General features: G+C 70.5%; 49 protein-coding genes, 3 tRNA genes and 2 pseudogenes (1 of these 54 running past the window's edge). 35 read left to right on the forward strand and 19 right to left on the reverse strand.

Features of this window, described 5'->3' with window-relative positions; genetic code table 11:
* Positions 1–23: 23 nt before the first annotated feature.
* Positions 24–98, forward strand: a tRNA-Val gene (locus tag AC3A57_RS19970).
* 654 nt (positions 99–752) lie between these two features.
* Positions 753–914 (forward strand): hypothetical protein, encoded by a 162-nt coding sequence (locus tag AC3A57_RS19975; RefSeq protein ID WP_221673394.1) that lies wholly within the window; start codon positions 753–755, stop codon positions 912–914.
* A 118-nt stretch (positions 915–1,032) separates the two neighbouring features.
* Here AC3A57_RS19975 and AC3A57_RS19980 read toward each other — a convergent pair whose 3' ends face one another.
* Both AC3A57_RS19980 and AC3A57_RS19985 read right to left on the reverse strand, forming a co-directional pair.
* A complete protein-coding gene (locus AC3A57_RS19980) occupies positions 1,033–2,154 on the reverse strand; it encodes an MvdC/MvdD family ATP grasp protein (RefSeq protein ID WP_487580507.1) in 1,122 nt (373 codons plus the stop codon).
* 11 nt (positions 2,155–2,165) lie between these two features.
* Positions 2,166–4,040: an ABCB family ABC transporter ATP-binding protein/permease gene (locus AC3A57_RS19985; RefSeq protein WP_487580508.1), complete on the reverse strand. Its 1,875-nt coding sequence runs from the start codon at positions 4,038–4,040 to the stop codon at positions 2,166–2,168.
* Positions 4,041–4,586: 546 nt separating this feature from the next.
* Between AC3A57_RS19985 and thrS the strand changes: the two genes are divergently transcribed.
* The 13 genes and pseudogenes from thrS (at position 4,587) to AC3A57_RS20050 (ending at position 17,358) form a co-directional block, all read left to right on the forward strand.
* Positions 4,587–6,488 carry a threonine--tRNA ligase gene (gene thrS / locus AC3A57_RS19990; protein WP_487580509.1) on the forward strand — a complete coding sequence of 634 codons (1,902 nt, stop codon included), beginning with the start codon at positions 4,587–4,589 and terminating at the stop codon, positions 6,486–6,488.
* Positions 6,489–6,559: 71 nt separating this feature from the next.
* On the forward strand, positions 6,560–7,084 hold the full coding sequence (gene infC, locus AC3A57_RS19995; RefSeq protein WP_343225830.1) for a translation initiation factor IF-3: 525 nt from the start codon (positions 6,560–6,562) through the stop codon (positions 7,082–7,084).
* 288 nt (positions 7,085–7,372) lie between these two features.
* On the forward strand, positions 7,373–7,570 hold the full coding sequence (gene rpmI, locus AC3A57_RS20000) for a 50S ribosomal protein L35 (protein ID WP_027083463.1): 198 nt from the start codon (positions 7,373–7,375) through the stop codon (positions 7,568–7,570).
* Between the two features lie 12 nt (positions 7,571–7,582).
* Positions 7,583–7,942: a 50S ribosomal protein L20 gene (gene rplT, locus AC3A57_RS20005; protein WP_064748377.1), complete on the forward strand. Its 360-nt coding sequence runs from the start codon at positions 7,583–7,585 to the stop codon at positions 7,940–7,942.
* A gap of 141 nt (positions 7,943–8,083) precedes the next feature.
* Positions 8,084–8,512 (forward strand): hypothetical protein, encoded by a 429-nt coding sequence (locus AC3A57_RS20010; RefSeq protein ID WP_487580510.1) that lies wholly within the window; start codon positions 8,084–8,086, stop codon positions 8,510–8,512.
* A 16-nt stretch (positions 8,513–8,528) separates the two neighbouring features.
* Entirely contained in the window at positions 8,529–9,539 is a 1,011-nt protein-coding gene (pheS, locus tag AC3A57_RS20015; RefSeq protein WP_487580511.1) for a phenylalanine--tRNA ligase subunit alpha, read from the forward strand.
* Between the two features lie 118 nt (positions 9,540–9,657).
* Positions 9,658–12,057 carry a phenylalanine--tRNA ligase subunit beta gene (gene pheT, locus AC3A57_RS20020; protein WP_487580512.1) on the forward strand — a complete coding sequence of 800 codons (2,400 nt, stop codon included), beginning with the start codon at positions 9,658–9,660 and terminating at the stop codon, positions 12,055–12,057.
* Between the two features lie 45 nt (positions 12,058–12,102).
* The gene (locus AC3A57_RS20025; protein ID WP_031370383.1) at positions 12,103–12,405 is read left to right on the forward strand and encodes an integration host factor subunit alpha; all 303 of its coding nucleotides are present in this window, start codon (positions 12,103–12,105) and stop codon (positions 12,403–12,405) included.
* Positions 12,398–12,754: a MerR family transcriptional regulator gene (locus AC3A57_RS20030; protein WP_057948383.1), complete on the forward strand. Its 357-nt coding sequence runs from the start codon at positions 12,398–12,400 to the stop codon at positions 12,752–12,754. The genes AC3A57_RS20025 and AC3A57_RS20030 overlap by 8 nt, the downstream gene beginning before the upstream one ends.
* A gap of 124 nt (positions 12,755–12,878) precedes the next feature.
* A tRNA-Pro gene (locus AC3A57_RS20035) sits at positions 12,879–12,955 on the forward strand.
* A 299-nt stretch (positions 12,956–13,254) separates the two neighbouring features.
* Positions 13,255–13,986: pseudogene (locus tag AC3A57_RS20040) on the forward strand (YoaK family protein); the annotation flags it as partial.
* Positions 13,987–14,155: 169 nt separating this feature from the next.
* Positions 14,156–14,809 carry a TetR/AcrR family transcriptional regulator gene (locus AC3A57_RS20045; protein ID WP_487580513.1) on the forward strand — a complete coding sequence of 218 codons (654 nt, stop codon included), beginning with the start codon at positions 14,156–14,158 and terminating at the stop codon, positions 14,807–14,809.
* Positions 14,806–17,358, forward strand: coding sequence for a PEP/pyruvate-binding domain-containing protein (locus AC3A57_RS20050; protein WP_487580514.1), 2,553 nt, complete (start codon positions 14,806–14,808; stop codon positions 17,356–17,358). The genes AC3A57_RS20045 and AC3A57_RS20050 overlap by 4 nt, the downstream gene beginning before the upstream one ends.
* 22 nt (positions 17,359–17,380) lie before the next feature.
* On the opposite strand, the gene AC3A57_RS20055 is transcribed toward AC3A57_RS20050, so the two are convergent.
* On the reverse strand, positions 17,381–18,379 hold the full coding sequence (locus AC3A57_RS20055; protein ID WP_487580515.1) for a TraB/GumN family protein: 999 nt from the start codon (positions 18,377–18,379) through the stop codon (positions 17,381–17,383).
* A 251-nt stretch (positions 18,380–18,630) separates the two neighbouring features.
* Here AC3A57_RS20055 and AC3A57_RS20060 point away from each other — a divergent pair, with 251 nt between their 5' ends.
* Genes AC3A57_RS20060 through AC3A57_RS20070 form a run of 3 tightly spaced genes read left to right on the forward strand, consistent with a single transcriptional unit; the run spans position 18,631 to position 20,920 of the window.
* On the forward strand, positions 18,631–18,996 hold the full coding sequence (locus AC3A57_RS20060) for a hypothetical protein (protein ID WP_487580516.1): 366 nt from the start codon (positions 18,631–18,633) through the stop codon (positions 18,994–18,996).
* 10 nt (positions 18,997–19,006) lie between these two features.
* On the forward strand, positions 19,007–20,575 hold the full coding sequence (locus tag AC3A57_RS20065) for a PepSY-associated TM helix domain-containing protein (RefSeq protein ID WP_487580517.1): 1,569 nt from the start codon (positions 19,007–19,009) through the stop codon (positions 20,573–20,575).
* Positions 20,576–20,587: 12 nt separating this feature from the next.
* Positions 20,588–20,920, forward strand: coding sequence for a DUF3325 domain-containing protein (locus tag AC3A57_RS20070; RefSeq protein WP_487580518.1), 333 nt, complete (start codon positions 20,588–20,590; stop codon positions 20,918–20,920).
* Positions 20,921–21,121: 201 nt separating this feature from the next.
* On the opposite strand, the gene dxs is transcribed toward AC3A57_RS20070, so the two are convergent.
* The 7 genes and pseudogenes from dxs to AC3A57_RS20105 all read right to left on the reverse strand — a co-directional run bounded on the left by dxs (position 21,122) and on the right by AC3A57_RS20105 (position 29,598).
* On the reverse strand, positions 21,122–23,026 hold the full coding sequence (gene dxs / locus AC3A57_RS20075; protein WP_487580560.1) for a 1-deoxy-D-xylulose-5-phosphate synthase: 1,905 nt from the start codon (positions 23,024–23,026) through the stop codon (positions 21,122–21,124).
* Positions 23,027–23,196: 170 nt separating this feature from the next.
* Complete coding sequence (locus AC3A57_RS20080; protein WP_487580519.1) at positions 23,197–24,417, reverse strand: hypothetical protein; 1,221 nt, start codon at positions 24,415–24,417, stop codon at positions 23,197–23,199.
* Positions 24,418–24,852: 435 nt separating this feature from the next.
* A pseudogene (locus tag AC3A57_RS20085) lies at positions 24,853–25,413 on the reverse strand (HNH endonuclease); the annotation flags it as partial.
* A 313-nt stretch (positions 25,414–25,726) separates the two neighbouring features.
* Positions 25,727–27,517 (reverse strand): acyl-CoA dehydrogenase C-terminal domain-containing protein, encoded by a 1,791-nt coding sequence (locus AC3A57_RS20090; RefSeq protein WP_487580520.1) that lies wholly within the window; start codon positions 27,515–27,517, stop codon positions 25,727–25,729.
* Between the two features lie 113 nt (positions 27,518–27,630).
* Positions 27,631–28,107, reverse strand: coding sequence for an LEA/WHy family protein (locus AC3A57_RS20095; RefSeq protein WP_487580561.1), 477 nt, complete (start codon positions 28,105–28,107; stop codon positions 27,631–27,633).
* 304 nt (positions 28,108–28,411) lie between these two features.
* A complete protein-coding gene (locus AC3A57_RS20100) occupies positions 28,412–28,735 on the reverse strand; it encodes a hypothetical protein (RefSeq protein WP_487580521.1) in 324 nt (107 codons plus the stop codon).
* 416 nt (positions 28,736–29,151) lie between these two features.
* The gene (locus AC3A57_RS20105; protein ID WP_221673375.1) at positions 29,152–29,598 is read right to left on the reverse strand and encodes a DUF6491 family protein; all 447 of its coding nucleotides are present in this window, start codon (positions 29,596–29,598) and stop codon (positions 29,152–29,154) included.
* 166 nt (positions 29,599–29,764) lie between these two features.
* Here AC3A57_RS20105 and AC3A57_RS20110 point away from each other — a divergent pair.
* Positions 29,765–29,840: transfer RNA gene (locus tag AC3A57_RS20110), tRNA-Phe, on the forward strand.
* Positions 29,841–30,208: 368 nt separating this feature from the next.
* Positions 30,209–30,475: a DUF2845 domain-containing protein gene (locus AC3A57_RS20115; RefSeq protein ID WP_221673374.1), complete on the forward strand. Its 267-nt coding sequence runs from the start codon at positions 30,209–30,211 to the stop codon at positions 30,473–30,475.
* Positions 30,476–30,610: 135 nt separating this feature from the next.
* Here AC3A57_RS20115 and AC3A57_RS20120 read toward each other — a convergent pair whose 3' ends face one another.
* Positions 30,611–32,728, reverse strand: a complete 2,118-nt coding sequence (locus tag AC3A57_RS20120) for a prealbumin-like fold domain-containing protein (protein ID WP_487580522.1) — start codon at positions 32,726–32,728, stop codon at positions 30,611–30,613.
* An 828-nt stretch (positions 32,729–33,556) separates the two neighbouring features.
* Here AC3A57_RS20120 and AC3A57_RS20125 point away from each other — a divergent pair.
* Positions 33,557–34,057 (forward strand): GNAT family N-acetyltransferase, encoded by a 501-nt coding sequence (locus AC3A57_RS20125; RefSeq protein ID WP_487580523.1) that lies wholly within the window; start codon positions 33,557–33,559, stop codon positions 34,055–34,057.
* Between the two features lie 82 nt (positions 34,058–34,139).
* On the opposite strand, the gene AC3A57_RS20130 is transcribed toward AC3A57_RS20125, so the two are convergent.
* The 4 genes from AC3A57_RS20130 to ftsY are packed head-to-tail and all read right to left on the reverse strand — an operon-like array spanning position 34,140 to position 38,228.
* Entirely contained in the window at positions 34,140–34,409 is a 270-nt protein-coding gene (locus AC3A57_RS20130; RefSeq protein WP_487580524.1) for an oxidative damage protection protein, read from the reverse strand.
* A gap of 32 nt (positions 34,410–34,441) precedes the next feature.
* Positions 34,442–35,506 carry an A/G-specific adenine glycosylase gene (gene mutY / locus AC3A57_RS20135; RefSeq protein WP_487580525.1) on the reverse strand — a complete coding sequence of 355 codons (1,065 nt, stop codon included), beginning with the start codon at positions 35,504–35,506 and terminating at the stop codon, positions 34,442–34,444.
* Complete coding sequence (locus AC3A57_RS20140) at positions 35,503–36,834, reverse strand: AsmA family protein (protein ID WP_487580526.1); 1,332 nt, start codon at positions 36,832–36,834, stop codon at positions 35,503–35,505. The genes mutY and AC3A57_RS20140 overlap by 4 nt, the downstream gene beginning before the upstream one ends.
* 14 nt (positions 36,835–36,848) lie before the next feature.
* A complete protein-coding gene (ftsY, locus tag AC3A57_RS20145; protein WP_487580527.1) occupies positions 36,849–38,228 on the reverse strand; it encodes a signal recognition particle-docking protein FtsY in 1,380 nt (459 codons plus the stop codon).
* A 65-nt stretch (positions 38,229–38,293) separates the two neighbouring features.
* Between ftsY and rsmD the strand changes: the two genes are divergently transcribed.
* The 8 genes from rsmD to AC3A57_RS20185 all read left to right on the forward strand — a co-directional run bounded on the left by rsmD (position 38,294) and on the right by AC3A57_RS20185 (position 44,826).
* The gene (rsmD, locus tag AC3A57_RS20150) at positions 38,294–38,926 is read left to right on the forward strand and encodes a 16S rRNA (guanine(966)-N(2))-methyltransferase RsmD (protein WP_487580528.1); all 633 of its coding nucleotides are present in this window, start codon (positions 38,294–38,296) and stop codon (positions 38,924–38,926) included.
* 89 nt (positions 38,927–39,015) lie between these two features.
* Entirely contained in the window at positions 39,016–39,519 is a 504-nt protein-coding gene (gene coaD, locus AC3A57_RS20155; protein ID WP_221673367.1) for a pantetheine-phosphate adenylyltransferase, read from the forward strand.
* 44 nt (positions 39,520–39,563) lie between these two features.
* The gene (locus AC3A57_RS20160; RefSeq protein ID WP_487580529.1) at positions 39,564–40,058 is read left to right on the forward strand and encodes a hypothetical protein; all 495 of its coding nucleotides are present in this window, start codon (positions 39,564–39,566) and stop codon (positions 40,056–40,058) included.
* A 246-nt stretch (positions 40,059–40,304) separates the two neighbouring features.
* Positions 40,305–40,553: a YfhL family 4Fe-4S dicluster ferredoxin gene (locus AC3A57_RS20165; RefSeq protein WP_221673365.1), complete on the forward strand. Its 249-nt coding sequence runs from the start codon at positions 40,305–40,307 to the stop codon at positions 40,551–40,553.
* A 5-nt stretch (positions 40,554–40,558) separates the two neighbouring features.
* On the forward strand, positions 40,559–42,325 hold the full coding sequence (gene ggt / locus AC3A57_RS20170; RefSeq protein WP_487580530.1) for a gamma-glutamyltransferase: 1,767 nt from the start codon (positions 40,559–40,561) through the stop codon (positions 42,323–42,325).
* Between the two features lie 94 nt (positions 42,326–42,419).
* Positions 42,420–43,019, forward strand: coding sequence for a hypothetical protein (locus AC3A57_RS20175; protein WP_487580531.1), 600 nt, complete (start codon positions 42,420–42,422; stop codon positions 43,017–43,019).
* Positions 43,020–43,186: 167 nt separating this feature from the next.
* Positions 43,187–44,077 (forward strand): MBL fold metallo-hydrolase, encoded by an 891-nt coding sequence (locus AC3A57_RS20180; RefSeq protein WP_487580532.1) that lies wholly within the window; start codon positions 43,187–43,189, stop codon positions 44,075–44,077.
* The gene (locus tag AC3A57_RS20185) at positions 44,074–44,826 is read left to right on the forward strand and encodes a TMEM43 family protein (RefSeq protein ID WP_487580533.1); all 753 of its coding nucleotides are present in this window, start codon (positions 44,074–44,076) and stop codon (positions 44,824–44,826) included. The genes AC3A57_RS20180 and AC3A57_RS20185 overlap by 4 nt, the downstream gene beginning before the upstream one ends.
* A gap of 49 nt (positions 44,827–44,875) precedes the next feature.
* Here AC3A57_RS20185 and upp read toward each other — a convergent pair whose 3' ends face one another.
* From upp to AC3A57_RS20205, 4 genes are all read right to left on the reverse strand, one after another.
* Positions 44,876–45,511: a uracil phosphoribosyltransferase gene (gene upp / locus AC3A57_RS20190; protein ID WP_487580534.1), complete on the reverse strand. Its 636-nt coding sequence runs from the start codon at positions 45,509–45,511 to the stop codon at positions 44,876–44,878.
* Between the two features lie 183 nt (positions 45,512–45,694).
* A complete protein-coding gene (locus AC3A57_RS20195) occupies positions 45,695–46,006 on the reverse strand; it encodes a hypothetical protein (protein WP_487580535.1) in 312 nt (103 codons plus the stop codon).
* Between the two features lie 48 nt (positions 46,007–46,054).
* The gene (locus AC3A57_RS20200) at positions 46,055–46,297 is read right to left on the reverse strand and encodes a hypothetical protein (protein WP_487580536.1); all 243 of its coding nucleotides are present in this window, start codon (positions 46,295–46,297) and stop codon (positions 46,055–46,057) included.
* A 121-nt stretch (positions 46,298–46,418) separates the two neighbouring features.
* On the reverse strand, positions 46,419–47,918 hold the full coding sequence (locus AC3A57_RS20205; protein WP_221673358.1) for an aminotransferase class III-fold pyridoxal phosphate-dependent enzyme: 1,500 nt from the start codon (positions 47,916–47,918) through the stop codon (positions 46,419–46,421).
* A gap of 392 nt (positions 47,919–48,310) precedes the next feature.
* Here AC3A57_RS20205 and AC3A57_RS20210 point away from each other — a divergent pair, with 392 nt between their 5' ends.
* The 6 genes from AC3A57_RS20210 to yajC form a co-directional block, all read left to right on the forward strand.
* Positions 48,311–49,984, forward strand: coding sequence for an amidohydrolase family protein (locus AC3A57_RS20210; RefSeq protein ID WP_487580537.1), 1,674 nt, complete (start codon positions 48,311–48,313; stop codon positions 49,982–49,984).
* A gap of 290 nt (positions 49,985–50,274) precedes the next feature.
* Positions 50,275–51,462, forward strand: a complete 1,188-nt coding sequence (locus AC3A57_RS20215) for a sensor histidine kinase (protein ID WP_487580538.1) — start codon at positions 50,275–50,277, stop codon at positions 51,460–51,462.
* Positions 51,459–52,061 carry a response regulator transcription factor gene (locus tag AC3A57_RS20220; RefSeq protein WP_487580539.1) on the forward strand — a complete coding sequence of 201 codons (603 nt, stop codon included), beginning with the start codon at positions 51,459–51,461 and terminating at the stop codon, positions 52,059–52,061. Before AC3A57_RS20215 ends, AC3A57_RS20220 begins: the two co-directional genes overlap by 4 nt.
* 482 nt (positions 52,062–52,543) lie before the next feature.
* Positions 52,544–53,599, forward strand: a complete 1,056-nt coding sequence (gene queA / locus AC3A57_RS20225; protein ID WP_487580540.1) for a tRNA preQ1(34) S-adenosylmethionine ribosyltransferase-isomerase QueA — start codon at positions 52,544–52,546, stop codon at positions 53,597–53,599.
* Positions 53,600–53,749: 150 nt separating this feature from the next.
* Positions 53,750–54,856, forward strand: a complete 1,107-nt coding sequence (gene tgt / locus AC3A57_RS20230; protein WP_487580541.1) for a tRNA guanosine(34) transglycosylase Tgt — start codon at positions 53,750–53,752, stop codon at positions 54,854–54,856.
* Positions 54,857–55,048: 192 nt separating this feature from the next.
* Positions 55,049–55,252, forward strand: partial view of a preprotein translocase subunit YajC gene (yajC, locus tag AC3A57_RS20235; protein WP_064748423.1) — the 5' portion only. Its footprint extends 153 nt past the window's final position; the window shows 204 of its 357 coding nt (coding positions 1–204); the start codon lies at positions 55,049–55,051; its stop codon lies beyond the right edge, outside the window.

Raw genomic sequence — 55,252 nt, forward strand, 5'->3', positions numbered from 1 at the left:
TGTTGAACGGTAAATACGGCGACGGGCGGTTAGCTCAGCGGTAGAGCACTACCTTGACATGGTAGGGGTCACAGGTTCGAACCCTGTACCGCCCACCAATTTGTTACGGCAACGGCGGATCTCGCAAGAGGTGCGCCGTTTTCGTTTGTCCGGACGTATTCGTTCGTCCGCAGGTGATTTTCGAGTCATGCATAGGCGTCTGCGGTCGCGTTGCGCAGCGCGCGCGACGACGGCCGGCATCGCCGACCGCTGCAGGAGGCGCTCGTGTATGTGCATGCCGCCGCCGACGCCGGTCTCGAGCATGCGATCGTCGCAGGCTCCGTTTTTTGAACGCATCTCCGGGTCCATGCCGCCGCGAACCGGCGCGTCGTTGCGGGCGAGCGGCATTGCCCGATACCCCATCAGCGGTAGACGGGCAAGGGCGCGGCCGGCGGCGTCAGCCGCCCGTCGAAACGGGCGGAGCGGGCGGGGCGAGGGGCGGCGCGCCTCGTTCGCGCAGAACCCGCACTCGGTCGCAGAAACAAGCGCGAACTGAACTTGCTTAACGCAGCACAAGTCGGTTTGATTGGCGACTTTGCAGTGCTGATTTTGCCGATCCCGGTGCATTCAAATGCATGTCGCTGCGAAGAAAAATGCGCGCCGGGCCTGCTAAGGGCGGGTCGGGCCGCCCGGATCGCCGCTTGCTCGCGCAGCCGCGGTTGCCAATGCTGGCGACGCGGCGATCCGCCGCCTTGCTAAGGGAGTAGTAGGCAATGAGCGAACAAACCCGCCTGATCGGCCGTATGGTCGCGATCGAGTCCGAGCAGATGGAGGGCGCCGCGCAGGATGCGGCGTTCGTGGTCGCGACGACCTATCGCCGCACCAGCCCGTTCGGCGAGATCGATTCGGCCGACAACGGCGACCATATCCCGTAATCCCGGCTCCGCCCTTGCGGGCATCCGGATTGCGTCAGGGGAAACGGGCCGGGAGGCATCGCCTCCCGGCCCGCTTGTTTTGCGCTTGTTTTTCGCCTCGCGCAGCGCGCGGCGTGGCTCACTCGCGCATCTGGTAGGTCTGCGGCAAGGGCACGTGGCGCTGCGCGTCCGGCTCGGCTTCGCCGCGCTCGCCGCGCGACTCCCAGTAGTCGCGATAGCGGTAGGCCGGTTCGCGCCAGTCGTAGACGAAGGCCGGATCGCGGCTTTGGATGAAGCGGACCACGCAGTCCAGCAACTGCAGGCCGGGATTGATCGCTTCCAGCCACATGAACTGCCCCATCTCGTTGACTTCGAGAAACACGTAGCGGCCGTCCCGGGTCACCACGATGTCGATGCAACCGAACAGCAAACCCAGCCGCGCCATCGCCTGCAGGCAGCGCGTTTCCACCGCCTCGGGCAGGACATAGCGCTCGCAGCCCATGCGTTCGTCGAAGTCGTTGGCGCGCCAGTCGGTGAGGTACTGGCCTTCGCGCTGGGACTGCAGGCGCGCGGCGATCACGGTGCGGCCCATCACCGTCACCCGCAATTCGTAGGCCTTGTCCAGCAAGGGCTGGTAGATGCCGGGCGCGTTCGACAGCGCCGCGTCTTCGCGCAGCAACTCGTCGGTCAGCGGCGTGGTGAACGTGCCCCAGACCTTGTCCTCGCCGATCCACGAGGCGGCGGTGATCGGCTTGTAGATCGCGCGGCCGCCGTGCTCGCGGTAGAACGCGCGGATCGCCCCGGGATCGTTGGAGATCAGGGTCGGCGGCGTGTCCAGGCCGACCGCGGCGGCGTGGTGCAGCTGCACCGTCTTGCGGTCGGCCAGGGCCTTGGCCTGGACCGGATTGATCCAGAAGCGTTCGCGCTGCGCATCGAGCAGGTTGATCGTGGCGCGGACGAACTCGGTGGATTCGCGCTGGGCGAACTGGACGTCGGCCGGATGCAACTGCGCCGAGGCCTCGGGCTGGTACCAGCGGCGCAGCCAGACCGTGTCGACGTCGGCGGTGTCGAAGTCGCGGCCGTGGCGCAGGCAGTGCAGGGTTACTGAGCCGGTGCCGCCGCCGGTGCGCAGGCTGACGCCGTGCTTTTGCGGATAGTCGTGGGTGTACCAGACATGCACGCGTTCGCCTTCGTTCTCCAGCGCCCAGGCGGTCGAGCGGGCGTGGATGTCCCAGGGATCGGAGACAATCAATGTCGTCATGCGGGCTTCCTTCAGTCGGTGAGGGCAGGAGTCGGGTTCGGCTCGACCGCGTCGGCGTCGATGCCGTCGGTCGCGGCCTGGGCGGATCCGCCGCGCCCGGGCGCGGCGTCGGCGCGGCGCTGCTGCATCGCCCATAGCGCGGCGTAGCGGCCGCCGGCGGCGAGCAGTTCGGCGTGGCCGCCGCGCTCGACGATCCGGCCCGCCTCCAGCACCACGATCTGATCGGCGTCGATCACGCTGGACAGGCGGTGGGCGATCACCAGCGCGGTGCGGCCCTGCGCGGCCTGGCGCAGCTCGCGCAGGATCTGGCTTTCGGTGTGCGCATCCAGCGCCGAGGTGGCTTCGTCGAAGACCAGGATCGCCGGCCGCTTGAGCAGGGTGCGGGCGATCGCGATGCGCTGTTTTTCGCCGCCGGAGAGCTTCAGGCCGCGCTCGCCCACGCCGGTGTCGTAGCCCTGCGGCAGGGCCTGGATGAAGTCGTGGATGCGCGCGGCGCGCGCGGCTTCCAGGACCTCGTCGCGGCTGGCGTCCGGGCGGCCGTAGGCGATGTTGTAGTACAGCGATTCGTTGAACAGCACGGTGTCCTGCGGCACCACGCCGATGCGCCGGCGCAACGAATCGACGCCGACCTCGCGCAGGTCCTGGCCGTCGATCAGCACCCGCCCGCCATCGGGGTCGTAGTGGCGGTACAGCAGCCGCGCCAGGGTCGATTTGCCGGCGCCGGTGCTGCCCACCACCGCCAGAGTGCGGCCGCTGGGAATGGTCAGGTCGATGCCGGCCAGGATCTCGCGATCGCCATAGCGGAAACTCGCGTTCTCGAACCGGACCTCGCCGCCGGCCACGCGCAGCGCCGGCGCGTCGGGCCGGTCGCGCACCTCCACCGGTTCGTCGAGCAGGGCGAACATGCGTTCCAGGTTGGCCAGCATCTGCTTGCTTTCGCGGTAGATCACGCCCAGGTAGCTCAGCGGCGCGGCCATCTGCAGCAGATAGGCGTTGACCAGGACCAGGTCGCCCAGGCTCATCCGGCCCTCGGCCACCCCGGCCGCGGCGCGCCACAGCAGGGCGGTGATGCCGAGGGCGATGATCGCGGCCTGGCCGATGCCGGTCAGCGACGCCGCTTTCAGGCTCTTGACCGCGGTGTCTTCCAGTTCGCGCAGGCGGCGGTCGAAGCGGCGGGCCTCGTAGGCCTCGTTGTTGAAGTACTTGACCGTTTCGTAGTTGAGCAGCGAATCCACCGAGCCGGCGTTGGCTTCGGTGTTGGCCTCGTTCATCTGCCGGTACCAGCGCAGCCGCCACTCGGTCATGCGATAGGTGAAGGCCAGGTACGCCGCCAGCGTGGCCAGGGTGATCGCGGCGAAGGACAGGTCGTAGCCGGCGATCAGGATGGCAAGGATCAGCGCCAGTTCGAGCAGGGTCGGCAGCACCATGTACAGCACGGTGTCGAGCAGTTCGGAGATCGAGGCCATGCCGCGCTCCAGGTCGCGGCCGACCGCGCCGGTGCGGCGGTCCAGGTGGAAGCGCAGGCTCAGCGCGTGCAGGTGCGCGAACACGCGCAGCCCGACCTCGCGCGAGCTGCGCGCCAGCACCCGGGCGAACACGATCGTGCGCAGCTCCTGCAGCAGCGAGGAGCCCAGCCGCAATGCGCCGTAGGCCATCAACAGCGCCGCCGGCACGGTCAGCGGGGTCGGTTCCTGGCCGAGCGCGTCGATCAGCTGCTTGAGCAGCAGGGGCAACCCGACCAGGGCCAACTTGGTGGCCAGCACCAAGGCCAGGCCGAGCAGGACCCGGCCGCGGTAATGCCACAGGGTCGGCAGCAGGCGCCGCAGTACGGCCAGGGCCGAGCCGCTGGCGGTCGGGCCGGGGGAGGCGGGCGCGCCGTCGTTCATCGGCGGTCCGGGGCGCCGGCCCGGAGCCCACGCCGGCCGGCGGTCCGACCGCCGCCGCACCACGCCGCCGACGGCGCTCCGCAGCCGCGCGCGGCGCGGCCGGCTTCCCTGATTTCCATCACGTCCCCACGCAGATGGCGTCCTTGAATCGCGCACAGTACCCGAGCCCGCGCGGCTCCCGTGTGCGCCGCGTCGCGGTCCCGCCGGCGGCGGACGGTTGACTTGGCCCGGCCGCGCCCCAACTATTAGCGCCTGCGACGCGGCATCCGGCCGCTTCCCCCAGAGAACCAGGTGGCCCGCGGCATCCCGCCGGCCGAGCGTGCGACATGGACACTACCCGCGCCCATCGCTGAACCCGCGCAGGCCCCGCTCACGCAGGCGCCCTCGCGGCGCTTTTTTCTTGTCCGGGCCTTGCCCGGCCGAGCCAGCCGAACCCTCCCTGCGACCGCGGCCCGCGCCGCGCCCGCGTCCTTCGCGCCATCGGCGCGCAGGCCGCAGCGCCCACCGTCCGCACCGCCTCAGAATCCGTTGCCCAAGTCCGCACTCATGATCGCCATTACCCTTCCCGACGGCAGCCGCCGCGAGTTCGACCACCCCGTTTCGGTCATGGAGGTCGCCGCCTCGATCGGCGCCGGCCTGGCCAAGGCCACCGTCGCCGGCGAGGTCGACGGCAAGCTGGTCGACGCCAGCGACCGCATCGACCGCGACGCCAAGCTGCGCATCATCACCCCCAAGGATCCCGAAGGCGTCGAGATCATCCGCCACTCCTGCGCCCACCTGGTCGGCCACGCGGTCAAGCAGTTGTACCCGAGCGCGAAGATGGTGATCGGCCCGGTGATCGAGGAGGGCTTCTACTACGACATCTGGTACGAGCGCCCGTTCACCCCCGAGGACCTGGCCGCGATCGAAGCGCGCATGGTCGAGCTGATCGACAAGGACTACGACGTGATCAAGAAGGTCACGCCGCGCGACGAGGTCGTCGCCGTGTTCCAGTCGCGCGGCGAGGACTACAAGCTGCGCCTGGTCGAGGATATGCCCGACGAACAGGCGATGGGCCTGTACTACCACGAGGAATACGTCGACATGTGCCGCGGCCCGCACGTGCCGAACACGCGCTTCCTCAAGGCCTTCAAGCTGACCCGCATTTCCGGCGCGTACTGGCGCGGCGACTCCAAGAACGAGCAACTGCAGCGCGTCTACGGCACCGCCTGGGCCGACAAGAAGCAGCTGGCGGCCTACATCCAGCGGGTCGAGGAGGCCGAGAAGCGCGACCACCGCAAGATCGGCAAGCAGCAGGACCTGTTCCACCTGCAGGAAGAGGCGCCCGGCCTGGTGTTCTGGCACCCCAAGGGCTGGTCGATCTGGCAGGTCGTCGAGCAGTACATGCGCCGGGTCTACCGCGACAGCGGCTACGGCGAAGTGCGCTGCCCGCAGATCCTGGACGTGTCGCTGTGGCAGAAGTCCGGCCACTGGGACAACTACAAGGAGAACATGTTCTTCACCGAGTCGGAGAAGCGCACCTACGCGGTCAAGCCGATGAACTGCCCGGGCCACGTCCAGGTGTTCAACCAGGGCCTGCACAGCTACCGCGACCTGCCGATCCGCTACGGCGAGTTCGGCTCCTGCCACCGCAACGAGCCCTCCGGCGCGCTGCACGGCATCCTGCGCGTGCGCGGCTTCACCCAGGACGACGGCCACATCTTCTGCCTGGAAGACCAGATCGAGTCCGAGGTCACCGCCTTCCACCGGCAGGCGCTGGCGGTCTACGGCGACTTCGGCTTCGACGACATCCAGATCAAGATCGCCCTGCGCCCCGAGTCGCGGCTGGGCGACGACGCCACCTGGGACAAGGCCGAGGCCGCCCTGCGCAGCGCCCTGTCGGCCTGCGGGGTGGAATGGCAGGAGCTGCCGGGCGAGGGCGCCTTCTACGGCCCCAAGATCGAGTACCACCTCAAGGACGCGATCGGCCGCACCTGGCAGCTGGGCACCATGCAGGTCGACTTCATGATGCCGGGCCGGCTCGGCGCCGAGTACGTCGACGAGAACAGCCAGCGGCGGACCCCGGTCATGCTGCACCGGGCCATCGTCGGCTCGATGGAGCGGTTCATCGGGATCCTGATCGAGCACCACGCCGGCCAGTTCCCGGCCTGGCTGGCCCCGGTCCAGGCCACGGTCATGAACATCACCGACGCCCAGGCCGATTATGTGGCCGATGTCCGGAAACTCCTTGCAAATCAAGGGTTCCGGGTCGAGGCCGATTTGCGCAACGAAAAAATCGGCCGTAAGATTCGCGAGCACACGCTGGACCGCGTGCCCTACCTGCTTGTGGCCGGCGACCGCGAGAAGGAAAATGGCCTGGTTGCGGTGCGCACGCGGGCAGGGGAAGACCTGGGGACGATGACCGTCGCCGAGTTCGCCTCGCGTTTGAATGGCGAAGCGGCCGGCTAAACCGCGCAGCCCGCAACAGACCCCGTCCCGGCGCCGTCCGGGACGGCCTGAACCACCTTGGAGATCCAACAATCAGTACCCCCGAGAAGCCGAATCGAAAGAACCAGGAAATCCGCGTGCCGCGCGTGCGCGTGATCGGCAGCGATGGCGAAATGATCGGCGTGCTCACGCGCGACGAAGCGCTGCGCATGGCCGAAGAGGAAGACCTGGATCTGGTCGAAATCCAGCCCAATGCCGATCCGCCGGTCTGCAAGATCATGGATTTCGGCAAATTCCGCTTCGAGCAGCAGAAAAAGGCCAACGAGGCCAAGAAGAAGCAGAAGCAGGTCGAGATCAAGGAGCTCAAGTTCCGCCCCGTCACCGACGAGGGCGACTACCAGATCAAGCTGCGCAACATGCGCCGCTTCCTGGAAGAGGGCGACAAGGTCAAGGTCAACATCCGCTTCCGCGGCCGCGAAATGAGCCACCAGGAGCTCGGCCGCGAGATGGCGGCGCGGATCGAGGCCGACCTGGGCGAAGACATCGTGATCGAGTCGCGTCCGCGCCTGGAAGGGCGGCAGATGGTCATGATGATCGCGCCGAAGAAGAAGCAGTAGGCGTCCGTCCCGGTCCGGGACGGCGCCCGCGCGCCGCCGGGGCGACCCGGCGTGCGGCGCCAATCGACTGATTTCCTTCGATATATTTGCAAGCCCGGCGCCCAGGCCGCATACTATGCGGCCCGGTTCGCCGGGTTTGTTGTATGCAAGTTCACGGACCTGTCGTGGATTCGTTTCAGATCAACGACTTACAAGCCGGCAAGGGCAGGACGGAAAGAGTGGCAGGGCGCGCCAGCGCCGCAGGCCACCGCCCAGGCCAGTGACATAAACCTCCGAAAGGACATCGCAATGCCCAAGATCAAGACCAATCGGGCGGCGGCCAAGCGCTTCCGGAAGACCGCTTCCGGCAAGTACAAGTGCGGCCACGCCAACAAGAGCCACATCCTCACCAAGAAGGCGACCAAGCGGAAGCGCAACCTGCGGCAGACGAACCATGTTCGCGCCGAGGACGCCGGCCGTCTGGACCGCATGCTTCCGTATTTGTGAGGAGACTGAAAAATGGCACGAGTTAAGCGTGGTGTAACGGCGCGCCGCCGTCACAAGAAAATCCTGAAGCAGGCCAAGGGCTACTACAACGCCCGCCGCAAGGTCTTCCGCGTCGCCAAGCAGGCGGTGACGAAGGCCCTGCAGTACGCCTACATCGGTCGTAAGCAGAAGAAGCGCAATTTCCGTTCGCTGTGGATCACCCGCATCAACGCGGCGGCCCGCATCAACGGCCTGAGCTACAGCCGTTTCATCAACGGCCTGTTGAAGGCCGGCATCACCCTCGACCGTAAGGTGCTGGCCGACATCGCCGTGCACGACGCGAAGGGTTTTGCGGCGCTGGCGGAAAAGGCGAAGAGCGCGCTCGCGGCTTAAGGCGGATCCCTCCGCAAAGGCCCGCGCTTCCATGCGCGGACTTTTCGCGGGGAACCTAAGGCATGGGGAAGGGCGCAAGTCCTTCCCCATTGTCGTTTCTGGGCCGTGCGCAACGGCGGTCGGACTTCAACGGAGCGGTCGATGAAAGGAATCTTCGGGTACGGCAAGTCGGCGCTGGGTACCCTGGCGTTGCTGGGTCTGACGGCGGCGGCATCGGCGCAGGCGCCGGATGCGCGCGAGCAGCGCAATGCGCAAACGCTCGAGCGCTACGCCGAAGTGGTGGTCGCGCAAGGCCGCAACGAGCAGTGCAAGGTGCTGGACGAGGCGCGCGGCAAGCGTTTCGCCGAGGATGTCGGCAAGATCACCATGGTCCTGGAAAAGCGGCTTCCGGCTCAGCAACTGCTCGACGTCATCATCAACTCGGCGATCGCGACCGGGGCCCCGGAATCGGCGGCGGGCTGCGACGAGGCGACCCGGCGACTGGTCGAGGCGGGCAGCGAACAGGCGAGGACCTGGGCGGAAGAACTCCGCGGCGGGCGATCGCGAGGCAATTCAACGCAAGGCAAGTGAAAGGAAACCTGAGCACATGGCGCAGATCGAGCAACTGACGCAGCACGCGCTGGCCGATATCGCGGCGGCCGATTCTCCCGACGCCATCGAAGCGCTGCGCGTGGCCCTGCTCGGCAAGTCCGGCAGCGTCACCGCCCAGCTCAAGCAGCTCGGCGCGCTGCCGGCCGACGAGCGCAAGGCCGCCGGCGAGGCGATCAACAAGGCCCGCGACACGCTGACCGAAGCGCTGGCGCAGCGCAAGGGCGCGCTGGACGCGGCCGCGCTGGACGCGCGCCTGGCCGCCGAGACCATCGACGTGACCCTGCCCGGCATCGATGCCGAGCGCGGCGGCCTGCACCCGGTCAGCCGGACCATGGAGCGCATGGCCGACATCTTCGGCCGGCTCGGCTTCGAACTGGCCGACGGCCCGGAGATCGAGGACGACTGGCACAACTTCGAAGCGCTGAACTTCCCCCCGCACCATCCGGCGCGGGCGATGCACGACACCTTCTATTTCCCCGCCGACAGCGCCGGCGTGGCGCGACTGCTGCGTACCCATACCTCGGGCATGCAGGTGCGCTACATGCTGCAGAACAAACCGCCGCTGCGCATGATCGCGCTGGGCAAGGTCTACCGCAGCGACAGCGACCAGACCCACACGCCGATGTTCCACCAGTGCGAAGGCCTGCTGATCGACGAGCATTCCAGCTTCGCCGACCTCAAGGGCACCCTGGCCGAATTCGTGCGCGCGTTCTTCGAGCGCGACTTCGAGATGCGCTTCCGCCCGAGCTATTTCCCCTTCACCGAGCCCTCGGCCGAAGTCGACATCGCCTGGCAGCAGGCCGACGGCAGCACCCGCTGGCTGGAAGTGCTGGGCTGCGGCATGGTCCACCCGAACGTGCTGCGCAACGTCGGCATCGATCCGCAGCGCTACACCGGCTACGCCTTCGGCATGGGCGTGGAGCGCCTGACCATGCTGCGCTACGGCGTCGACGACCTGCGCAGCTTCTTCGAGAACGACGTGCGGTTCCTGCGTCAGTTCGCATGAGCGAATGCGGGACTCGGGACTCGGGATTCGGGACTCGAAACGGCCAGCCCGTTTCGGTGTGCCCGCAGCCCGGTGATCGGCGAGTCCCAAGTCCCGAGTCCCGAGTCCCGGAATCCCCATGAAATTCAGCGAAAACTGGCTGCGCCAGCATGTCCCGACCTCCGTTTCGCGCGAGCGGCTCGCCGCGACGCTGACCGCGATCGGGCTGGAAGTCGAAGAAGTCGTCGCGCTCGGCGAGTCCCTGCAGGGCGTGGTCGTGGCCCGCATCGTCTCCGCCGAACGGCACCCGGAGGCCGACCGCCTGCAGGTGTGCCAGGTCGAGACCGGGCAGGGCACGGTGCAGATCGTCTGCGGCGCGCCGAACGCGCGCGCCGGGCTGATCGCGCCGCTGGCCACGGTCGGCGCCCAACTGCCGGGCGGGATCGCGATCAAGGCGGCCAAGCTGCGCGGGGTCGAGTCCTTCGGCATGCTCTGCTCGGCCAAGGAACTGGGCGTGGATCCGGACGCCTCCGGCCTGCTCGAACTGCCGGCCGACGCGCCGGTCGGTACGCCGCTGGCGGACTACCTGGGCCTGCCCGACGCCAGCATCGAGATCAAGCTGACCCCGAACCGCGCCGACTGCTTCAGCGTGCGCGGCATCGCCTACGACGTCGCCGCCGCGACCGGCGGCAATGTCGCGCCGTCGCAGATCGCCGCGGTGCCGGCGGCCAGCGCCGAAACCCTGGCGGTCGAACTCGACGCCGGCGCCGACGCGCCGCGCTACTGCGGCCGGGTGATCGAAGGCGTCGACGCTGGCGCGCCGACCCCAGTGTGGATGGCCGAGCGGCTGCGCCGCAGCGGCGTGCGTCCAGTCTCGCTGCTGGTCGACGTCACCCAGTACGTGATGCTCGAGATCGGCCAGCCGATGCACGCCTTCGACCGCGACACGCTGCAGGGCCCGGTCGGCGTGCGCCGCGCCCGCGCCGGCGAGACGACCAAGCTGCTCAACGGCCAGGACGTGACGCTGGACGAGCAGTTCCTGGCGATCGTCGACGGCAGCGGCGACGCGCAGCGGGTGATCGCGCTCGGCGGCATCATGGGCGGCTACGACACCCGGGTCACCGACGCCACTCGCAACGTGTTCCTCGAGGCTGCGCACTTCGCCCCGGCGGCGATCATCGGCCGCGGCCGCAAGCTCGGCCTGCACACCGACGCCGGCCACCGTTTCGAACGCGGCGTCGATCCGGAACTGCCGCGCACCGCAGTCGAGTACGCGACCCGGCTGATCCTCGACATCGCCGGCGGCGTGCCCGGCCCGGTGGTCGAATCCGCCTTGCCGGACCACCTGCCGCAGCCGCGTCCGGTCGCCCTGCGCCGCGCCCGCCTGGCGCGGGTGCTGGGCCTGAGCGTCGCCGACGCCGAGGTCGAACGCATCCTCGGCGCGCTCGGCCTGAAGCTCGAGCGCAGCGAGGACGGCTGGCGGGTGACCCCGCCCAGCCGCCGCTTCGACATCGCGATCGAAGAGGACCTGATCGAAGAAATCGCCCGCATCCACGGCTACGACGCGATCCCGACCACCCTGCCGGGCGGCGCCGCGCGCCTGGCGGCGCCCAGCGAGGGCCGGGTCGACACGATCACCGTGCGCCGCCAGCTCGCCGCGCGCGACTGCCTGGAGGCGATCAACTACGCCTTCGTCGACGCCGCCTGGCTGAGCCTGTGGCAGGCCGAGGCCGGTGCGGTGCCGCTGGCCAACCCGCTCAGCGCCGAGCTCGGGGTCATGCGCACCTCGCTGCTGCCGGGCCTGGTCGCCGCGCTGGCGCGCAATGCCGCCCGCCAGCAGGACCGGGTGCGCCTGTTCGAGCTGGGCAACGTGTTCCATGCCGGCGATGCCGCCGCGGCCCCGGTCGAGACCCAGCGCGTGGCCGCCGCGGTCTGCGGCAGCGCCAACGCCGAGCAGTGGGCGCTGCCGGCGCGCGCGGTCGGCTTCCACGACCTGCGCGGCGACCTCGACAGCCTGGCCGCCTGCGCCGGCGCGGTCCTGGAGTACCGCCCGAGCCAGCCGGCCTGGGCCCATCCGGGCCGTTCGGCCGACGTATGGCGGGTCGACGGCGGCCAGGAGCGCCGGCTGGGCTGGATCGGCCAGTTGCACCCGCGCCTGCAGCGCGCGCTGGACCTGGACCGGGACGTGATCGCCTTCGAGCTCGACCTGGCCCCGCTGAGCGAGCGCGCCCTGCCGCGCGCCGGCAGCCTGTCGCGCTTCCCCTCGGTGCGCCGCGACCGCGCGTTCATCGTCGCCGAGCAGGTCCCCTGGGGCGCCGTTCAGGCGACCGTCCGGGCCGCCGCGGGCCCCAGCCTGCGGGAATTGGTCCTGTTCGATCGTTACCAGGGCAAGGGCGTGGAAACCGGATTCAAGAGTCTCGCTATGGGCTTGATTCTGCAGGATGAATCGCGCACCCTGACCGATCGGGAGGTCGACGCGGTGGTGGCCGAAGTCACCGCAGCGGTCGAGCGCGAACACGGCGCGAAACTGCGCGCCTGAGCGATTCGATCGGCGTCCCGTCCCGGGCGTCGCGCAGAGGACACAATGGCACTTACCAAAGCGGAAATGGCGGAGCGGTTGTTCGACGAAGTCGGACTGAACAAGCGCGAGGCCAAGGAATTCGTCGACGCGTTCTTCGACGCGTTGCGCGAAGCGCTGGAGCAGGGCCGCCAGGTCAAGCTGTCGGGCTTCGGCAATTTCGATCTGCGTCGCAAAAACCAGCGGCCGGGGCGCAATCCGAAGACCGGCGAAGAGATCCCGATTTCGGCGCGGACGGTGGTGACCTTCCGGCCGGGCCAGAAGCTGAAGGAACGCGTCGAGGCGTACAGCGGAGGGGAGCATGCTTGACCCGGGCAGCAATCGCGAACTGCCGCCGATTCCGGCGAAGCGCTACTTCACCATCGGCGAGGTCAGCGAGCTGTGCGACGTCAAGCCGCACGTGCTGCGTTACTGGGAAACCGAGTTCCCGACCCTCAATCCGGTCAAGCGCCGCGGCAACCGCCGTTACTACCAGCGCCACGAGGTGCTGATGGTGCGGCAGATCCGCGGCCTGCTGTACGAACAGGGCTACACCATCGGCGGCGCGCGCCTGCGCCTGGAAGGCGAGGCGGCGAAGGACGAATCGGCGCTGAGCTCGCAGATCGTCAAGCAGGTGCGGATGGAGCTGGAAGAGGTTCTGCAGCTGCTCAGGCGCTGAGGCGCCGGGACTCGGGACTCGGGACTCGTAGAGCGTTAGCCCTCCGAGTCCCGAGTCCCAAATCTCGAACTTTGCGGCTATACTTGCCGCCCCGCTCGCCACGAGCGGAGATCGCAACACACGTCGGGGCGTAGCGCAGCCTGGTAGCGCATCTGCCTGGGGGGCAGAGGGTCGTCGGTTCGAATCCGGCCGTCCCGACCATTCGATGTTGCGGATCAACGGCTTGGGCGATGCGTCGAATCTCACCGCGCCCAATCCTCGCTGACTTCACCCTTTCGCGATAAGCCGAAGCGCACGTCGAGTCCGCTCCACGGCCGTTCGTGTCTTCCAGGCAGGCCTGCGTCGTCCGCATCCCGGCGGACAAGGCCGTCCCTGCGCTTGCTCCTGGGGCCGGCATTGGGTGCCCACCCGCGCCGCGCGAGGGAACGGATTTCATCGCAAGCCCGGCGCGCGATAATCGTCGCGTCGCGATCCGTCGGCGCGTTCGATTCGGGGGCGCAATGCCTGTGGCTTATCTGCGCGGCCTGACCGGCCGCACCCGCCAGCCCGGCGCCGACCGGCAACTGGCCGGGTATCTGGCTTTCGTCGCCGGCGCGGTCAATGCCGGCGGGTTTCTCGCCGTGCAGCAGTACACCTCGCACATGACCGGAATCGTCTCGGGCATGGCCGACGATCTCGCCCTGGGCCGCTACGCGGTAGTGGCGGGCGGCTTGGCCGCGGTGCTGGCGTTCCTCGCCGGCGCCGCCTGCTCGGCGATGATGATCCACTGGGGGCGCCGGCGCAGCCTGCACAGCGAGTACGCGCTGCCGCTGATGGCCGAAGCCGGCTTGCTGCTGGCGTTCGGCATCGCCGGCAGCCGTTTGCACGCCACCCAATGGCTGTTCGTTTCGGCGACCGCAGCGTTGCTGTGCTTCGTGATGGGGCTGCAGAACGCGATGATCACCAAGCTCTCGCGCGCGGAAATCCGCACTACCCACGTCACCGGCCTGATCACCGACCTGGGCATCGAACTGGGGAAATCCGCCTATTGGAACCGCCGCGACGCTGTGCCGCCGGTGCGCGCCGACCGCGCCCGGTTGCGCCTGCTGGCCCGGCTGGTTGGGTTGTTCTTCGTCGGCGGCGTGCTCGGCGCGCTGGGCTTCGCCCGGCTCGGCTTCGTCGCCACCGTGCCGCTGGCGGCCTTGCTGTGCCTGCTCGCGCTGGTGCCGGTGCTGGACGACCTGCGCGCACGCTTCTGAGCGGCCGGCATGGCAGTCCTTGCCGGGCTTGCGCTGCGGCGCCGGCCCGCCGGGCGCAGCGGGCCAGGATGCGGATTCGGGTGGCCCGCCTGGCGGCCGGATCGGCACTTGCCAAATATTGAACATCGTACAAATATGTTCGAAGTTCAATTGGTGCCCCGTGATGAACTCTCCAGCCCCAACGCCCGACCCGGGCCGGCGCGAGCGCAAGCGCCAGCAGACCCTCGACCACCTCGCCGCCACTGCCTTCGCCTTGTTCGAGGCCGAGGGCTACGAGGCGGTGACGATGGAGCAGATCGCCGCCGCGGCCGATCTGGCCAAGGGCACGCTGTACAACCATTTCCCGGTCAAGGAAGCGCTGTTGGCGCACCGGTTCCACGGCGAGCTGGCGCAGGCGCTGGACGGGCTGATGGCCCGTCTGGCGGAGCCGGAGCCCTTCGCCTGCCGCCTGTCGCAGTGGCTGCGGACTTCCGCCGAGTGGTGCGAGCGCCGGCGTAGCTACATGTGGCCGTACGTGCGCTACCGCTTCCTCGCTACCGAGGCCGCCGCGCGGCGTCGCGACGGCGACGGACGCAGCGGCCTGGAGCGGTTGTTCCGTCTGTTGATCCTGGCCGGGCAGGCCAGCGGCGAGCTGCGTCGCGATCTGCCCGCCGGGCAGTTGGCCGACCTGCTCCAGCACCTGTACTTGGGCGCGCTGATGCGTTGGCTGGCGACGCCGGGCGAGGGCGCGCCTGCGCCGACGCTGGAGGACGAGTTCGTCGCGATCGTCGAGCTGTTCGTGCACGGCGCCGCGGCGCGCACCGGGGCGGCGCCATGAGCGAGCCCGCCGTGGTGCTGGACTGGGCCGCGTCCGCGGCGGCCGGCGCGGGCGTGGCCGGCGGCAAGGGCTGGCGGCTCGGGCGCATGGCCCGGCTCGGCATCGCGGTGCCGGCCGGGTTCGTGATCGCCGCCGCCGCCAGTCGCGGCCGCGCGCCGGGCGCGCCGGCCGATGCGGTGCTGCGCGAGCGCCTGGCCGAGGAACTGGCCCGGCGCGGCTGGAACGCGCAGGCGCTGGCGGTGCGTTCTTCGGCGCCGCAGGAGGACTCGGCCCAGGCGTCGTTCGCCGGCATCCACCGCTCCTGCCTCAACGTGGTCGGCCTGGATGCGTTGCTGCAGGCGGTGGTCGAGGTCTGGGACTCGGCGCATGCGCCGGCCGCGCGCGCTTACCGCGAGCGCTTCGGCCTGGACGCCGACGACAGCGCGATGGCGGTGGTGGTGATGCCGCTGCTGCCGGCGCTGGCCTCGGGCGTGGTGTTCACCCGCGACCCGAGCTCGGGACGCGAAGACCGGATCGCGGTCAACGCGCATTGGGGCCTGGGCGAGGCCCTGGTCGGCGGCCAGGCCGATGTCGACGAATACCTGCTGCGCTACGACCGTATCGAACAGCGTCTGGCCCCGCTGCAGCGTCGTATCGGCGCCAAGCGCCACTACACCCGGATCGGCGAACGCGGCGGCACCGAACTGGCCGACACGCCGGCCGAGCAGGGCGCGCGGGCGGTGCTGACGCCGGAGCAGTCGCAGCAGGTCGCGCGGCTGGCGATGGACGCGGCGCGCGCGCTCGACTTCGCCTGCCCGCATTACGACGTGGAATGGGTCTGGGACGGCGCGCGGGTGTGGATCGTACAGGCGCGGCCGATCACCGCCGGCGCGCGCCACACCTATCCCACGCTGCGCGGCCAGCCGGCGCTGTGGACCCGCGGCAACACTCGCGAAATCCTGCCCGAGCCCTTGTCGGCGATGGACTGGTCGATCTATGCGGTGGCCGCCGACCGCATGCTCACCACCGGTTACGAGCTCAGCGGCTATCCGGTGCTGGAAGGCGTGCCGCATGCGGGCCTGCGCCATGGCCGGGTGTACCTGGAGGCTTCGCTGATCCAGTGGGAAGGCTACGACGCCTACGGCATCGCGCCGGCGGCGATCAACGCCCTGATCGGCGGCCGTCTGCCGGAGATCGCCGTGCCCGCGCCGGGTCGGCGCGACCGGCTGCGCCGCGCGGCGCGCCTGCTGAGGTATTTGCGCCGGTCCGCGGCGCGGCGACGCGCGGCCGAGGCCGCGGTCGACGCCGCGCTGGCGCAGGCGAAGCAATGGCGCGAACAGGACCTGAGCCAGGGCGATCGCGCGCTGGCCCAGCGCCTGAGCGAGCAGGTCGTGCAGGTGCGTCGCGCCGACGATCTGTTTTTCCTGCAGGGTTCGGCCGGGGGCAGCCTCAGCGGCCTGGTCGACTTGGTCGAGAAGTACTGCCCGGGCGAAGGCCATGCCTTGGCCGCCGCCTTGTTGGCCGGCGGCGAGCCGAGCACCACCGCGCGCCAGGGCTACGAGCTGATGGCGCTGGCGGCGCGCGCGGCGGCCGAACCGGCGGTGCTGGCCTGGCTGCGCCGCGGCGGGCGCGACGATGCGGCGTGGCGCGAAAGCCTGCCGCCCGACAGCGTGTTCCGCGAAGAATTCGCCGCGTTCCTCGAACGCTACGGCCATCGCACGGTCGCCGAGAGCTATTTGCGCCACGCGCGCTGGCGCGAACGACCGCAGTACCTGTTCGACCAGATCCTGGCCCTGGTTGGCAGCGATGCGCAGGCGCTGCGCCTGCGCCAGCGCGAGGCCGCCGCGCTGGCGCGGCGACGCCTGCAGGGACGGCTGCCGTGGTGGCAGCGGCCGGCGCTGAACTATCTGCTGCGCAGCGCGGCGCGCGACAGCAACCAGCGCGAGGCCGCGCGCAGCGCGCTGATGGCGTACTTCGAGGCGCTGCGGCGGCTGGCGCTGAGGCTCGGCGAGCGCGCCTGCGAGCGCGGCGCGCTGGAACGGGCCGAGGATGCGTTCGAGCTCGACGCCGAGGAACTGTGCGCGCTGGTCGACGGCCGGCTCGCGCCGGCGCACGCGCGGGAACGTGCGCGGACCCGGCGCGAGTTGCGCCTGCGCCAGGCGCTGCAGGCCGAGCCCGAACTGGTGGTCGAACACGGCGTCCTGGCGGCGGCGCCGTTCGAGCCGACGCGTACCGCGGCCGGCGAGGACGGTTGGAGCGGCACGCCGATCGGCCCCGGCCGCGCGCGCGGGCGGGCGCGGATCGTGCGCGATCCGCACCAGGGCGCGAGCCTGGCGGCGGGCGAGATCCTGATCGCGCCCAGCACCGACCCGGCCTGGACGCCGCTGTTCCTGCGCGCGGCGGCGCTGGTCATGGAGACCGGCGGCTATCTGTCGCACGGCGCGATCGTCGCGCGCGAGTTCGGCCTTCCGGCGGTGGCCAACCTGCCCGGCGTGCTCGGCGAACTGGCCGACGGCGAGGAAATCGAGGTCGACGGCGACCGCGGCCTGGTGCGCCGGCTGCGCGCCTGAGCGCGCGGCCGCTCGGGCGCGCTCAGGGGTCCTCGACGGTGTAGCCCTGGGCGCGCAGCTTGTCGAGCAGGCCGCCGCTCTCCAGCAGGTCCGATACCGGCAGGGTGGCGAAGGTGCTGCGGTTTTCCGCCAGCGAATCCAGCGCGCGCTCCAGCCAGGTCGCGGCGACGCGCTCGCGCAGGTCGGAGAAGCCCAGACGATGGGCGACGCCGGTGGCGGCCAGCGCGTCCATGCAGGTGCGGTACTGATCGCCCTGCGGCAGGCTGCGCAGCGCGGCGATGTCGCCGACCGCCCAGGCGTTGCCGCGCGCGCGCATCGATTCCAGGTCGCTTTCGATCCGCGCCATGGTCTTGGCGAAGCATTCGCGGTCGTCCAGCGCGCTGGCGCCGAACTCCTTCAGCGCCGCCTTGGGGTCGGCGATCTTCAGCGCGACCCGCGCCTCCAGCACCGGCACGCCGTGGCGCTTGGCGGCCTGGTCGACCACCGGCTTGACCACGCCCTTCAGGCTCATGCCGGAACGCTCGATCGCCGCTTCGTACAGTTCCTGCGCGGCGAAGATCGGTCGCCACTTCTCGACCCCGCCGTCGCGGCCGATGTAGCGCGCCTTGAGCGTCGACCAGCGCGCGTACAGGTCCGCCGGCACCACTTCCTGCAAGGTCTTGCCGTCGGGATTCTTGCGCGCCTTCAGCGCGGTCGGAATCAGCATCATCGTGCGCAGCATGCCCAGGTCGGTGTCGAAGTTGACCGAGGGCGGGGCGATCACCGCCTGCGATTCGGCGATCGCCGCTTCGACGTCGCGCGACAGCCAGGTCATGTTCTTCGGCAGCGGGCTGACCGTGCCCAGGATCCACAGCACATGGCCGCCGCGCACCACCTTCCACATGCCGGGGCCGGGCTGCTCGCCGGTGACCACCAGGGTGTCGAGGTCGCGGATGGACTCGGCCGCCGGCACGGCGGTCTGCGCCGGGGCGATGCCCGGGGCCAGGGCCAACAGCAGCAGGACGAACAGGGAACGGCGCATGCGTAGCGCTCCGGGGGATGGGGGACGCGGCGAAAGCGGATCGTAGCCGGTCGCGGGCGCGACCGGGGTTGCGATCTGTAAACCCGACCGCGGCGGCAACGTCGGAATGCGCCGCTCTGCGCAGATCCGCTCGCCGCCGCCGTCATGGTTTGCAAATGAGAACTATTGCCAATTAGACTGGGTCCAGGTCCGCTCCGCATCGCCCAAACGTCATCCCGCCGCCGCCGCGGGCCGGCGTCCTGCCCAGCGCAATGAACGAAACCCTCGTCAATCCGGCTCCGCCGCGCCCGCGCAAGCCGCGCCAGCCGCTGTCCTGGCGCTACCGCGGCGCGGTCGCCGCGCGCGCGTTCGCGGCGATCGTGATCGGCTATTTCTTCGCCTATGCCTGCACCGCTTTTTTCAGCGTGGCCTTGCCGTTGCCGCGGGTCGATCGGGTGGTCGCCGCCAGCCTGCTGAGTTTCTTGGTCTGGTGCGGCGTGGCGATGTACGCCTTCGCCGCGCGCAGCGCCTGGCGCGCGTGCTGGGCGCCGGCGCTGGCCACGGCCTTGTTGTTCTGGGCGGCCAAGCTGTGCGGCGCGGCCGCCCTGTTCCCCGGCTCCGCCGTGCCGCCGACCTGAGGCCGAGGCGATGAAAAACAGTTTCTCCCAGGCCATGGCCTGGCTGCACACCTGGGCCGGACTGCTGATCGGCTGGCTGCTGTTCGTGATCTTCGTCGGCGGCACCATCGCCTGCTTCGACAAGGAGCTGACCTACTGGATGCAGCCTTCGCTGCACGGCCAGGAACGCGCGGCCGCCGCGCCGGCGCCCAGCCTGCAAAGCGCGGTCGAGCAACTGCAGAAGATCGCCAAGCCGCATCCGCACGCCTACTACGTGACCCTGCCCGGCGAGCGCAGCAAGACCCTGGACGCCGGGGTGTACTACGACGCCGGCGATCCGGACCTGATCAGCCTGGATCCGGCCACCGGCAAGAAAGTGCCGGAGACCGCCGGCGGCGAGTTCTTCTTCACCTTGCACTTCAACCTGCATTCGCCGACCTGGGGCATGTACATCGTCGGCCTGGCCGGCATGTTCATGCTGATCGCGATCCTGACCGGCATCGTGATCCACAAGCGCATCTTCAAGGACTTCTTCACCTTCCGGCCCCAGGCCGGCGGCCAGCGCGCCTGGCTCGACGGGCACAACCTCACCGGCGTGCTCGGCCTGCCGTTCCACCTGATGATCGCCTACACCGGCGTGGCGATCTTCGTCGCCAACTACATGCCGGCCGGCTTGTTCACCGCCTACGACGGCAATGCCGAGAAGTTCTATGCCGAAGCCGCCGACAGCTACGAGCGCGCCGAAACCGGCAAGCCGCTGACCGCGATCTATCCGATCGACCGCCTGCTCGAGGACGCGCGCCGGCGCCTGGGCCAGCCGCTGACCTGGGTCAGCGTGCACCACCCCGACGACACCAGCGCCACCATCTCCTTCGGCGGCGACCACAGCCGCGACGTGGCCTGGAATTTCGACCAGGTGTTCTACGACGCCAACGACGGCAAGCTGTTGCACGAAACCGGCGCGTTCGGGCCCGGCTACAAGACCTACACCTTCCTCGGCGGCATGCACATGGCGCAGTGGGGCGGCAGCGCGTTGCGCTGGCTGTACTTCGTCATGGGCCTGGCCGGCTGCGTGATGATCGCCAGCGGCATGCAGGTGTGGGTCAACAAGCGGGCGAAGAAGATCGCCGAGGCCGGCCGCCTGTCGGGCTACGGCCTGGTGCAGGCGCTGAACCTGGGCGTGGTCGGCGGCCTGCCGCTGGCGAGCGCGGCGATGGTGATCGCCAACCGGTTGATCCCGGCCGATGCGGTCGCACGTTCGAGCGCGGAGATCGCCGTGTTCTGCGCGGTGTGGATCGCGGCGACGCTGTACGCGGCGGTGCCGGCGGTGCACAAGCGCGGCTGGAGCCAGTTCTTCGCCCTCAACGCCGCCGCTTTCGCCCTGGTGCCGTTGGTCAATCTGGCCACCGCGCCGAACAGCCATCTGTTCGCCACGATCGCGCGCGGCGAGTGGGCCCTGGCCGCGGTCGACCTGACCGCGTTGGCGCTGGCCGCGAGCTTCGCCCTGCTGGCGCGGCACGGCTGGATCAAGGCGCGCCGGCCGACGCCGGCGCCGTCGCGGCGCGAACGCGCCGCCGAGCCGGCGCTGGCGGATCGCTGAGGAGGCGCGCGCATGCTGTGGTTGGGACTGAGTCTGGGCGTGGCGGCGTGGTGCTTGTTGAGCCTGGGGCTGGAAAAGCACCACCGCCAGGTGTCGACGGCCGCGTTCGTGCCCGCGCGCGGCCGCGTCCTGCGCGCCGCCGGTTGGGCGCTGCTGGCGCTGATGTTCGCCGTGCTGGTCTACGAGCGCGGCTGGGCCCAGGGCCCGATCTTCTGGTTCGCGGCGATGATCGTGTCGGCGCTGGCTTGGACCTTGCTGATGACGCTGGCGCCGAAGGCGAGCGTGAAGGTCGCGGCGACGGCGCTGTTGAGCGCGTTCGTGGCGATGCCGTTCTGGGCGGTGTGAGCCGGGCGGCTTTGCCGTAGCCGCAGCGGCGCGGTCGCGGCTTGCGCCCGCTCCTGCAAGGGGAAACGTTGTGGCCGAAGCTTGCGTAGCAGCGGCGCAAGCCGCGACCGCGGCAACCCGACGGCGAACCCCGGCCTGCGCTGCGGAAACGAAAACGCCCGGCGCGAGCCGGGCGTTTTGCGTCGAAGCGGGGGGCGGGACTCAGCCCGCCGCCGACTGCGCCGGCGCCGCCGCCAGTTGCGGCCAGCGCTTGAGTACGCTGGCGCGGATCGACGCGGCGTCCAGGCCGGCTTCGGCGAGCAGTTGCTCGCGGCTGGCGTGGTGCTGGAACTCGTCCGGCAGGCCCAGGTGCAGCACCGGCAGGACGACGCCTTCGGCGGACAGCAGCTCGGCCACGCCGCTGCCGGCGCCGCCGGCGACGACGTTGTCTTCCAGGGTGACGAAGCCGTCGTGGGTCTTGGCCAGCTCCAGGATCAGCTCGCGGTCCAGCGGTTTGACGAAGCGCATGTTGACCACGGTCAGGCCGAGTTCGGCGGCGGCCTGCTCGGCCGCCGGCACGATCGCGCCGAAGGCGAGCAGGGCGACGCGCGAGCCCTGGCGGCGCAACTGCGCCTTGCCGATCGGCAGCACGTCCAGGTCCGGCTGCACCGCGACGCCGGGGCCGGTGCCGCGCGGATAGCGCACCGCGGCCGGGCCTTCGTAGCGGTGTCCGGTGCTGAGCATCTTGCGGCACTCGTCCTCGTCGGCCGGAGCCATCACCACCATGTTCGGCACGCAACGCAGATAGGACAGGTCCAGGTTGCCGGCGTGGGTGGCGCCGTCGGGGCCGACCACGCCGCCGCGGTCGATCGCGAACAGCACGTCGAGGTTCTGGATGGCGACGTCGTGCACCAGTTGGTCGTAGCCGCGCTGCAGGAAGGTCGAGTAGATCGCGACCACCGGCTTGGCGCCTTCGCAGGCCATGCCCGCGGCCAGGGTCACGGCATGCTGCTCGGCGATGGCGACGTCGAAGTAGCGCTGCGGGTATTCCTTGCTGAAACGCACCAGGCCCGAGCCTTCGCGCATCGCCGGGGTGATGCCGAGCAGGCGTTCGTCGGCGGCGGCCATGTCGCACAGCCACTCGCCGAACACGTCGGTGTAGGTCGGCTTCTTGGCGCCGGCCTTGGCGACCAGGCCCTTCTCCGGATCGAACGGGCCGACCGCGTGATAGCCGATCTGGTCGCCTTCGGCGAGTTCGTAGCCCTTGCCCTTGGTGGTGAGGATGTGCAGCAACTGCGGGCCCTTGAGGCCCTTCAGCGTCTTCATCGCGTGCAGCAACGCGGGCAGGTCGTGGCCGTCGATCGGGCCGGTGTAGTGGAAGCCGACTTCCTCGAAGAAGGTCGAGGGCACGAACATGCCCTTCCAGTGCTCTTCCCAGCGGCGCACGAACTTCGCCGCCGGCTTGCGCTTGTCGCCGAGCAGCTTCTTGCCGCCTTCGCGGATCGCGTTGAGGGTGCGGCTGCTGGTCAGGCGGCCGAGCATCTTGGTGACGCCGCCGACGTTCTCGGAGATCGACATCTGGTTGTCGTTGAGGATCACCAGCACGTTCGGCTCCGGATCCAAGCCGCCGGCGTGCGCCAGCGCTTCGAACGCCATGCCGGCGGTCATCGCGCCGTCGCCGATCACCGCCACGACCTTGCGCTCGTCGCCGAGCCGCTCGAGCGCGATCGCCATGCCGAGCGCGGCGGAGATCGAAGTCGAGCTGTGGCCGACGCCGAAGGTGTCGTACTCGGACTCGTCGCGCTTCGGGAACGGCGCGACGCCGTCCTTCTGCTTGACCGTATGGATGCTGTCGCGGCGACCGGTGAGGATCTTGTGCGGATAGCTTTGGTGACCGACGTCCCAAACCAGGCGGTCGCGCGGCGTTTCGTACAGCCAGTGCAGGGCGACGGTGAGTTCGATCACGCCGAGGCCGGCGCCGAAATGGCCGCCGACCAAGGCGACCTGTTCGATCAGGTAGCCGCGCAGTTCCTGCGCGATGGCCGGCAATTCCTCTTCGGGAAAGCGGCGCAGATCGGCGGGAACCTGGATGCGGGAAAGACGCGGGTAGCGCTGCGAATCGATCATTACGACCATCTGACGTTCAGCTAGTCGGTCATTGTCCCGCCCCAGTGTGAGGCGAGCAAGAAGCGCGCAGCCTCGCATTCAGGCGGAACCGCCCGAATACGTTCGAATCGTCGCGATTTGGTATTGCGGGCGACGCCGACGCGGGGCCTGCGACCCCGCGCCGCAGCGGTTCAGCGGCCGCGCAGGCGGCCGAACAGGCCGCCGGACTTGGCCGGCTCGACCGGTGCCGGGTCGCCCTCGGCCTCGGCGAAACCGGTGGCGAGGTTGGCGTTGATGAAATCGGCGACTTCGGCTTCGCTGACGCCGCTGGCTTCGGCGATCTCGGCCAGGTGCCCGGGCGCTTTCATCATCACCGTGGCGATGCGGAAATGCTTGGGGTATTCGCGCTCGGTCTGCGGCCACTTGGTCATGCGATAGCGGCGCTGCGGATCGTAGCCCGGCGCGAGGCGGCCGCGGCCGGCGAGCAGGTTGCCGAACCAGACCAGCCGGGTCAGCGGCATCGCCGCGCCGGCCTGCGCCGCGGCAGCCTGCCACTGCGCCGCCGGCAGCAGTTCGAAATCGCCCGCGGCGAAGCCGCGTTCGAACAGCCCGGCGAGCGGTTTCAGCGCCGCCGGCCCGTGGTACTTGCGTTCGTCGGCGTCGAGCAGCAGCGCTTCGCCGTCGTGGTTCAGCCGCACCAGGCCGCGCAGGCGACCCGGCATCAGCCAGTCGAGCAGGCCGTCGCCGCTGACGGTGATGCTGGGCATCGCGGGCACGGCCGCGGCGGCAACGGCCCCCGGGGCAGCGACCTCCGCCGCTGCGGTCTCGGCAGCCGGCGCCGCGATCGGAGCGGCTGCTGGCGCGGCCGGCGCGACCGCGGGCGCGGCGATCGGGGCGGCTGCGGCGGGCGCAGCCGCCGCAGGCGCGCTGGGCGTCGGTGCTGCCGGCGGCGGCGCCGCCGGCGCCTGCGCGGCGCGGATCTGGGCGCGGTCGGCTTCGAGCAGTTCGACCACGGCGTCGGGCAGGGAGGCGGTCGGGTCGGTGCGCGGCTGCGGCGGAATCTCGACCGGGGCCGGAGTCGGGGTCGGGGTCGGAAGGGCCTGGCCGGACTGCAGCGCGATCTCGCCGAGCAACAGCTTCACCGAATCGGTGTTGACCGGATGCGACAGCAGGAAGTCGGCCTGGGTGCGTTGCGCGGCGGTCAGCGCGATCACCGACTTGCCCGAGGCGTGCAGGCGCAGCCAGCTCATCGGGCCGTACATGCTGTCCATGTCGACCACGACGAAATCGGCCTGTTGCTCGGGCACCAGCGACCAATGGCCGCCCAGTTGGGCGTTGGCGACCTTGAACGCGGTCTGCAGCGCAGACTCCGTCGCCGGGTCCATTCCGGTCAGGCCGAGGGTCAAAGGCATGGTCGCTTCCGCATCAGAATCAAGCGAGAAGTGTTGCGGACTGCACGAGTCACCGTCAACGCGACGTGATGCGTCGATATGCAGCATTTTGGGGCAGAAACACGGGGTTCATGCTTCGATATTGCGACTTTCGTCACGAAGTCCGCCACGCAGCGGTCGGCTCGGCTTTCGATCGCGACGGCGAAAGCGGATAGACGCGTGCGCGGGCGCGCTCGAACGCGCTCCCATTCGTCGGTCGAGGCTGGGGGGCGTGGTGTCGGGGGAAGGACGAGGCGGGGCAAGAGCTAAGACAAGAGCAAATCCCCCTGGCCCCCCTTTTTCAAAGGGGGGGAGCAACGGCAATGGCTGGGGCTGGGCGAAGGACGAACCGCAAGCGTCGGCGTGGCGCACGAGAGCGCTCGCGCCGCCTGCGCCAGCGCTTTGCGCGCGCTCGTTTCAGTTGGCCAGATGCGACCGCTTCGGCAGCTGGTTTTTCAGGAACGCCATCTGGTCGGCGAGGATGTTGCGGTTGGACAGGATCAGGTGCTCGACCCAGCTCGGCCGGTACGGCACCGCGAGCAGCGGCATCCCGGCCTGCTGCGGGGTGCGGTTGCCCTTGCGCGAATTGCAGCCGAAGCAGGCGGCGACCACGTTCTCCCACAGATCGCGGCCGCCCTTGGACACCGGCACGACATGGTCGCGGGTCAGGTGCGGGCGGTGGAAGTCGTGGCCGCAGTACATGCACAGGTAGCCGTCGCGGGCGAACAGTGCGGCGTTGGTCAGCGCCGGCGTCGGGTCCAGCGCGCCGGGGCGGGCATGGCCGCGCGCGGCGACGATCGGGTGCAAGGCCAGCACGCTGCGCTCGCCGGTCAGGCGGTTGATGCCGCCGTGCACTTCCAGGCAGGGATCGCCGAGGGTCCAGGCGACGGCGCCGCGGGCGTAGAGGCAACTGGCGGTCTGCCAGTTCATCCAGTCCAGCACCCGGCCGTGCGCATCCAGCGACAACAGTCGCACCGAGCTCAGGCGTTCGAGGGCGTTGCGCGGGACGGCGCGGGGGCCGGGCCACGGCGAGTATTGGTCGGCGACACCGGATGCATCCGGCTCACGCTGCAGCATGTCAGCGTGGGTTCCGGTTCGGACCAGGCGGATCTTCGCTCTATCGGTCTCCATCGGGAAACCAGCTTATACCCGTTTGATGACGAATTTGGTAGCGGCGCGCGAAATCGCGCGCCGCCGACCGCTCGCGACCGCCCGAGCGCCGGCGGTCGGATCGTCGCCGCCGGCACCGGCGCGCAGTGCGCGACCGGTGCCGAGGGCAGGACGGGAGGGTTCAGGCGTCGAACGCGTCGGCGTCGAGCGCGGTCAGGGTCTCGACGCCGGCGCCGATGGTCGCGGCATGGCTTTCGCAACGCGGCAGCAGGCGGGCGAAGTAGAAGCGCGCGGTTTCGCGCTTGCCGGCCTTGAAGCGCTCGGACTGCGCCGAGGCTTCGCTGGCGGCGACGCTGCGCGCCCACCAGTAGGCCAGCGACACGTAGCCGGAGTACATCAGGTAGTCGTAGGCGGCGGCGCCGACTTCGTCCGGATTGGCCATCGCGCGCTTGCCGATCGACATCGTCAGCTGCTGCCATTGCGCCGCCTTGGCGCGCAGCGGAGCGACGAACTCGGCCACCGCGGCATTGCCTTCGTGCTCGGCGCAGAAGCGCTCGATCCGCTCCAGCATCAGCTTCAGGCCCGCGCCCTGCAGCTGCATGACCTTGCGGCCGAGCAGGTCCAGCGCCTGGATGCCGGTGGTGCCTTCGTACAAGGTGGTGATGCGCGCGTCGCGGGCGAGCTGCTCCATGCCGTGCTCGGCGATGTAGCCGTGGCCGCCGAAGCACTGCAGCGCGTGGTAGGTGCATTCCACGCCCCACTCGGTCAGGCAGGCCTTGACGATCGGGGTCATGAAGCCGATCAGCGCGTCGGCCTCGGCGCGCTCCTTCTCGTCGCCGCTGGCGTGGGCGATGTCGACCAGCAGGGCGGCGTCGTAGCCCATCACCCGGCCGCCTTCGACCAGGGCCTTGCAGGTCAGCAGCATGCGCCGCACATCGGGGTGGACGATGATCGGGTCGGCGGCCAGCTCGGGGTGCTTGGCCCCGGACAGCGCGCGCATCTGCAGGCGCTCGCGCGAATAGCGCAGCGCGTTCTGCAGCGCGCGGTCGGACAGGCCCAGGCCTTGCAGGCCGACCGCGAGGCGGGCGGTGTTCATCATGGTGAACATCGCCATCAGGCCCTTGTGCGGCTGGCCGATCAGATAGCCCTGGGCACCGTCGAAGTTCATCACGCAGGTGGCCGAGGCGTGGATGCCCATCTTGTGCTCGAGGCTGCCGCAGCGCACCGCGTTGGCCTCGCCCGTGGCGCCGTCGCGCGCGACCTTGACCTTGGGCACGATGAACAAGGAAATGCCCTTGCTGCCGGCCGGCGCGTCCGGCAGGCGCGCCAGCACCAGGTGGACGATGTTGTCGGTGAAATCGTGCTCGCCGGCGGTGATGAAGATCTTGGTGCCGGTGATCGCGTAGCTGCCGTCGGCCTGCGGCTCGGCGCGGGTCTTGAGCAGGCCCAGGTCGGTGCCGCAATGCGGCTCGGTCAGGCACATGGTGCCGGTCCAGCGGCCTTCGACCAGCGGCTTGAGGAACACCTCCTGCTGCCACTCTTCGCCATGGTGCAGCAGCGCCTCGGTGGCGCCGTGCGAGAGCAGCGGGAAGTTGCCCCAGGCCAGGTTGGCTGCGTCGATCATTTCCTTCAGCGGCACGCCGGCCGCATGCGGCAGGCCCTGGCCGCCGAAGCGGGTGTCGGCGGTGAGGCCGGCCCAGCCGCCCTCGACGTACTGGGCGTAAGCCTGCTTGAAGCCCGGCGGGGTGGTCACCGCGCCGCTGGCCTTGTCGTGGCTGCAGCCGATCTGGTCGCCGACGCTGTTGAGCGGGGCGAGTACGGTTTCGGTGAAACGCGCGCCTTCATCGAGCACGGCATCGAGCACGTCGCGGCTGGCGTCGGCGTAACCCAGGCGCTGGAACGCGGCTTCGGCGCCGAGCACGTCGAACAGGGCGAAACGCATGTCGGCGAGGGGGGCTTTGTAGGTGCTCATAGGTCGGGAATGGGAAGTAGGGAATGGGCAATGGGAAAGCAGGAGCGGCCAGGCGGATGGGAAACGCAGCGGGCGTCGGCTTCAACCGATTCCCGATTCCCCATTCCCGGCTCTCAGCGCATCACGCCGGGCAAACCCGGCGCAGGGCTCAGCGCGCTGCTGCGTTCGATGGCGAAGGTGCGTTGCTTGGCTTCGTCGGGAGTGGCCACGACGTCGCCCTTGAGGCTGTAGTTGAGGCTGCGGCCGCCGGCGAGGGCGTCGGCGACGGCGATCTTGGCGGTGCCGGACGGAGTCAGCTCGACCTTGACCACATCGGCCGATTCCGGGCCGATCGACAGCGCGGGCTGGGCCTGCAACTGGCCGGCGCTGTCTTCGCCGAGCTTGAGCTGCAGATCGAAGCGGTCGAAGCGCATCGGGATGCTGCTGAAGTTCTCCAGCCGCACCTCGACCGTCCAGCCGCCGTTGGCGCGCACGGTCAGCTGCTGGATGCGCGCGGCGGGCTCGGAGACGCGGCGTACCGGTCCGGTGGAGCAACTGGCCAGCAAAGCGGCGGCCAGGGTCAGGCCGATCGCCGGGCCGATCGTTCGCATCCAGGGCCGTGCTTTCATTCCGCCGCTCCACAGGGTTGGGACCGCGAGGATACTACGGCGAATGGTGGGCCCGTCAGGGGCGCGGCGGGCGGCGCCCGCGCGGACAGGCTCGGCTCGGACCGGGCCGCCCGGAGCGGCGCGGCAGGCAGGGCAAAGAAACCGCTCGGCCGGCCGCGGGCCGGTTGCGGCAAGACGGCAAGGCCGCTTCGACGCAACCCGAGCCGGGGCGGGAAGGCGCCGATCGCATGGCGTTTGCAGGAGCGTCGGCGGAGCGGCTGGGTGGCGTCGGGCGAATGCCCGCTGGTCAGCGCGGCGTGGCGTGCGCAGGGCGAAGCCGAGCGGCGAGGGGGGCGGATCGCACCGGCGGGACGGTTGCCGGAGCGGTGCGCGCATAGCTTGGGAGCTGAAGGACGGAGTCGGGCTCGAGCGCGGCGTCGTCGAGTACGGGCACCGCGACGGACACCGGCGCGTCGGGGCCGGTGCGGGATGCGGAGAAGGATGCGGAGCCCGGCGAAACGGCGGGCATCGGCGCAGAAGAAGGCGCCACCGTCTGCGCCAGATACGCCAGCGCGGAGACGGTGGCCAGCACCAGGAGGTAGCGCGGCAGCGCGCGGAGCGAATCCTGCATCCACGTCGCCGCCCTCATGCGCGGACCCCGCACGTCCTGTGCGGCGTCGGCCGGCCGGCCGTCCTGGCCATCGGCGCGAAATCCGTTTCGCCGTGCATGTACGCTTCCTCGGCACTTGCAATGAAGTCACCCCGGCTCCGCTGGCTCACCTGCTCGAGGGTGACGGCCTTTTTCCTTTGCAGAGCGGCATCCGTGTCATCGCATCGACCGTGCTGCCGGGGCCTGGATAGATTGCCGCGGCGGCCAGGGCGAAACAGTCGGCCGAAGGCGCAGCCGGCTGTAGGATTTTTCTGACCCCCGATCACGTTTCGCGTCACGACCCGGTCGCATCGCATGCGGCGCGCCGATGCGCGGCGATCGCGCGCATCGTCCGTGCGGCGGCTATGCGGACGCGGCTGGCCGCGTCCGCGACGCGATCACTGGCCGGCGTCGTCGCGCGGCACGGTGCCGGCGCTGCGCATTTCCTGTTGCGCCTGTTTGATCGCCTTGACGTCCAGCGGCAGGATGCGGCCGATGAAGCAGGGCATCTTGATCGACTGCGTGCCGAGCGCGGTGACCTTGTCGAAGCGCGCATGCACGCGCCCCATCTGGTTGCTGACGCTGATCGCCGAAGCGAACTCCAGGTCGCTGCAGGGTCCGCGCAGTTCCAGCAAGTAGGCCTGGTTGGGGCGCGTCCACACCGCCAGCGCGCTGTCGCCCAGCGGCGTCCAACCGTTGAGGTCGCCGAAGTACTGGAAGCTGTCGACCGGCGCGCCGGCGTGGGCGCGGTACAGCGCCAGGCGCTGGGCGTCGTCGAGCCTCGGGGTGGAGGCGCAGCCGGCCAGCGCCACGGCGGCGAGCACGGCGGTGAGCAAGGCTTTCATGAGCGTTCCTCGACGGCGCGGGCCGTCCTTGCGGGCCTGCGCGCATGATGCGCCCGCCCGCAGCGCGGCAGTGCGAACCGGCGCCGATATCGTTCAGCGCACAGGAGGCTTGCCAGATCCGATTTGCGTCCGTATTATGCCGCCTCTCTCGCGGGTCGCCGCGAACGGCCGGGTAGCTCAGTTGGTAGAGCAGGGGATTGAAAATCCCCGTGTCGGGGGTTCGATTCCCTCCCCGGCCACCATTTACGAAAACCAAGGGCTCGACCGCGAGGTCGGGCCCTTGGTTTTTTCGCGCGCGGCGATTTCTTCGCCGCCGTGGGTCGGCGCGATCCGGGCGTAGGAGAAATCCGACCCCGCGGTGCGGCGCCGGCCGACTGCGCCGGGCCCGGCGCTGGGGCAGCCTGGACAGGCTGGCAGCGTGCGTCCCTCCCCAGTTACGCGCACGCCACGGGTTTTCAGGGACCGAAGGCCCGCCAGCATCTTTGCCGAGCTTGCCGTTTGGCCGCTCGCCGGCCGGGCGAATGCGCAACACTGTGATTCTGCGGATTGGCGCAAAGAAGTGTGCCCGGGCCGGCCTATGCTCGGCGCATCCTCAAAGGAGTGCAGGCCCATGACCCGAACGATCGCATCGCTGCTGCTGTTCGTCCTCAGCTCGGCCGCGATGGCGCAGACCGTCGCCTTCGGCAACAAAGTGATCGTGGTCGGCGACAGCGTCGGCCGCCTGGAACAAGTGGCGGGCAAGCCGGCCAAGATCGTGCCGATCCAGAACAAGTTCGGCGCCAACGTCGCCGAGCGCTACGAGTACTACGTCGGCACCAAGACCGTGCTGGTCACCGTCCGCGACGGACGGGTGATCGACGTGATGGAACTGTTCTAAGCCGGCGCAACGCCCGCCGCCGACAGCGGCGGCGGGCCACGGTGTCCAAGCCCGTCGCCCGCGTTGCGCTTTTCCCAATCCCAATCCCCATTCCGATCCCAGATCCCCGGCCCCGCGCAACGCACCAGGTTGCGCCTACTGCACCGTGCAGGTCATCTGGACGGTCACCGTGGCGCCGTTGGCGAGCGCGCCGAGGGCGACGCCGCTTTCCAGTTGCGCCAGAGTCAGTCCGGCCGGGCAGGCCGCACCGGTGCAGCTCGGCGGCGTTGTGCAGCCCAGGCCTTGGCGGCCGGCCGCCGGGTCGCGCAGGATCGCGCCGGTCACCGCGTCCGGGCCGTTGTTGGTGACGACGATGGTGTAGGTCGTCGTCGCGCCGCGGGAGACGGTGCTGACGCCATTGGTCTTGCTGATCGTCAGGTCGGCCAGCGGTGCGCGGGTATTGCTGAAGGTGCAGGTCAGATCGTCGCCGGCGGCCGCGGTGAGGTTGAAGCTGGCGCCGTTGCCGTTCGGCGCCTGGCCGCCGGCCAGGGCGTTGCTGCAGCTGTAGGTGCTGGTGTAGTTGGCGAGGTTGGCGCCGGCCGCGCCGGCTTCGGACAGGGAGTAGACCGCGCCGACGCTGCCGTTGAGCAGGGCTTCGCCGCTCGCGGTGCTGCCGCTGCCGGTGGTGGTGGCGTTCGCCGGGCCGCCGGTGCCGGCGATGCTCAGGGCGAACTGGTCGGCGGCGACGAACCGCCCCAGCGGCAACGCCTTGCGCAGGCGCAGGATCGGTTGCTTCTGGAACACCAGGGGGCCGCTGGCGGTGTCGTTGGCGGTGTTGAAATCGTTGTTGGTCGGATCGGCGTCGCCGTCGGGCAGGCTGCGGCCGAGCGCGGCATTGGCGGTGTAGGTGCCGCTGAGGGTCGGCGAGTTGACCGTGACCGGAATGGTGAAGCTGACCGCGCCGCCGTTGCCGCCGGGCGCGGCCGAGCCGGCCAGTGGAGTCGGATTCAGCGCGCAGGTGACCACGGTATTGCCGCCGCTGGCGACGCAGTTGGCCGGCAGGGTGCCGGCGGTCCAGCCGGCCGGCAGAGTCGCGACCACGCTGAAGCCGTCGTCGCCGTCGGTGGCGCCGGGGCCGACGTTGGTCGCGGTCAGGACGATGTTCTGCAGCTGGCCGTAGTTGCTGTAGACCGGCGACGGCGTGCTCAGCGTGACGGCGATGTCGGGCAGGCCGGTGACGGCGAGCGTGCACGAAGCGTCTTGTTCGTTGCTCAGGGCGGTGCCGGTGAGGCAGTTGCCTGAAGTGACGAAGGTATTGGCGGCGATGCCGGCGGGACGCTGGCTGATCGCGGCGCGGTAGTTGCTGCCGGGCAGCACGTAGATTTCGCTCGCGGTCTGCACGGTCGAGGTGTTGGCCGCGACGCTGGCGTGCGGGGTGCGTCCGGCGCCGGTGGTGCCGGCGCCGTTGTCGAGCAGGGTGCTGCCCTGGGTCAGGTTGACCTGCCAGCCCGAGCCGCCGAGGGTCTTGTTCCAGGCGAAATCGGCGAAGCTCAGGATCGCCGAATGGCGCGCCTGCAGCAGGGTGCCGCAATAGACGTTGATGCCGTCGTAGCCTTCGCCGCCGGCCTGCATGAACAAGCCCGAGACCAGGGTGGTGGAGGTGTTGGAGCAGAACGGCCCGCGCGAGACGTGGGCCGGTTGCCCGGACATGGTTTCGCGTACGCCGACCTCGATGCTGGTCGAAGCGCCGGTGGTCATCCGCACCCAGGAGTTCGCGTCCAGGGTCAGCGGCCGGCAGACCAGGTTCAGCGACGAGGACCACGGCGGGTACTGGCCGTTGGACCATTCGCGGTCCCAGCCGCCGAACTGATGCACCAGTTGGTTGGACGGGCAGTAGTTGGTGACCTCGGTGCCGGGCTGGGCGTAGCTGACGGACAGGACGTCCGGGCTGCCGTTGGCGTTGCGGTTGACCACGGCGACCGTGCTGCCGTCGGTGGTGATGCCGCCGCAGTACAGGCCGACCCGGTTGGTCATGCCGCGGGTCGAGGCGAGCCCCGAGCTCATCGACTTGTCGCGATGGTAGGCGCCGCGGACGATGGTGCCGGCCGGGCATTGCAGCGCCCCGGAGCCGGGATCGCCTTTGTTGGTGCCGATGGTGCCGGTGGGCGAGGCGCCGGCCTGTACGCCGATGCCGGCCTGGGCATGGAGCGGGCGGGGAGCGCTGGCGAGCAGGGCGACGAGGCAGAAAGCGGGGACGAGGTATTTGGCCGTCATGAAGTCCGGGTTCCATCCGACGAAAGCGGGGGAGCCGCCAAGCAGGGCAGCGAAAGCGTCGATTGGATCGAGCAAAAAATGTGCCATACATCACGTTTTTCCGAGAGTGTGCCTGGGTGGGCATTCCGGCCTAGGCCGGTCCGCCCCGGGTCGGCGCCGAAACTGACAAAAAAAGTCAGCTTTGGGTCTAAAGGCGGCGCATGCGCGCCTCTGCGGCAGGCCGGAATCGCCGGGCGCCCGGTCGGGGCGGGGTGGGGTTTGCCGCGATGGGGCAAGCGCTGGCCTCAGGCGGCGTCTGCGCGGCCGATTTGACAGCCGCGGCGCAGGCGCACTACGGTGCGGGTCCCCGTACGCCGTCGACCGGCGGGACCAGAGGGACACCATGTCCGAGAGTGTAGCCACCCGCTAAATCCCTTCGCTTCGCGAAGGTGGGTTGACGCGCCGAACCGTTCGCCATTCGTGTCTTGCGAATGCGCGCTGTCGCGTCCGTTCCGGCTACTACCGACAGGCTCCCATGCTCTTACTGCCTTGGCGGCGACGCGCGCGACGCGCGGCGCTGCGCCGTTCCCGCGACCGCCGCACTCGGCCGGCGCCGATCACGCCGTGGTCGGCGCTCGCGTTGCCGATGCCGCGACGCATGCCGCTCGCGCATCTGCGCTTTTCGTCCGCGCGCGCCGCCTGCCGGCCGCGCGCGTCCGCGCTGGGTTCCGGCCCAGCGCCGACCCCAGTCTCGCCTCGCATGCCGCGGAGGCCTTCATGCTCAGTTGGATGATGTTTTCCAGCGTGCCGCCGCACGCCCCGCCGCACGCCCCGCCATTGGAGCCGCCCATGCGCATCCAGGAACAAACCGACGTACACGAACCGCAGATCGACGCTTTGACCCGAGCCGCGTTCGGCGGCGACGGCGAAGCCGAACTGGTCGCCCGCCTGCACGCCGACGGCCTGGTGCGGCTGTCGCTGGTCGCGCTCGACGAGGCCGGCCAGGTCGTCGGCCACGCACTGTTCACCGCGCTCGCGGTGCAAGTCGACGGACGCCGGATCGATGCGCTGTGCCTGGCGCCGGTGTCGGTGCTGCCGTCCTGGCAGCGTCGCGGCGTCGGCGCGCGACTGATCCGCAGCGGCCTGGCGCGCCTGGCCGAGGCCGGTTTCGAAGCGGTGGTGGTGCTCGGTCACGCCGACTACTACCCGCGCTTCGGCTTCGACCCCGCGCTGGCGTCGAAGCTGGCCGCGCCGTTCTCGGGCGAATGCTTCATGGCCCTGGAACTGCGCCCCGGCGCGCTGGCCGGCGAACGCGGCTCGGTGACGTATCCGCCGGCGTTCGGGCTGTGACCTAGCAGCGAGTGGGGAGGAGCGAGGAGCGAACGCGGCGCGCAACCGCTTTCGCTCGTTACTCGCTCCTCGCCGCTATCTCCTAGCCTTCGGGTACGAACCCCGCCGGCTTCTCCGCGCCGCCGCCGAACAGGAACTTCTCCATCTCGCCTTCGAGGAAAGCGCGGTGCTTGGGGTCCAGCGGCGACAGCCGGTTCTCGTTGATCAGCATGGTCTGGTGGGACAGCCAGGCGGCCCAGCCGGCCTTGCCGATATGGGCGAACACGCGCTTGCCCAGTTCGCCGGGCCAGGGCACGAAGTCCAGGCCTTCGGTGTCGCGGCGTTCGTATTCGCAGAAGACGGTGCGGCTCATGTCGGTAGTCCTGATGGAGGTCGGTGCGGCGCTCAGGCCGCTTCGATTAGTTTGCGGATCGGCGCGGGAATGCCGAGCGCGGCCAGTTCGGCGCGCGCGAACCAGCGCAGATCGTCATTGTCGCCGACCCGGTCGCGCAGGGCGATGCCGCGCCAGCGCCGCGGCCACAGGTCGAGCTTGTAATGGCTGAAGGCGTGCGCGACCGCGGGCAAGGCCTCGCCGGCGGCGAAATCGCCGCGCACGTGGGCCTGGAACCACTGCTGCGCGCCGGCCGCCTCCTCGCTTTGCGGCAGGGTCCACAGGCCGGCCCAGATCCCGCTGGGCGGGCGGCGCTGCAGCAGCACCCGGCCGTCGTCGTCGAGCAACCACAGCACCTGCGCCTGGCGCTGCGGCACGGTCTTGCCGGGCTTGGGCGTGGGCAGTTCGGCGACCCGGCCTTCGATCCGGGCGACGCAGTCGCGCTGCAAAGGGCACAGGATGCAGGACGGATCGGCGCGGGTGCACAAGGTCGCGCCCAAGTCCATCTGCGCCTGGGTGTAGTCGACCATGCGCGCCTGCGGCAGATGCGATTCGGCCAGCGCCCACAGCTGCCGCTCGACCGCCGGCAGGCCCGGATAGCCGTCGATGCCGTGGTAGCGGCTGAGCACGCGCTTGACGTTGCCGTCGAGGATGGCGTGGCGATCGTCCCAGGCCTGGGCCAGGATCGCCGCGGCGGTGCTGCGGCCGATCCCGGGCAACGCGGTCAGCGCATCGATGTCGCGCGGCAGCTCGCCGCCGTGGCGTTCTACGCAGAGCTTGGCCGCGGCGTGCAGATTGCGCGCCCGGGCGTAATAGCCCAGGCCCGACCACAGGCCGAGCACGCTGTCGAGTTCGGCCGCGGCCAGGTCGGGCAGGCTCGGCAGGGCCGCGACGAAGCGCTCGAAGTACGGCGCCGCGGTCTTGACCTGGGTCTGCTGCAGCATGATTTCCGACAGCCACACCCGGTACGGCGTGCGCGGGTGCTGCCAGGGCAGGTCGTGGCGGCCGCTGACGTCGAACCACGCCAGCAGGCGGGTGGCGAAGGCGTCGGCGTTGGCTGGGACGTTGGAAGCGGTCATCGGTTCGGCGGCGGAGCAGCGGCGGGTGGATGGGGCGGCGGAGCCGGTTGCTGCGCGGCCGGCGGCGGGTCGTCTTCGATTTCGACCTGCACGCCTTCGAGCACCGCGCCGGAGACTTCGATCCGCGGCGCGCTCAGGCGGCCCTGCAGCGGCGGCAGCAAGGCGCCGCGCGCGCCGGCGTCGGCCCAGTCCAGCACCTGCGGCAGGCGGAAGCGGCCGTCGAAGACGGTGTCGTCGCGTTGCAGGCGCAGCGCCGCGACCGCGGAGAAATCGGCCGGGCCGGCGTAGTCGAGCGCGAACGGCAGCGGCGAGCGCGACTGGCCCAGCGGCGGCGGCAGCGCCGGCCAGGCCTGCGGCCATTCGGCCAGGCGGCCTTGCAACTGCAGTTCCAGCCGGTCGGCGTAGGCGAAGCGGCCGGCGCCATCGAGGCGGGGCATCGCCTCGCGGCCGCGCAGCGCCGCGCCCAGCGGCGCCAGGCTCAGGCGGGCGTCGCGATAGCGCAGCGGCCCGGCCAGGCCGAACGCGAACGGCAGGTCGGTGTCGCCGGCGCGGTAGCGCGCCTGGGCGCCCAGGCGCAGCCCGTCTAGGCCGATACCGTCGGCGCCGGCATGCAGGCGTCCGCCGGCGATCGCACGCATCGGCAGGCGCCAGTCGCGCGCGACCACCTCGACCGGGCCGGCCAGGCCGAGTCCGCGCGCGGCGGCCGGACGCTGCAGGGTCGCCGCGAGCGAGAACGGGATCCGCAGCGGCGCGGCGACGACCGCGCCGCTCAGACGGGCGCGCAGCGGCTGTTCGGGATGCAGGCGCGGCAGATCGATCAGGAGGTTCTCGACCGACCAGTCGGCGCCGATCGCGCGGCCGCGTTCGATCCGCGCGCCGCGGCTCAGGGTCGGCAGCCGCAGCGGCGCGGGCGAGGACGGACGCGAAGCCAGCCAGCGCTGCAAGGCGCCGACGTCGAGTTGCGGGGCGTCAAGTTCGACCCGCTCCACGTCGAGCACCGCGCCGGCGGCGCGGATCGTGCTCCACGGCAGCGACAGGTAGACGCGCTCGGCGCGCAGCAGCGGCGTCGCCGCGCCCGGCTGGCGCGCGACCAGGTCGCGCACCTCCAGCATCGGCGTGCCGCGCAACCGGTACTCGCTGGCGCCCGAGGCGCTGAGTTCCAGGCCCAGGGCGTGGCCGACCCGGTCGAGCAGGATCGCGCTGACCTGGCTGGGTTGCGATACCCAACTCAACGCCAGCACCACGGCCAGCACCGCGCCGGCGGCGACCAGCACCCGCCTGCGCCAGCGTCGTCGCTCGGGTGCGGCAGCCTCCGCGGGCGCGGACATGGCGCGGCCGCGCCTCAGCCGCCGAGCGTTTCGGGCAGCAGCGCGTCGACGAAGGCTTCGGCGTCGAACACCCGCAGGTCTTCCGGACGCTCGCCGATGCCGGCGAAGCGGATCGGAATGCCGAACTCGCGCGCCAGGGCGAACACCACGCCGCCCTTGGCGGTGCCGTCGAGCTTGGTCACCACCAGGCCGGTGACGCCGACCGCGGCGTGGAACTGGCGCAGTTGCGACAAGGCGTTCTGGCCGGTGGTGCCGTCGATCACCATCAGCACCTCGTGCGGCGCGGTCGGGTCGACCTTGGCCAGCACGCGGCGGATCTTGCCGAGCTCGGCCATCAGGCCCTGCTGGGTATGCAGGCGGCCGGCGGTGTCGGCGATCAGCACCTGGGTGCCGCGCGCCTTGGCCGCCTGCAGGGCGTCGAAGGCGACCGAGGCGGCGTCGGCGTTCTGGCCCTGGGCCACCACCGGCACGCCGTTGCGTTCGCCCCAGGCTTGCAACTGGGCGACCGCGGCGGCGCGGAAAGTGTCGCCGGCGGCCAGCATCAGCGGCCGGTTCTCGTCGCGGAAGCGCTTGGCCAGCTTGCCGATGGTGGTGGTCTTGCCGACCCCGTTGACGCCGACGGTCAGCAGCACGAAGGGCTTGGCCTGGGGGTCGATCTGCAACGGCTTGGCGACCGGCGCCAGCATCGCGATCAGTTCGGCGCGCAGCGCCGCGAGCAGGGCGTTGGCGTCGGCGAACTCGCGCGACTTCATCCGCTTGCGCAGGCCTTCGACCAGTTGCGTGGTGGCGCTGACGCCGACGTCGGCGGTGATCAGCGCGGTTTCGATTTCGTCGAGCAGGTCGTCGTCCAGGCGCGGGTTGCGCGAGAACAGGCCGCCGAAGCTGCGCGCGAACACGCTGCCGCGCAGGCGCTCGCGCCAGCCGGGCTTGCCCGGCGCGGCGGCCGGCTTGTCGATGTAGTCCAGCGCGGCCGGTGCGGTCGGCGCCGGCGCGGCCGGCAACGGCGCGTCGGCGCGCAGCGGCGGTTCGACCTCCAGCGCCGCGGCGACGACTTCGGCCGGGACGGGCGGTTCTGGGGCGCGCGGTTGTGGGGCGCGCGGTTCGGCGGCGGGCGCCTGGACCGCCACCGGTTCGGCCGTGCGCGCGACGGGCGCCGTCGGCGGCACCGCGGGCGTTGCGACAGGGGCCGGTGGGAGTGGCGCCGCCTGCAGCGGGCTGGGTTCGACGGCCGGCGGCGCTTCGGCGGCCGGCGCAGGCTCGGCCGCGACCGGTTCGGCCGCGCGCGGCTGGGCGCCCGGAAACGCGGCGGCCAGCTCCTCGGTGCTGTAGCGGCGCTCGGACGCAGGCGTTCCGGCAGCGGTTTCGGGCTTTTTACGGCGAAAAAAACTGACCATGAGACGGAACGTGGGGGCATGCGCGAGAATTGCCACATGCTAGCACCGGCCCGAAAACTCTCCCGATGAACGATTCCCGCCGCGGCCCGCGCGTTCCGCCTCGATCCGGCCCCGCCGGCGCCAAGGCCACGACCGGCAAAGTCCGGATCATCGGCGGGCGCTGGCGCGGCACCCGCCTGGCGGTGGCCGATGCGCCAGGCTTGCGGCCGACCTCGGACCGGGTCCGCGAGACGCTGTTCAACTGGCTGATGCCGATGCTGCCGGGCGCGCGCGTGCTCGACCTGTTCGCCGGCAGCGGCGCGCTCGGCCTGGAGGCGTTGTCGCGCGGCGCCGCCGAGGCGGTCCTGGTCGAACGCGATCCGGCCCTGGCCGCGGAACTGCGCGCCCTGGGCGCGCGCCTGCCCGGCGGCGAGGCGGCCCAGGTGGTCCAGGCCGACGCCCTGGCCTGGCTGGCAGCGCAACCTGCAGCCGACGCGGCCGCGCCGGGCTTCGATCTGGCCTTCGTCGACCCGCCGTTCGCGGCCGGTTTGTGGGACCGGGTCTGGCCGGCGCTGTTGCCGGTGCTGGCGCCGGCGGCCTGGCTGTACGTCGAGGCGCCGGCCGACGCGCCGATCCGCCTGCCGGCGGGCTGGGACCTGCATCGCGAAGGCGCCACCCGCGAAGTGCGTTACGCCTTGTACCGCCGCCGCCCGGCCTGACCCCGTCGCGCGGCCGGCTGCTACACTGCGCCGCAACCGGCGGGGCGGCTTCCCGCTTTACCCTCATTCCTGCAGCGAACGACCATCGAATGAGCTCCGCCCGCAACCGCGTCGCCGTCTATCCCGGCACTTTCGACCCGATCACCAACGGCCACGTCGACCTGGTCGACCGCGCCGCGCCGCTGTTCGAACGCATGGTCATCGGCGTCGCCGAAAGCCCGGGCAAGGGCCCGGCGCTGCCGCTGGAGGTGCGAGTCGACCTGGCGCGCAAAGCGGTGGCGCACCACTCGCACGTCGAGGTGCGCGGCTTCAATTCGCTGCTGGCGCATTTCGTCGCCGAAGTCGGCGGCGGGGTGCTGCTGCGCGGGCTGCGCGCGGTGTCCGACTTCGAGTACGAATTCCAGCTGGCGAGCATGAACCGTCACCTGATCCCCGAGGTCGAGACCCTGTTCCTGACCCCGGCCGAGCAGTACGGCTTCATTTCCTCCTCGCTGGTGCGCGAAATCGCCCGCCTCGGCGGCGACGTTTCCGGCTTCGTGCCGCCGGCGGTCGACGCGGCGCTGCGGGCCGAGTGGCAACGCAAGCACCATTGACCTCCCAACACGTCACACCAAAGCCAATACCTAAGGGGCATACGATGAAGACTTCCTCCCGCCTGCTGCTGATCGCCTGCCTGGCGCTGCCGTTCGTGGCCGCTTGCCAGAAAGAGGAGAAGAAGGAGGTCGCCGCCGAGGCCGCGCCGCTGCCGGCGCCGAAGACCAACGACGAGAACGCCTGGAACGCCTATCTGACCGACGTGGTCAAGCGCAACCTGGACGGCATCAGCGGCAGCACCTACGTCTACGTCCTGCCGGCGCCGGATTCGCCGACCTTCCAGCGCGACTACGATCTGATGCTGGAAAAGGCCCAGGTCGACATGTCGCGCGGCATCCTGGAAGGCAACCTGGTCGCGTTCGGTTCGCCGAGCTCGGTCAAGACCGCAGACCTGGCCGTGGCCTCGTTCGCCAAGGTCGATCCGGCGACGATGAAGGGCGTGAAGTTCATCTTCATCGGCGACGCCGCGGACAACGAGCGGGTCAAGGCCGCGGTGACCCCGGCCGGCGTCAACTACGTCTTCGCCGAAGTGAAGTAAGCCGCGGCGCCCACGCGCTGCCGCAGCATCGATCCGGGCCGCGCGAGCGGCCCGAATCGTTTGCGGCCCCGTCCCGCCGCCCGGCTGCCGGCCGTCCCCGGCAATGTGCCGAGGAGCCGGCCGGCGCCCCGGCGAGGCCTTCGATACGCAGCGTCCCGGCGGCCGGCTATCCCACGCCCGCGCCGCGGCCTACACTGACCCTCCCCACCGGCACAGGCAATCGCGCCCTCCGCCGGCAACTCCGCCATGTCGCTCAAGATCAACGAACTCTGCGTCAACTGCGACGTCTGCGAGCCGGCCTGCCCGAACCAGGCCATCGCCCAGGGCGAGACCATCTATGTGATCGATCCGGCGCGCTGCACCGAGTGCGTCGGCCATTACGACGAGCCGCAATGCGTGGTCGTCTGTCCGGTCGAGTGCATCGACAAGGACCCGGAACATCCCGAATCCGAGCCGCAGTTGCTAGAGAAACTGCGCCGTCTACAACAGGAGTAAACCCGATGCGCAAGGCGATGCGGCCGCGAGCCGGTTCGACGTTCCCCTGGTTGTTGGCCTCGCTGCTGTCGCTCGCCGCGCCCGCTTTCGCGCAGGACTCCGTGCAGGCGCCCGCATCGGCCGCCGCGCCGGCCGACAGCGCGCGCCGCTTCGCCCATCCGCCCGGCACCGCGATCGCCAGCGCGCATTCGCTGTCGACCCAGGCCGGGCTGGAGATCGTCCGTGCCGGCGGCAACGCCTTCGATGCGGCGATCGCCGTGTCGGCCGCGCTGTCGGTGGTCGAGCCGATCAGCTCCGGCATCGGCGGCGGCGGGTTCTTCCTGCTGCACGAAGCCAAGAGCGGCCGCGACGTCTTCGTCGACGCGCGCGAAACCGCGCCGGCGGCGGCGACGCCGGCCGCCTATCTGGACGCCAAGGGCGAACTCAACCGCGACCGCGCCACCAACGGGCCGTGGTCGGCCGGCATCCCGGGCCTGCCGGCGGCGCTGGTCCACCTGGCGCAGAAGTACGGCAAGCTGCCGCTGAAGACCTCGCTGGCGCCGGCGATCCGGATCGCCCGCGAAGGTTTCCCGGTGTACGCGCGGCTGGAGAAGGGCTACGCCGGCCGGCGCGAGGTGATGGAGCGCTACCGCGGCACCCGCGCGGTGTTCCTGGCCGACGGCACGCCGCCGAAGGAAGGCGAGGTTCTCAAGCAGCCGGACCTGGCGCGCACGCTGGAACTGCTGGCGGCCAAGGGCTACGACGGTTTCTACCGCGGCGAAGTCGGCGCCAAGCTGCTCAAGGCGGTGAAAGAAGAAGGCGGGCAATGGCGCGCCGACGAGTTGTCCGGCTACAAGGTGGTCGAACGCGAACCGCTGCGCTTGAAGTACCGCGGCTGGGACATCGTCACCGCGCCGCCGCCGTCCTCGGGCGGGGTGGCGATGGCGCAGATCCTGCAGATGCTGCAGGGCTGGGACCTGGCCAAGCTCGATCCGGCCCACCGCACCCACCTCATCGCCGAGGCGATGCGCCGCGCTTATCGCGACCGCACCATCTACCTGGGCGATCCGGACTTCGTGAAGGTGCCGCTGGCGCGGCTGACCAGCGCCGACTATGCCGCCGGCCTGCGCGCCACCATCCATCCCGAGAAGGCCACCCCCAGCGACTTGCTGTCGGGCCAGCCGGCGCCGCTGGAAGACGAGGAAACCACTCACTTCTCGATCATCGACGGCGAAGGCAACCGGGTCGCCGCGACCCAGACCGTGAACCTGCTGTACGGCTCGGGCATGGTCGCGCCGGGCACCGGGGTGCTGCTCAACAACGAGATGGACGACTTCGCCCTGCGCCCGGGCACGCCCAACGCCTTCGGCGTGATGGGCTTCGCCGCCAACGCGCCGGAGCCGGGCAAGCGCATGCTCAGCTCGATGACCCCGAGCTTCCTGGAATCGGCGGAGAAGGTGATCGCGGTCGGCGCCCCGGGCGGCAGCCGGATCATCACCCAGGTGCTGCTGGCGGTGCTGGCCTACGACGCCGGCCTGGCGCCGCAGCAGGTCGCGGCGCAGCCGCGGATCCACCACCAGTGGTTCCCCGATGCGATCTCGGCCGAGGCCGGCGCGCTCGACGCCGCCACCGTGGCCAAGCTGCAGGCGATGGGGCACAAGGTCAACGCCGGCGAATCGACCTGGGGCAATCTGCAGACGGTGATGTGGGACCGGCGCGACAACACCCTGTCCGGCGGCACCGATCCGCGCAACCCGGTCGGCCAGGCCGACGTGCTGCTGAGCGATCGCTGAGCGCGCGCCCGCCGCCGCGATGGCGCGGCGGCCGGGCGGCGCGGTAGATTGCCGCGCAACGGCGACGGCCATCACGGAACCTAAGGAGCGGCAGGTGAGCGGGGACAAGGACGAGGACAAGCGTTGGTATACCCGCGTGCCGGCGATCTCGATCGCCCTGGTCGCCTTCCTCGTCGCCCTGACCACCCTGATCAACAACGTGCGCGAGATCGGCGGCTTCAAGGACAAGCCGGCGGCCGCGCAACCGGCGCCCGCGCCAGTTGTCGGCGCGCCAGCCGTCGCCGCGGCCAAGCCGCAGGCGCCGTCGCGCTACACCGTGCTGCTGACCCTGCAGCGGATCGAAGTCGTCAACGACGGCACCAACGGCAGCACCGCCTGGACCTTCGACGTCGAAGCCGGCGGCGAAGACCTGTTCGAACTGCCGGCGCGCGATTACAGCGACGCGGAGGACGCGCGCATCGTCAGCCCGCGTACCAGCGATCCGTCGATGGGCCAGGTGGTGCTGGTGCCGGGCCAGGAAATGCCGGTCAAGATCGCCGGCCGCTCCGCCGGCCTGATCCTCAAGGCCCACGCCAGCGGCAGCGCGGTGCTGCGCGCCGGCCAATCGCTGCCGCCGGTGCGCGTGCTGGCCGGCGAGAACGGCCGCGATGGCGAGTTCATCTTCCACTTCGCGACTTCGACTACGCCGCAGTAAGCCGGGATTCGGGACTCGGGACTCGGGACTCGGGACTCGCAAGGCAGAAGCGGTGCGCCAGGCTTTTGCGAGTCCCGAGTCCCGAGTCCCGCGCTCCATTTCCGATTCACGCCCCAAAGCCTAGAATCTAGCTTTCTCAGCCGACGCCCGATGCGGGCGATGCAGCCATGAAACTCTGGTCGATCCTGGGCAACTCGCAGAAGCTCGACGGCGGTGCGATGTTCGGCAACGCGCCGCGGGCGATGTGGGCGAAGTGGTCGCCGCCCGATGAGGCCAACCGCATCGAGCTGGCCTGCCGGGCCCTGCTGGCGACGCCGCTGGCCGGCAAGACGGTGCTGTTCGAGGCCGGCATCGGCGCGTTTTTCGAGCCCAAGCTGCGCGAGCGCTACGGCGTGGTGGAAGAGCGTCACGTGCTGGTCGATTCGCTGGCCGCGGCCGGCTTCGCGCCGGAAGACATCGACGTGGTGGTGCTGTCGCATCTGCATTTCGACCACGCCGGCGGCCTGCTGGCGCCGTGGGCCGAAGGCCAGCCGCCGCGCCTGCTGTTCCCGAACGCGCACTACCTGGTCGGCCGCGAGCATTATCAGCGCGCGTTGCAGCCGCATCCGCGCGACCGCGCCAGCTTCATCGCCGAACTGCCGGGCCTGCTCGAAGCCACCGGCCGGCTCGAACTGGTCGACGGCGCGCATTCCAAGCTGCTCGGCGAGAGCGTGCGCTTCCACTACAGCGACGGCCACACGCCGGGGTTGATGCTGGCCGAGATCGTCGGCCCGGACCGCGTCGACGGCGAGGCGCACGGCGGCGTGGTGTTCTGCGCCGATCTGATCCCCGGCCGGCCCTGGGTGCACGTGCCGATCACCATGGGCTACGACCGCAACGCCGAGTTGCTGATCGACGAGAAGAAGGCCTTCCTCAGCGACAAGCTGGCGCGCAACGTGCATCTGTTCTTCACCCACGATCCGGGCTGCGCCTTGGCCCAGGTGGTGCGCGACGACAAGGGCAAGTTCGGCACCGCGCACGAAGTCGCCGAGCTGCAGGCGAGGGCGCTGGCGGCATGACCGCGGCGCGCGCGCGCGGCCGAGGCTGGGCGATCGCGTTGTTGGCGATCGCCGGCCTGGCCTTCGCCGCGCAGGCGCAGACCGCGGACGATGCCGAGCCGCTGGGCGAGCCGATCGCCGGCAAGCGCCTGCTCGATCGCGATTTCGGCGTCGAGACGCGCCAGTTCGGCCTCGACCGCCGGGTCGAGATGTACCAGTGGCGGTTCAACGGCAAGGCTTACGAGCGGGTCTGGAATGCCGCGCCGATCGATTCGGCCGGCTTCGCAGCGGGCCACGTCAACCCGACGCGGATGCCGCTGGAGAACAAGCGCTGGTGGGCGGAGAACGCCAGCCTGGACGGCAAGCCGATCCAGGTCGAGGTACTGCGCACGATCGGCGAATGGCGGGTGTTCCGGCCGAATTTCAGCCGTCTGCCGGCCAATCTGGCGGCGACCTTCCAGCCCGAGGGCGATGGCCTGGGCAGCGCGGAAAACCCGCTGGACCCGCAGATCGGCGACCTGCGGGTTAGCTGGCGCGAACTGCGCCTGCCGGCGCTGGAAGGCAAGCTGGAACTGCGCGACGGGCGTTGGCGCCTGTTGCCGGAAGCCGCCGCCGCGGCCCTGGCGGCCGCGCCTGCGCGCGCGGCGCCGGCGGCGAGCGCCGATGCGGCGCCGGGCGGCTGGTCGCCGGGCTGGTTCGCGGTCGCGGTGGGATTCGCGCTGATCCTGCTGTATCGCCTGCGACAGCGGCGCCGGCGCAAGGCGCAGTAATCCGCTATCCGCCGCGCGCCCGCGAGCGCGTGCCCGCGGCGCGGCCGGCTCAGGCGTAGTGCTTGGTGCCGAAGATCTTGTCGCCGGCGTCGCCGAGGCCGGGCAGGATGTAGCCGACTTCGTTGAGGCGCTCGTCGACCGAGGCGGTGTAGACCTCCACGTCCGGATGGCGCGCTTCCAGCGCTTTCAGCCCTTCCGGCGCGGCGACCAGGAACAGGCCCTTGATGCGCCTGCAGCCGGCGGCCTTGAGCAGGTCGACGGTGGCGATCAGGCTGCCGCCGGTGGCGAGCATCGGGTCGAGGATCAGCGCGGTGCGCTCGTCCATGCGCCCGGTGAGTTTTTCGTAGTAGCCGACCGGCTGCAGGGTCTGTTCGTCGCGCTGCAGGCCGACCACGCCGACCTTGGCCGCCGGGATCAGTTCCAGCACGCCCGGCAGCATGCCCAGGCCGGCGCGCAGGATCGGCACCAGGGTGACCTTGGCGCCCTTGATCCGGCGCGTGGTCACCGGCCCGGCCCAGCCTTCCACCACCGCTTCCTCGGTCTCCAGGTCGGCGGTGGCTTCGTAGGTCAGTAGCGTCGCGACTTCCGAGGCGAGTTCGCGGAACGACTTGGTGCTGTTGTCGGCGCGGCGCATCAGGCCGAGCTTGTGCTGGACCAGCGGATGGCGGACTTCGACGATTTTCATGGCGGCCTCAAACGGTGGCGGGCGGCGGTTGTTGCCGCACAGGATTGACGGTTGCGGAGCGGGGCGCAAGCGCGGCGCGGGCCGCTGCAGCGGCTGGCGTCGGCTTCCGCGGGCCAGAGCGAAGGCCGGTACTGCGCCGTTTGCGCAACGGGCGTCCGCGGCGGTTCGCGAAGCGCGCGGAACTCAGTCCGCGATGGCGTAGAGGTTGTCGCCGTCGGCGACGGCCTGGGCGACGAACAGCGAAAGCCGGCGGATATCGGCGGGGTCGGTGAACCGGGCCTGCAGCCGGGTCAGTTCCGTCTGCAGATCCGGTAGTTCGGCGCACGACCATGCCGCGTCGGACCGGTAGTCGCGCAGCCGGAGCAGCAGCGGATACGCGTCGTCCGGCAGCGCCCGGGCCAACAGTTGCCTGTGGAAGGGCAGCTCGATGGCGAACGATATGCGCGAGGTGGAAGCCTCGCGCTCGTGCCGGGCCTGGATCAGATCGAGCGTCATGGAGGGCGGGCCGGACCGCGGCGTCGCCGCGGCCCAAGCGCGTCGGCCTCAGGCCGTGCGCGCGTAGCGGATCTCGATCCCGTCGCTGTCGCCGATCGCCGCGCGCAGCACGGTGATCAGCGAGCCGGCGTTGAGATGATCGATCTCGATCATGTCGACCACGGCATGGTCGATCCAGTAGTCCTGGTCGCTGCTGTTCTCTTCCTCCAGCGCCGCGACCAGGATCTGCAGTTCTTCCTCGCTGATCTCGCCGATGTCGGCGCCGGTTTCCTTGTTGGACAGACGAATCATGGCGCCCTCCGGGCTAGAAGTGAGTGGAGAGTAGCGAGGAGCGAGTAAACGCAAAAGCGGCATCGGGCAGCGAGGAGCCGCTTTCGCTCACTCCTCGCTCCTCCGAGCTCTTTCCTCGCTCTCAGGCCGCCGCCTGCTGCTGCAGACGCGGGCCTTCGCGCAGGGCGCGGCCGACCATCGACACCAGCAGCTCCAGTTCGTCGCTGCCGATGGTGAAGTTCGGGGTGAAGCGCAGCGAGTTGACGCCGCCGTGGATCACGCCGATGCCGCGCTCGCGCAGCCACTCCTCGATCGAGCCGGCGCCGTAGCACTTGAACTGCGGCGACAGTTCGCAGGAGAACAGCAGGCCGGTGCCCTGGACCTTGGTGATCAGGCCGCCGAGCTCGCCCTTGAGCTTTTCCAGCTTTTCGATCGCCTCGGCGCCGCGGGCGCGGATGTTGGCGCGCAGCTGCGGGGTGACCTGTTCGAGCACGGCGACGGCGACGTCGAGCGCGCGCGGATTGCTGGTCATGGTGTTGCCGTACAGCCCCTTGCGGTACAGCGAGGCGGCGCGTTCGCCCACGGCGAGCACCGACAGCGGGTACTGGCCGGCGTTGAGCGCCTTGGAGTAGGTCTCCATGTCCGGCGCGTCCAGGCCTTCGAAGCCCGGATAGTCGACGATCGACAGCACGCCGTGGGCGCGCAGGCCGGCCTGGATCGAATCGACCAGCAGCAGCGAGCCGTGGTTGCGGGTCAGCTCGCGCGCGGCGGCGTAGTAGGCCGGCGGCACGCCGCGGCCGGGGTCGCCTTCGCCCATCACCGGCTCCAGGAACATCGCCTCGATGAACCAGCCGTTGGCGTCGGCGTCGGCGAACACCTGCTTGAGCGCATCCAGGTCGTAAGGCTCGACCGCGATCACCGAATCCTCGCCGCGGAAGCTGGCCAGGTGCTGCAGGTAGGTCTTGCGCGAGGAGTCCGAATACAGCGCCGGACGCTCGGTGCGGCCGTGGAAGCTGCCCTTGACCACCACCCGCTTGATCGTGCGGCCGGCGTGCGCGGCGCCGGGGTCGGTCATCAGCTTGCTGTTGACGTCGGCGATGCGCGCGGCCAGCGAGACCGACTCCGAGCCGGAGTTCAGGCAGAAGAAACGCTCGTACGGGCAACCGCCGCGGGCGGTGCCGATGGCCCCGCGCAGGGCGCGCTCGAAGCGCAGCTGCGACAGCGAGGGGGTCATGATGTTGGCCATCACCTGCGGCTTGGCCATCGCCGCGATCACCGCCGACGGGGTGTGGCCGAAGCCGAGCATGCCGTAGCCGCCGGAGTCGTGCAGCACCGCGCCCTTGAGGGTCACCACCCAGGGCCCGCGCGCCGTCAGGGCGACATAGGGGTTGACGCCGTCGTCGGGGTAGAAGTTGACGTAGCCGGCCTGGACCGCGTGGATCTGCGCGTCCTCGTCGAGGTCGAGCAGGTCGGCGTGCAGCTCGCGGATCAGGGCGTATTCGGCGGCGGCCGCGGCCACGGCTTCGCCCAGTTCGGGATGGGTGACGGCGAAACGGACGAGGGTGTCGTCGTCCAGGCCGACGGTGCGGCGTTTGCCGGCGTGGGCGCGCAGCGGCGCGAGTTGGTCGAGCAGGTTGGTCATTTCAATCTCCAAAGAACATCGGCGTCCCGCCGAGGCTTGACTACGTGGGAGACCGGTCCGGCGCCGTGGCGCGGACCTTCGCAGTTGCAGCAGCCCCCGGCTGCCAAGCGCCATCTCGCACACCCTTAAAACCGATCGAAACGAAGAAAAGCCGCGCAAAAATTTTGCGTGAAGACCGCTCTATTTGACGATTTTTCTTTTCATTTCAATGATTTATCGAGTTTATCATGTCTGCACGGCGACGATAACCCCCGCCGCCGAGGGGATTCGGTCCGGCCCGCCTGCGACCGGTTGACGCTTGTCACCGGCGATCGATGCATTCGCCCACTGCCGGCTGCGGCGGCCGGCGCCGACAGTAGGCGCATCTTCCACGGACCCATCGGACCGCCGTCATGTCCTCGCTCGCCCGGACGCATCCCTCCCTGCGCCGACTGAAGACCCGGCTGTTGGCCGTGGCGCTGTTCGCCGCCGCGCCGTTGGCGGCGGCCCAGGCCGCCGGGGCCGAGCCGGCGGCCGGCGAGGCGCCGGCGAGCTTCGCCATCGCCGGGGTGCGGGTGTTCGACGGCGACCGGCTGCTGCCGTCGGCGACCGTGCTGGTGCGCGACGGGCTGATCGCCGAAGTCGGCGCCAAGCTGCGGGTGCCGGCCGGGACCGCGGTGATCGACGGCCAGGGCGCGACCCTGCTGCCGGGCCTGATCGACGCCCATACCCACAGCTTCGGCAGCGCGCGCAACGACGCGCTGCGCTTCGGCGTGACCACCGAGCTGGACATGTTCAATGCCAGCGGCCAGCTGACCGCGGCGAAGACCGAACGCGCCGGCCGCGCCCGCACCGACCGCGCCGACCTGTGGTCGGCCGGCACCCTGGTCACCGCCAAGGGCGGCCACGGCACCCAGTACGGCGTGCCGATTCCGACCCTGGACGACCCGGCGCAGGCGCAGGCCTTCGTCGACGCGCGCATCGACGAGGGCTCGGACTACATCAAGCTGGTGCTGGAGGAACTGCGCGACGCGCAGGGCAAGCCGCGCCTGAACACCTTGTCGGAAGCCTCGCTGCGCGCCGCGATCCAGGCCGCGCACGCGCGCAAGAAGCTGGCCGTGGTCCACGTCTCGCGCGCCGAGGAAGCGAAGCTGGCGATCGACGCCGGCGCCGACGGCCTGGTCCATATCAACGCCGACCGCCTCGACGACCCGCAACTGGTCGCGGCGATCAAGCGTCGCGGCGCGTTCGTGGTGCCGACCCTGACCGTCGAGCACTCGGCTTATGGCGCCGGCAACGGCAAGCAACTGATCGCCGACGCGCGCCTGGCGCCGTTCCTGACCTCGGCGCAGAAGGACGAGTTGGCGCGCAGCTTCGGTTGGCGGGTCGAACCGGACAAGGCCAAGAACGCGAGCGAGAACGTGCGCCTGCTGCACGAGGCCGGCGTCGCGGTGCTGGCCGGCACCGACGCCGGCAACCCCGGCACCAGCCACGGCGCCAGCCAGCACGGCGAGCTGGAGCTGCTGGTCGCGGCCGGGCTGAGCCCGATCGAAGCGCTGCGCGCGGCGACCTCGCTGCCGGCGCGCAGCTTCGGCCTGAGCGACCGCGGCCGCATCGCCAAGGGCCTGCGCGCCGACCTGGTCCTGGTCGAAGGCGATCCGACCGCCGACATCGCTGCGACCCGGGCGATCCGCACGGTATGGAAGAACGGCTACCCGGTCGAGCGGGTGGCCGTCGCGCCGACCCTGCAGCCCGGCGCGGTAGCGACCTGGAGCGCCGGCCAGCCGGGGCCGCGCTGGGTCGCGTCCTACGACGCCTACATGGGCGGCAAGTCCAAATCGCAACTGCAGGCGGGGCAGGGCGGCGGCACCGCGCTGGCGGCCAAGGGCGAGCTCGTCGCCGGCCTGCCGCAGCCCTGGGCCGGGCTGATGCTGGTGCCGGGTCCGGCGCCGATGGCCGCTGCCGACGCCCGTTCGGTACGCGAGCTGAGCCTGCGCCTGCGCGGCGACGGCCGCCCGGTCTCGGTGCTGGTGTTCTCCGGCAAGGAGCTGCCGGGCACGCCGGGCTTCCTGCTGGTGCCGACCTAGGCCGGGCATTGGCAGCAGGTCAGCGTGCCCCTGGCCGGCATGGCCCATGTCGATCTGAGCCAGTTGCGCGGCATCGCCCTCGCCGCCGGCGGCGCCCCGGGCGGGTTCGAATTCGAGATCGACGCGGTCGAACTCCGTTAAAGTCCGCCGGCATGCGGTCGCCGTCGCGATCCCGCAGCGCCGGTCACGAGGGTGACCGCGCGCTTGCGCCGTTCCGCTTCCGTCGCGCCGGGCCGATGCCCGCCCGACCCTCGCGCGGCCGCACGCCGACTTCATCGTAGGACACGACCATGCGCTTGCCCGGACCGTCGCTGGACACACAGGAACACCTGCTGGGCTGGCACCTGGCGTCCTTGCTCTATCTGAGCTTCGTCTTCGTGCCGCTGTTCTACTGGCCGGTGCTGCCGTGGTGGGTGGTGGCGGTCGCGGTCGGCTCGGTGGCGGTGTTCCTGCCGTTGTACTGGGCGTTCTACCGCGCCGGCGCCAAGGCGCGCCTGTGGCTGGTGCTGGGCGTGGCGGCGATCGGCTATACGGTGCTGCCGTTCGGCGCCGGCGGCGGCACCTACCTGATCTTCGCCGCCGGCATGCTGGCCAGTTTCCTGCCGCTGTGGCGCGGGGTCAGCCTGACGGTGGTGCTGTTCGCGGTGCTCGGGGTCGAGATGATCACGACCCTGCCCGCGGTGGCGATGCCGGTGTCGGGCTTCCTGATCCACGTCCTGGTCGGCTCGATCGTCTACGCCGGCGTGCTTGCCGCGCGTTCGCGCGAACTGCGCAACGCCGAGCTGCGCCTGACCCAGGAAGAAGTGCGCCGCCTGGCCAGCCTGGCCGAACGCGAGCGCATCGGCCGCGACCTGCACGACCTGCTCGGCCATACCTTGTCGGTGGTGGTGCTGAAGTCGCAGCTGGCCGCGCGCTTGATCGAACACGACACCCGCGCCGCGCAGGACCAGATCGGCGAGGTCGAGCGGGTCGCGCGCGAGGCCCTGACCCAGGTCCGCGAAGCGGTCGCCGGGATCCGCGCCAACGGCCTGCAGGCCGAGCTGGCGGCGGCGCGGCTGGCCCTGCTCGGCGGCGAGATCAGCCTCGACCATCGCCTGGCGCCGGTGGAGATCCCCGGCAACATCGAGACCACCCTGGCCCTGGCCCTGCGCGAGTCGGTCACCAACGTGCTGCGCCATGCGCGCGCGCGCCGGGTCGAGGTCGAACTGACCGAAGAATCGCGCGGCGGCATCGCGCTGCGCATCGCCGACGACGGCCGCGGCGGCGTGGCGGCCGAGGGCCACGGCCTGACCGGCATGCGCGAGCGCCTGCGCGCGATCGGCGGCGTGGTCGAAATCGACAGCCCCCAGGGCGGCGGCACCCGGCTCAGCCTGCTGGTGCCGCGCGAAGCGCTGAGCGCGGCGCGGCGGCTGCCGCCGGCGCCGCCGACGCCGACCAAGGACAAGGGCCCGGCTTTGCTCGAACGAGGTATCGCATGATCCGATTGTTGCTGGCCGAAGATCAGGCCCTGGTGCGCGGCGCATTGGCCGCGTTGTTGAACCTGGAGCCCGACATCGAGGTGGTGGCCGAGGCCGGCGACGGCGCCAGCGCCTGGGAGGCGGTGCGGCGGGTGCAGCCGGACCTGCTGGTCACCGACATCGAGATGCCCGGCATGACCGGCATCGACCTGGCCTTGCGGGTGCGCGATTCCGGCCTGCCGACCCGGGTGGTGATCGTCACCACCTTCGGCCGCGCCGGCTACCTGCGCCGGGCGATGGACGCCGGAGTGCGCGGCTACCTGCTCAAGGACGCGCCCGCCGGCCAGCTCGCCGACGCGCTGCGCCAGGTCCACCGAGGCGGCCGGGCGATCGACCCGCAACTCGCGGTGGCGGCCTGGAGCGATGAAGACCCGCTGACCGAGCGCGAGCGCCAGGTCCTGCGCCTGGCCGGCGAGGGCCTGTCCACCGCCGAAATCGGCGAGCGCCTGCACCTGAGCCAGGGCACGGTGCGCAATTACTTGTCCGAAGCGATCGGCAAGCTCGACAGCAGCAATCGCATCGAGGCCTATCGGCGCGCGCGCCAGAACGGCTGGTTGTAGCGGCGCCGGCGCGGTCGGGTAGGGGCGAGGCAGGAGCCAGGCATGGGCTAGGCAAGAGCGGGGCAAGAGCGGGGCAAGAGCGGGGCAAGAGCAAATCCCCCGCGCTCCGGACTCCGTCCAGCAGCCCACCCCGCGCCGGGCGCTGGCCCCCTTGGTCAAAAGGGGGCAATAGCTCGCGCGCTCAGCTTTTGCCGCTCCCCCTTGGCCCCTTTGTCAGAGGGGCAAGAGTGCGCGCACCCAGCTTTTGCCGTTCCCCCCTTTGAAAAAGGGGGTAGGGGGATTTGCTTTGCTTTTGCGGATGCCGCCCCCACCTGCGCCCCCCCCCCCGCCTTTGGCGATCCCGCCCATACCCGGGATAATGTCCAGCTCCCTGCATGGTTCCGCCCTGCCTGGTTCGACCCCGGCCGCCCTCCGGCCGGCACGGTCCGGTCGGCCGGGCTTCGGCCGCCGCGGCGCTGCGCGCTCACTCTCTCCGGTTTCCTTTGAAAAAGTCCGACTTCCATTACGAACTCCCGCCCGAGCTGATCGCCCAGGCCCCGCTGGCCGAACGCTCGGCCAGCCGCCTGCTGGTCGTGCCGCCGGAGCCGGCGCCGCTGCAGGACCGCAGCTTCCGCGACCTGACCGAGCTGCTGCGGCCGGGCGACTTGCTGGTGTTCAACGACACCCGGGTGATTCCGGCGCGCCTGTTCGGGCAGAAGAGCACCGGCGGCCGGGTCGAGATCCTGATCGAGCGCCTGCTCGGCGGGTCCGAGGCGCGCGCCCAGCTCGGGGTCAGCAAGTCGCCCAAGCCCGGCGCGCGCATCGCCCTGGATGCCGGCGGCGAGGCCGAGGTGCTGGGTCGCGACGGCGAGTTCTACCGCTTGCGCTTCCACGTGCCCGAGTCGCTGGAGCAATGGCTGCTGCACGCCGGCCGCCTGCCGCTGCCGCCGTACATCCAGCGCGAGCCAGGCCAGGACGACGCCGAGCGCTACCAGACCGTGTTCGCGCGCGAAGTCGGCGCGGTCGCAGCGCCCACCGCCGGCCTGCATTTCGACCAGGCCCTGCTGCAGCGGCTGAGCGAGCGCGGGGTCGAGTTCGGCCACGTCACCCTGCATGTCGGCGCCGGCACCTTCCAGCCGGTGCGCGCCGAGCATCTGGACCAGCACGTGATGCACAGCGAATGGCTCAACGTCGGCGCCGGCCTGATCGAGCAGATCCGCCGCACCCGCGCCGCCGGCGGCCGGGTGATCGCGGTCGGCACGACCGTGGTGCGCGCGCTGGAAAGCGCGACCCGCCACGAGAACGGCCAGAGCGGCGAGGGCGAGTTGCAGCCCTACGCCGGCGAGACCCGCTTGTTCATCCTGCCGGGCTATCGGATCCGCTCGGTCGACGGCCTGATCACCAACTTCCACCTGCCCGAGAGCACCCTGCTGATGCTGGTCTCGGCCTTCGCCGGCAAGGAGCGCATGTTCGCCGCCTACGCCCACGCGATCGCCGAGCGCTATCGGTTCTTCTCCTACGGCGACGCGATGCTGCTGCTGCCAACCGCAGCGACGTAGTCCCGCCGTCGCCAACCGAAGCCCGAACACCGCACGCGTCGCTTTTGTTTTTCCGCCGCCGGCCTGACGGCGAATCCCCCAGGTTCCCATGCCCCCATTTCCCCCGCGCGTCGCTCCATGCGCCCCGCACCCCGATCAAGGAGCCCGCGCATGAGCCGCATGTCGTTCCAACTGCTAGGCCAGGACGGCGCCGCGCGCCGCGGCCGCCTCAGCTTTCCGCGCGGCACCGTCGAGACTCCGGCGTTCATGCCGGTCGGCACCTACGGCTCGGTCAAGGGCATCATGCCCGAGCAGGTGCGCGAGCTCGGCGCGCAGATCATCCTCGGCAACACGTTCCACCTGTACCTGCGTCCCGGCCTGGACGTGATCGGCGACCATGGCGGCCTGCACGGTTTCGCGCGCTGGAACGGGCCGATCCTGACCGACTCCGGCGGCTTCCAGGTGTTCTCGCTCGCCCACCGGCGCAAGATCACCGAGCAGGGCGTGACCTTCGCCTCGCCGGTCGACGGCAGCAAGGTCTTCCTCGGCCCGGAAGAGAGCATGCGCATCCAGCGCGTGCTGGATTCGGACATCGTCATGATCTTCGACGAATGCACGCCGTACCCGGCCACCGAGGAGGTCGCGCGCAAGTCGATGGAACTGAGCCTGCGCTGGGCCGAGCGCTCCAAGCGCGCCCACGAGGGCAACGATGCGGCCTTGTTCGGCATCGTCCAGGGCGGCGTCCACCACGGCCTGCGCAGCCGCTCGGCGCAGGGCCTGCAGGCGCTGGGCTTCGACGGCTACGCGATCGGCGGCCTGGCGGTGGGCGAGCCGGAGGCCGAGCGCAACGAGATGCTCGAACACACCTGCCCGCAGCTGCCGGCCGACCGGCCGCGCTATCTGATGGGCGTGGGCCGGCCGGAAGACCTGGTCGAGTCGGTCGCCCGCGGCGTCGACATGTTCGATTGCGTGATGCCGACCCGCAACGCCCGCAACGGCCATTACTTCACCTCCACCGGCACGGTGCGGGTGCGCAACGCCAAGTACGAGCGCGACCTGCGCCCGATCGAGGAGGGCTGCGACTGCTATGCCTGCGCCAACGGCTTCAGCCGCGCCTACCTGCGCCACCTGGACCGCTGCAACGAGATGCTCGGGCCGATGCTCGGCACCCTGCACAACCTGCGCTACTACCAGCGCCTGATGGCGCAGATGCGCCAGGCCATCGAGCAGGGAACCTTTGCCGCCTTCCGCGAGTCCTTCTACGCCGCCCGCAGCTGATCGGCCGCAGGCGGACCGACCGGGCCGCCGGGCCCGGCCACGGCCGCAACCGCCCCGCCCGGCGCCGCCGACCGCTCCGAACGCCGGCGAATGCGTGGCCAAAAACGTGCCGCGGACCCCATTCCGCGGCCGCCGTTGGCCCCGGTCCGGGCGTGGCATAATCCCCGACTATTTTCGTTCCAGGACTTCACGATGAACCTGCTCGACCTCCTGATCGCTCCCGCCTACGCCCAGGCCGCGCCGGCCGGCGCGCCGCAGGGCGGCCTGTTCGGCGGCGGCCTCGGCGGCCTCGTCCTGCCGCTGGTGCTGATCGCCGTCATGTACTTCCTGATCTTCCGCCCGCAGATGAAGCGCGCCAAGGAACACCGGGCGATGCTGGACAAGCTGTCCAAGGGC

It is taken from the genome of Lysobacter sp. Soil_C_15, assembly GCF_057657315.1.

Bases quoted from the DNA above. Each gene is read 5' to 3' on its own strand.
- AC3A57_RS19975 (WP_221673394.1), top strand. From the start codon at position 753: ATGAGCGAACAAACCCGCCTGATCGGCCGTATGGTCGCGATCGAGTCC.
- AC3A57_RS19980 (WP_487580507.1), bottom strand. From the start codon at position 2,154: ATGACGACATTGATTGTCTCCGATCCCTGGGACATCCACGCCCGCTCG.
- AC3A57_RS19985 (WP_487580508.1), bottom strand. From the start codon at position 4,040: ATGAACGACGGCGCGCCCGCCTCCCCCGGCCCGACCGCCAGCGGCTCG.
- thrS (WP_487580509.1), top strand. From the start codon at position 4,587: ATGATCGCCATTACCCTTCCCGACGGCAGCCGCCGCGAGTTCGACCAC.
- rpmI (WP_027083463.1), top strand. From the start codon at position 7,373: ATGCCCAAGATCAAGACCAATCGGGCGGCGGCCAAGCGCTTCCGGAAG.
- rplT (WP_064748377.1), top strand. From the start codon at position 7,583: ATGGCACGAGTTAAGCGTGGTGTAACGGCGCGCCGCCGTCACAAGAAA.
- AC3A57_RS20010 (WP_487580510.1), top strand. From the start codon at position 8,084: ATGAAAGGAATCTTCGGGTACGGCAAGTCGGCGCTGGGTACCCTGGCG.
- pheS (WP_487580511.1), top strand. From the start codon at position 8,529: ATGGCGCAGATCGAGCAACTGACGCAGCACGCGCTGGCCGATATCGCG.
- pheT (WP_487580512.1), top strand. From the start codon at position 9,658: ATGAAATTCAGCGAAAACTGGCTGCGCCAGCATGTCCCGACCTCCGTT.
- AC3A57_RS20025 (WP_031370383.1), top strand. From the start codon at position 12,103: ATGGCACTTACCAAAGCGGAAATGGCGGAGCGGTTGTTCGACGAAGTC.
- AC3A57_RS20030 (WP_057948383.1), top strand. From the start codon at position 12,398: ATGCTTGACCCGGGCAGCAATCGCGAACTGCCGCCGATTCCGGCGAAG.
- AC3A57_RS20045 (WP_487580513.1), top strand. From the start codon at position 14,156: ATGAACTCTCCAGCCCCAACGCCCGACCCGGGCCGGCGCGAGCGCAAG.
- AC3A57_RS20050 (WP_487580514.1), top strand. From the start codon at position 14,806: ATGAGCGAGCCCGCCGTGGTGCTGGACTGGGCCGCGTCCGCGGCGGCC.
- AC3A57_RS20055 (WP_487580515.1), bottom strand. From the start codon at position 18,379: ATGCGCCGTTCCCTGTTCGTCCTGCTGCTGTTGGCCCTGGCCCCGGGC.
- AC3A57_RS20060 (WP_487580516.1), top strand. From the start codon at position 18,631: ATGAACGAAACCCTCGTCAATCCGGCTCCGCCGCGCCCGCGCAAGCCG.
- AC3A57_RS20065 (WP_487580517.1), top strand. From the start codon at position 19,007: ATGAAAAACAGTTTCTCCCAGGCCATGGCCTGGCTGCACACCTGGGCC.
- AC3A57_RS20070 (WP_487580518.1), top strand. From the start codon at position 20,588: ATGCTGTGGTTGGGACTGAGTCTGGGCGTGGCGGCGTGGTGCTTGTTG.
- dxs (WP_487580560.1), bottom strand. From the start codon at position 23,026: ATGATCGATTCGCAGCGCTACCCGCGTCTTTCCCGCATCCAGGTTCCC.
- AC3A57_RS20080 (WP_487580519.1), bottom strand. From the start codon at position 24,417: ATGCCTTTGACCCTCGGCCTGACCGGAATGGACCCGGCGACGGAGTCT.
- AC3A57_RS20090 (WP_487580520.1), bottom strand. From the start codon at position 27,517: ATGAGCACCTACAAAGCCCCCCTCGCCGACATGCGTTTCGCCCTGTTC.
- AC3A57_RS20095 (WP_487580561.1), bottom strand. From the start codon at position 28,107: ATGCGAACGATCGGCCCGGCGATCGGCCTGACCCTGGCCGCCGCTTTG.
- AC3A57_RS20100 (WP_487580521.1), bottom strand. From the start codon at position 28,735: ATGCAGGATTCGCTCCGCGCGCTGCCGCGCTACCTCCTGGTGCTGGCC.
- AC3A57_RS20105 (WP_221673375.1), bottom strand. From the start codon at position 29,598: ATGAAAGCCTTGCTCACCGCCGTGCTCGCCGCCGTGGCGCTGGCCGGC.
- AC3A57_RS20115 (WP_221673374.1), top strand. From the start codon at position 30,209: ATGACCCGAACGATCGCATCGCTGCTGCTGTTCGTCCTCAGCTCGGCC.
- AC3A57_RS20120 (WP_487580522.1), bottom strand. From the start codon at position 32,728: ATGACGGCCAAATACCTCGTCCCCGCTTTCTGCCTCGTCGCCCTGCTC.
- AC3A57_RS20125 (WP_487580523.1), top strand. From the start codon at position 33,557: ATGCGCATCCAGGAACAAACCGACGTACACGAACCGCAGATCGACGCT.
- AC3A57_RS20130 (WP_487580524.1), bottom strand. From the start codon at position 34,409: ATGAGCCGCACCGTCTTCTGCGAATACGAACGCCGCGACACCGAAGGC.
- mutY (WP_487580525.1), bottom strand. From the start codon at position 35,506: ATGACCGCTTCCAACGTCCCAGCCAACGCCGACGCCTTCGCCACCCGC.
- AC3A57_RS20140 (WP_487580526.1), bottom strand. From the start codon at position 36,834: ATGTCCGCGCCCGCGGAGGCTGCCGCACCCGAGCGACGACGCTGGCGC.
- ftsY (WP_487580527.1), bottom strand. From the start codon at position 38,228: ATGGTCAGTTTTTTTCGCCGTAAAAAGCCCGAAACCGCTGCCGGAACG.
- rsmD (WP_487580528.1), top strand. From the start codon at position 38,294: ATGAACGATTCCCGCCGCGGCCCGCGCGTTCCGCCTCGATCCGGCCCC.
- coaD (WP_221673367.1), top strand. From the start codon at position 39,016: ATGAGCTCCGCCCGCAACCGCGTCGCCGTCTATCCCGGCACTTTCGAC.
- AC3A57_RS20160 (WP_487580529.1), top strand. From the start codon at position 39,564: ATGAAGACTTCCTCCCGCCTGCTGCTGATCGCCTGCCTGGCGCTGCCG.
- AC3A57_RS20165 (WP_221673365.1), top strand. From the start codon at position 40,305: ATGTCGCTCAAGATCAACGAACTCTGCGTCAACTGCGACGTCTGCGAG.
- ggt (WP_487580530.1), top strand. From the start codon at position 40,559: ATGCGCAAGGCGATGCGGCCGCGAGCCGGTTCGACGTTCCCCTGGTTG.
- AC3A57_RS20180 (WP_487580532.1), top strand. From the start codon at position 43,187: ATGAAACTCTGGTCGATCCTGGGCAACTCGCAGAAGCTCGACGGCGGT.
- AC3A57_RS20185 (WP_487580533.1), top strand. From the start codon at position 44,074: ATGACCGCGGCGCGCGCGCGCGGCCGAGGCTGGGCGATCGCGTTGTTG.
- upp (WP_487580534.1), bottom strand. From the start codon at position 45,511: ATGAAAATCGTCGAAGTCCGCCATCCGCTGGTCCAGCACAAGCTCGGC.
- AC3A57_RS20195 (WP_487580535.1), bottom strand. From the start codon at position 46,006: ATGACGCTCGATCTGATCCAGGCCCGGCACGAGCGCGAGGCTTCCACC.
- AC3A57_RS20200 (WP_487580536.1), bottom strand. From the start codon at position 46,297: ATGATTCGTCTGTCCAACAAGGAAACCGGCGCCGACATCGGCGAGATC.
- AC3A57_RS20205 (WP_221673358.1), bottom strand. From the start codon at position 47,918: ATGACCAACCTGCTCGACCAACTCGCGCCGCTGCGCGCCCACGCCGGC.
- AC3A57_RS20210 (WP_487580537.1), top strand. From the start codon at position 48,311: ATGTCCTCGCTCGCCCGGACGCATCCCTCCCTGCGCCGACTGAAGACC.
- AC3A57_RS20215 (WP_487580538.1), top strand. From the start codon at position 50,275: ATGCGCTTGCCCGGACCGTCGCTGGACACACAGGAACACCTGCTGGGC.
- AC3A57_RS20220 (WP_487580539.1), top strand. From the start codon at position 51,459: ATGATCCGATTGTTGCTGGCCGAAGATCAGGCCCTGGTGCGCGGCGCA.
- tgt (WP_487580541.1), top strand. From the start codon at position 53,750: ATGAGCCGCATGTCGTTCCAACTGCTAGGCCAGGACGGCGCCGCGCGC.